This window comes from Streptomyces sp. NPDC001544, assembly GCF_042894285.1.
Classification (GTDB): domain Bacteria; phylum Actinomycetota; class Actinomycetes; order Streptomycetales; family Streptomycetaceae; genus Streptomyces.
This window is the reverse complement of sequence record NZ_JBIAVN010000002.1, coordinates 960,434-1,004,201: the sequence shown is the minus strand read 5'-3', so window position 1 is coordinate 1,004,201 and position 43,768 is coordinate 960,434. Positions and strand designations below refer to the sequence as shown.

Sequence of the window (43,768 nt, the reverse complement as noted above, 5' to 3'; positions counted from 1 at the left end):
CCGGTTCGGTCGTCCGTGTGCGCACAGCGGCGGAACCGTCCGTATGGCTTCGGGCGACGCCGTCGTACGGCCATCACCGCAGGTCGGTGTGGGCGCCCCCCGGGGCGGGAGCGCGCCACTATAGGGGGAGCCTGTCCCCCGCGGAAGAGACGAGTGCGGCGCAACCTCCAGGCCGACGACTGCCTCGAGGTTGCCACGTCCTGTCAAGCCTTAAAAAAGGCTCTTTCACCCGCGGCTGGATTCCTGGTGCGACAGCTCTTCCCCCTCCGCCGGCTCCTCCCGGGCGGCCCGATGCCGTTCCTGAGCTGCATCGTGTGGCCGACCACCTCGTATACCGCGTTTCGACCACGAGCACCAGGCCAGGGCCGCGGCGCCGCTCTCGAGTTGGAAGAACTCGGTGCAGCTGTCGGTCGCCTGGAACGTCCGGGGTCTGCGGGAGGTGTCGGCGTGCCGGATGGGCACATTGACAACAGGTCAAGAGTCGTTGACCATTGCGCCGTGCCAGAAGAACAGCCAGTCGACGACCAGGACGAGGCGCAGGAACTCAACGACGCGCTGCAACTGCGCGCCGTCAGCAACCTCGTCCGCCACCGCATCCTCCGCCTCCTGCGTGACCAGCCCGCAACCATCACCCAGGTCGCCGCCCGGATGGACATCGCCAAGGGCAGCGCGAGCTACCACATGCGCCTGCTGGAGAAGGCGGGCCTCGTGGCCGTGGTGCGCACCCGCAAGGTCCGCGGAGTGACCGAGCGCTACTACGAGCGGACGTGCAGCCGGATCAGGCTGCCCGAGCCCGAGCAGGGCGCACCCAACGTGGTGATGCGGCATGCCCTGGCCGATCTGGAGGCTGCGCCCACCGGGCCGGCGCGTCTGGTCCGGATGCACCAGGCTCGGCTGAGCAAAGAAAAGTACGCGGAGTTCACCGCCCGCCTGGAGGCGTTGGTGGAGGAGATCGCCGCGGCATCCGATCCAGCAGAGCCCGCGGCCACGCTCGCCGTGGCCTTCTTCCGGCCAGAGGAGCACGCATGATGTCCCTGCGCAGATTACACGACGGTCTGCCACCTGCCTTCAGCCGTCTGTGGTTCGCCTCGGCCGTGTCCTCCCTCGGGGACGGTGTCTACCTCGCCGCCCTGCCCCTGTTCGCCGTCTCCCTCACACCCGATCCGTTCGCACTCAGCCTGGTGACCGCCGCTTCCCTGCTCCCGTGGCTGCTGTTCGGCCTGCTGGGCGGCGCGCTGGTCGACCGCTGGGACCGGCGCCGGACCATGTGGATCAACGACTTGGCGCGTGCTGCCCTGCTGGCGGGACTCGTCGCAGCGGCCGCGGCGGGAGCGGCGAACCTGCAGCTCCTCATCGCCGTGGCCTTCCTGCTGGGCATAGGGCAGATTTTCTTCGACACCGCATCCTCGGCCTACCTGCCCCAGTTACTCGACCGGGACCTCCCCAGCCTGCGGCGCGCCAACACCCTGAAACACGGCGCGCAGACGGCGACGGGCGAATTCGCCGGGCCACCACTGGGCAGTTTGCTCTTCGCCTTCGGCCGGGCCGTCCCTCTGGCCTTCGACGCCATCTCCTTCCTGCTCAGCGGGCTGCTCATCCGCACGCTGCCCGCCCAGCCGGTGGCTCCCGCCAAGGAGCGGCGCTCGCTGTGGCGGGACGCCCGCGACGGCGCCGCCTACGTCTTCGGCAACCGCATCCTGCTCGGTCTCGCCCTGCGGTTCGCCGTAGGCAACCTCGCCTTCGCGGGTGGGGAGGCGGTTCTGGTCCTCTTTGCCCATCGCACCCTGCACATCGGGAACAGCGGCTTCGGCCTCCTGCTCGCCACCCAGGCCGTGGGCGGCCTGGCCGGCACCGCGCTTGCCGGGCTGCTCGGCGCCCGGATGAAGACCGGCCACGCCTTGACGGTCACGGCCGCGGTGGAGGCGGTGGCGCAACTCTGCCTCGGCCTGTCCGGCGGCCCGGTCACCGCGGGTCTCTCCATGGCCGTCTGCAGTGCGGCGATGTCGGCGACCATGGTGCTCGTCCCGTCCGTGTCCCAGGCCATCGTCCCCGCCCGCCTCACCGGGCGGGTCTCCGCCACCAACCGCATGCTGGGCGTCGGCGCGGCACCGCTGGGTGCCGTGGCGGGTGGCTGGCTGGCGACTGCGGCCGGGCTGCGTGCCCCCTTCGTCGCAGGAGCCCTCGTCCTCGCCGCGATGACCGTCCTCGTAGCCGTGCTCACCGGTGCCGACCGCATCGAGGCCGCCCTGCAGAAGGCCCGGGAGGAAGCCGCCTCGGCCAGCGTTCCAGCTGCCTGACGGGGCAAGCCGGCAGGGCGAAGAGCCGGCACCGCGCACACCAAGACCCCGTGGCCTGCCGGCCGCGGGGGTCGTCCCGGTCACGAGGCATCCGACTCGGCAGCCCGACCGTCTGCCGGCTGCTCCATCGCTGCGGGCTACGGATGTTCGACCGAGGAACCTCCTCGCTCGAACGGCGACGGACCGCGACGGACGGCGTGGTGGGCGTACCGGGCCCGCGCTCGAGTCCGGCGTACCGGCCTTCGCGGGCGGCTGAGGCACACCGTGCTCACGGGCTCGGGTGCCGCCCGGCCGGCCCCGGGCACGGCGGTGGGCACCCGCCCCCCTCAGGACGGGTGCCCACATGGATGAACCGCGCGTCTCGGGTTCGGCGTGCCGGCGCCGGGTGAGGGAGCCTGCGAGGCGGGCCAGGCACCCTCACCCGGTCAACACCTGGTCGCGCACGCCCCGTTCGGCGCCCCGGCACGAGGCCGGGGTCGGCACGGCCGTTGCCCGCCGTGCCGACCGGTGTGTGCCGGGCGGCGAGCCCTCGTCACGGACGGGCCCGGCGTCGGCGCAGGGCCGGGCGGGCGGGGGCACCGTCCTGCAATCTCTCCGCCAGACCGGCCACGGTCGGGAACTCGAAGAGCGTCTGGATCGTCAGCTCCGCATCCAGCAGGGCACGCACCTTGTTCACCAGGCGGGTGGCCAGCAGCGAGTGCCCGCCGAGCTCGAAGAAGCTGTCGTGGATGCCCACATCGGGCAGTCCGAGGATGTCGGCGAACGCCTTGCACAGTGTCGTCTCGCGCACGTTGCGCGGGGCGGCTCCGGACAGCACACCGTCGTATGTGGGGGCGGGCAGCGCCCGCCGGTCGAGCTTGCCGTTGATGGTCAGCGGCAGCACATCCAGGCTGACGAACGCCGCCGGGACCATGTAGTCGGGCAACACGGCGGACACATGAGGACGCAGCTCGGTGACCTCAGGCAGGGAACCCCCCGCAAGGGGCGCGACATAGGCGACCAGCCGCCGGTCGCCGGGCCGGTCCTCGCGAACCACGACAGCCGCGGCGCCCACCTGCGGGTGCCGGGTCAGGACGGACTCGACCTCCCCCAGCTCGATCCGGAAACCGCGCAGCTTCACCTGGTCGTCGGCACGGCCCAGGAAGTCCAGCGTGCCGTCCGGCAGCCAGCGCACGAGGTCTCCGGACCGGTACATGCGCGCCCCCGCCGGACCGAACGGGTCGGCGACGAACCGCTCGGCGGTCAGGTCCGGCCGGTTGAGATAACCACGGGCCAGGCAGGTACCGGCCAGATACAGCTCGCCCGGGACACCGGGCGGCACCGGATTGAGGCGGCGGTCCAGGACGTACGCCCTGGTGTTCCAGATCGGTGGGCCGATGGGCGCGGTCGCGGCGGCTGGCCAGTCGGGTACCCGGTCCGGGAGGGTGTACCCCGTCACAACGTGCGTCTCGGAAGGCCCGTAGTGGTTGTGCAGCCGCACGTGCGGGTAACGGGTGTGGAAGTTGCGTACGCCGCTGGTCAGCCGGAGGGCCTCGCCGGCCTGCATGATGTGGCGCAGGGAGCGGAGGGCGAGTCCCTGTTCCATCGCCGCTTCGCAGACCGCACTCACCACCAGGTCCGGCGCGAAGAGTTCGTCCACCTCGTGCTGGTCCAGCCAGCGGGCGAGCGCGGACGGGTCGAGGCGGGTCTCGTCGTCCGGGACGCACACGGCCTTGCCGTTGAACAGCGCGGAGAGTATCTCGTGCTCCGAGGCGTCGAAGCTGATGGCGCTGAACTGCGCCACCCGGGCCCCCGGGCGTACGGCGACGGCGAAGGCGTTCCACGCCAGCAGGTTACGCAGCGCGACGGCGGTCATCACCACACCCTTGGGGCGGCCGGTCGAGCCCGAGGTGTAGATCACGTAGGAGCTGGTGTCCGGCAGCAGCGGGGCGGTGCGGTCGGCGTCGGCGGGGTCGGTGGCCGCCTCGCGGGACAACTCCTGGAGGGTGTCCGCGTCGTCGAGGAGCAGGATGTCGCCGGCGTCGGGCAGCCGGGAAAGGGCGTTGCTGGTGACCATGAGCGCCGGTCGGGCGTCGGACAGGATGTAGTGGATGCGTGCGGCTGGGTAGGCCGGGTCGATGGGCAGATACGCCGCCCCCGTCTTCAGAACGGCCAGGAAGGCGACGATCAGGTCCGCCGACCGGCACAGCCGCACCGCGACGTACCGCTCCGGGCCGATGCCCCGCCGGATCATGAGGTGCGCGAGCCGGTTGGCCCGCGCGTTCAGCTCGTCGTAGGACAGCGTGACCTCGCCGACCAGCACGGCGTCGGCGTCCGGAGTCCGGGCCACCTGCCGCTGGAAGGCCTCGGGCAGGTTGTCCGTGGGGAGCTCGACCGCCGTGTCGTTCCACTCGGTGAGCACGCGCCGGTGTTCGCCTGCGGTGAGCACATCGGCCTCGGTTACGGGGCGGTCCGGTTGCGCCACGACGGTCTTCAGCAGGGACAGCAACCGGTCGGCCAAGCCCTGCGCGGTCCCCCCGTCGAACACGTCGGTGGAGAACTCGACGACCCCGTCGATGCCGTCGGCCGCCCCGTCCGCGTAGGACTCGGTGAAGCTGAACAGCAGGTCGAACTTGGAAGTGCTGGTGCGGCCCTCGTCGACCGTCACCGAGAGGCCGGGGAGAGCGAAGACGTCGTATTCGTCGGCGGCCTGCATGACGAGCATGACCTGGAACAGGGGGCTGCGGGACAGCGAACGGGTCGGATTGACCGCTTCCACGACGTGCTCGAAGGGCACGGACTGGTGGGCGAAGGCCGCGAGGTCGGTGGCGCGTACCCGGGCGAGAAGTTCCTCGAAGGTGGGGGCGCCGGAAAGGTCGGCGCGCAGCACCAGCGTGTTGGCGAAGAAGCCCACCAGATCGTGCAGGGCCTCGTCCTGGCGCCCGGCCACCGGGGTGCCCAGCGGGATGTCAGTACCACCGCCCAGCCGACTGAGGAGGGCTGAGAGAGCCGCCTGGAGGACCATGAACACGGTGGTTCCGGTGCGGCGGGCGAGGCGGACGACGGCGGCGTGCGTGTCGGCGTCGATGGCCACCCCGACTGTGTCTCCCCGGTAGCTGGCCACCGACGGCCGGGGCCGGTCGTAAGGCAGGTCGAGTTCCTCCGGAAGGTCCGCCAGTTGTCGGGTCCAGAAGGCCAGTTCCGGCGAGGTGCCGTCCTGTGCCGGGTCGGTTCGCGCGCGCTGCCACAGGGCGTAGTCCGCGTACTGCACGGGAAGTTCTGGCCAGACCGGTGCCGCGCCGGCGCGCCGCGCCTCGTACGCCGCCGCCAGATCCTGAGCCAGCGGCCTGGTGGACCAGCCGTCTGTGGCGATGTGGTGCATCACCACCAGCAGGACGTGTTCCGCCGGCGCCACCCGGAACAGCTCGGCGCGCAGGGGCAGGTCGCGGGTCAGGTCGAAGGGCTGCAGCGACGCCGCACGCAGCACTGTTCCGAGCTCCTCGCGGGCCCTCTCCGTGACGACGAACGAAGGGCGTGCCCGCTCGCCGTCCAGGACCAGCTGGCAGGGGGTGCCCTCCTCCTCGGGGAAGACCGTCCGCAGACTCTCGTGCCGTGCCACCACATCACCCAGCGACGCCCGCAGCGCCTCCACGTCGAGCGGTCCGGAAAGCCGCAACTCCAGAGGGATGTTGTAGGTCGCCGAGGGGCCTTCCAGCCGCGACAGGAACCACAGCCGCTGCTGGGCGAACGACAGCGGGACGCGTTCCGGGCGTGTCTGCGGTACCAGTTGCGACCGGCCCGGAGCGGCCTGTCCCAGCCACCTGGCCAGGCCGGCCGGGGTGGGCGACTCGAACAGCACCCGGATGGGCAGCTCCACCCCCAGCTTCGCCTGCATCCGGTTGGCCAGCCGGGTCGCCAGCAGCGAGTGACCGCCCAGGGCGAAGAAGTCGTCGTCCGCCCCGACCGCGCTCACGCCCAGGATGTCGGCGAACGCCTCGCACACGATCGCCTCCTGGGCGGTGGCCGGTCCCCGCCCTGTGCCGGCGGCGTACTCCGGAGCCGGCAACGCGGTGCGGTCCAGCTTGCCGTTCAGCGTCAGCGGCAGCCTGGGGAGCAGTACCACCGCCGCGGGCACCATGTATCCCGGCAGTCGACCGGCGGCGAACCCGCGCACCTCGGCAGCCAGCCCGCCCGCGACGGAGGACTGATCGGGGTCCTCGGTGGGCACGGCGTAGGCAACCAGCCGTTTGTCCCCCGGGGTGTCTTCCCGGACCACCACCGCCACCTGGCGCAGCCTCGGGTGCCCGGCCAGTACCGCGGCCACTTCGCCCGGCTCGATCCGGAACCCCCGGATCTTCACCTGCTCGTCCGCGCGGCCGACGAATTCCAGGTTCCCGTCCGTCCGCCACCGAACCCGGTCACCCGTCCGATACATGCGCTCACCGGCGCCACCCAGCGGGCAGGCCACGAAGCGCTCCGCTGTCAGCCCGGGTCGCCCCAGGTACCCACGCGCCAGCCCCGCACCGGCCAGGTACAGCTCACCGACCACCCCGACCGGCACCGGGTTGAGGGAGTCGTCGAGCACGTAGGCGCGGGTGTTGGCGATCGGGGCGCCGATGGGCACCGTGCCCGACTCCAGTCCGGGGCGGCAGCGCCACGACGTGGCGTCCACCGTCGTCTCCGTGGGGCCGTAGGTGTTGAACATCAGCCGCCCCGGCGACCAGCGCTCCACCACCTCGGGAGGGCATGCCTCCCCCCCCACCTCGAGGACGACTCCGGTCCCGATCGCCCCGTCCGGCATCGTCGCCAGGGCCGCAGGAGGCAGCGTGGCATGTGTCACGGCCTGGTCGGTGATGAACTCGGCCAGTTCCGCGCCGAGCCGCCGGTCCTGGTCCACGACCACCAGGGCCGCTCCTGACAGCAGGGCCAGCGACCACTCCGAGCAGAAGTTGTCGAAGCCGACCGACGCGAACTGCGCCACGCGGTGGCCCGGTTCCACACCGAACCTCGCGTGGCTTGCCGAAAGGTTGGCGAACCCCGCGTGCGAGACGACGACGCCCTTGGGCCGGCCGGTGGAGCCGGAGGTGTAGATGACGTACGCCGCATTCTGCCGGCGCGGCGGCACCAGCGGGTCCGCGTTCCACGTGTCCCCCGCCTCGGATGTCCCGGGTGCGTCCAGCACCAGCTGCGGTACGTCGCAGTCCTGTGGCACCGCCCGTCGGCAGCGTGACGTGGTCAGGATGCAGACGGGGCCGGCATCGTCGAGCGTGTAGACGACGCGTTCGACGGGATGGTCGGGATCGATGGGCAGATAGGCGCCGCCGGCCTTGAGCACCCCGAGAATCGCCACGATCAGCTCGGCACAGCGCTCGGTGAGCACCGCCACCACCGACTCCGGGCCCACGCCGTACTCCGACGCCAGGCGACGGGCCAGTCTGTCCGCCCGCAGGTCCAGCTCACCGTACGTCACTTCAGCGCCGTCGCACACGATCGCGACGGCGGCCGGTGTCCGGGCCGCTTGCGCCGCGAACAGCTCCGGCACCGTCGCCTCGGGCACCGTGAGACCCGTGTCGTTCCACTCGTCCACCACTCGCCGTCGCTCGGCTGCGTCGACCACGTCCAGATGACTGATCCGGGCCAGCGGAGTGTCGGTCATTCCCTGCAGCACCTTCAACAGCCCGCCCGCCATTCGCCCGGCGGTGGCCGGGTCGAACAGGTCCGCCGCGACGGTGAGTTCCCCGCGCAGACAGGCGGTCCCGCCCTGGTCGTCGGTCTCCTCGCCCAGGACCACCTCCACGTCGTACGCCGTCAGCGGCTCGCCCACGGCCAGCGGGCTCACCCGGACGCCGGGCAGTTCCAGGAGCGCGGCGGCGGAGGTGGTGGTGTCCCGCAGGGCGAAGACGGCCTGGATCAGGGGGTGGGCAGCCGGAGGGTGGGCAGGGGCGAGCTCCTCCGCCAGGCACGCAAACGGCACGTCCTGATGGGCCGCCGCGCTCAGCTCCGCGTCCCGTACCCGGTCCAGTACCTGCGCCGTGGTGGGCTCTCCGGACAGGTCGATCCGCGTCACGCGCGTGTCCGCGTAACAGCCGACGAGGCGGTCCAGCTCCTTGTCAGTACGCCCGGACTCGGCCGACCCGACGAGGACATCGCTGTCGCCACCCCACCGGGACAGCAGCACTGCGACCCCGGCCCGCAGTACCGCGCTCAGGGGTACCCGCCGTTCCGCGGCCAGCGCCACCAGGCCCTGGTGTAGTGCGGCGGGCACCGTTACGTCGACGCGATGCCCGCGGTGGGATGCCGCGGCGGGACGCGGCCGGTCCACGGGCAGCGCCAGCTCCCCCGACGTCCCGGCCAGTGCCTCACGCCAGTACGTCAGCTGACGGGACAGCTCGCTGTCCGGGTCGTCCGCCGAGCCGAGGAGCTCGTACTGGCCCAGTGCGTGATCGGCGTACTGGACCGGCAGTTCGTCCCAGAGCGGCTCTTGCCCCCGGCAGCGCGCCGCGTACGCGATCGAGAGGTCCTGGACCAGGGGTACGGCCGACCAGTCGTCCCCCGCGATACGGTGGACGACCAGCGCCAGCACCTGTTCGCCCGTCTCCATGACGGACAGCCAGGCCCGCACCGGGATGTCCGACTCGAGGTCGAACGCGCAGGCCGCCGCCTCCGCTCGGGCCGACGCGACCAGCTTCAGTTGGAAGCCCGACCCATCGACCGGGAGAACGCGCTGATACGGCACCCCGTCGACAGCGGGGAACACCGTCCGCAGCGCCGCGTGCCGCCCGATGATGTCGTGCAGCGCTTCCTCAAGCGCCTCCCGCTCCAGCTCCCGGGACAGGGTCCAGGCCATCGTCAGACGGTTCACCGCGCTCGGTGCGCCCGACCGCTCCAGGAGCCAGAGCCGTCGCTGTCCGAGGGAAGCAGGACTACTTTCCGGACCTAGCTGATCCGCTGTGCCCGGTCGCGCAACGAACATATCTGCCCCCATGGGTGAATTTCGCGAACTCGTGACCGGGTCCGCGAATTGCAGCGCATTCGATAAAATGAAGGTGAGCGGAGAAATGGCCGGCCGGAAGACCCAGCGCAGTCCTATGTGACGCCGAATGTTCGACGAACCCGCCAGATGGAATGGAGTGGGTTCTGATTCCAACTGTGTTGAATCAGAAGGTATTAGCGCCTCTCTCGGCACGTCAACCTTGATGCATTACGGTGGGCAGAACAGCTACGAAGCGGTCACCCCGAACGGGTCCAGCACCTCGGCGGCCGCTCTCAGCAGGTCGTGCATCGTGGCCGTCGGCACGGCGGGAAACGGCTCCGTGCGGATGCGGATCAGTGCGGCGGCACGACGGGCCCGCCGTTCGGCCGTGGCCATGTCCTCGGCACGTGCGACCACCAGACCGCAGCGGTCCTCGGACCAGCGCAACGGCTCCACCGGTCCGCCGGGTTCGACGCCCACCTCCGCCCGGACCACGCCCTCCACCCTCCGGGCCGCCGCGAGGCCCTCCACTGTGCGTACCCGGCCGGGCGGCGGAGTGAGGAAACGTACGGCGGCCGCTCCCCGGCTGACCGGGGCGAGCGCCGGTACGCCTACGGGCAGGGCGAGTTGGCAGGTCAGGCGCTCGGCATCGATGCCGTAGACCAACTCGACGAGCTCGGCGATCCGGCCGCCCGCGCACCGCAGGTGTGACTCGATCACACGAGGACCGTCGGCGGTGAGCATCAGTTCCGTGTGTGCCGGCCCGTCGACCAGGCCCACCGCGTCGAGCATCCGGCACACCACGTCCTCGACGTCAGCAGCGCACTGGGCCGACAGCGGTGCCGGGAGCGCGTGCCCGATGGCCACGACACCACCGCCGCTGTCCTTGCGGGAGACAGCGAGGACGCTGTGGCGTCCGGCGATCGAGAAGGTCTCCACGCTGATCTCGGTACCGGTGAGGAGTTCCTCCGCCATGAACTCACCCACCCCGAACGCCTCCAACCAGGCCCAGGCCTCGGGTACCTCCTCCGGGGAGCGGACCTTGCGTACGCCCAGGCTGCCCGATCCCATGGTCGGCTTGACCACGATGCCGCCGTGCCGTTCGGCGAAGGCGCGCAGCACGGACTGCGAGGCGCCCACCCGGAAGGCCACCGGGCTGATCCCTCGCTCGTTCAACAGGGCGCGCAGGGCCGCCTTCGTCGCGGCAATGGCACCGGGGCGGGCGGCAACACCGTCTGCACCGGGCCGGCGTCGGTAAGTGCGAGCCGACTGCGCAGCCCTTCGTGACGGCTGACGATCCCGGTGAGCGCGGCCTTGACCGCTGACGGCTCCACCGGCCCCCGCAGCCGGTACGCCCATGACTCCCGGTAGCGCGCCCCCCCCCTGACCGACCCGGTCATCGAGCCAGATGGAGGTCTGCTCGAAGGACATCGGACAACTGGTCATGGCACTCCTATCGGGGTTCGGCCCCCAGGGGCCAGAAGGAGCTGGACCTGCTCGACGTGGTCGTCGAACCGCGGATGAGCGAAGATCGTCCGGAGCCGGCAGCGGACGGCCGTCTCCCGGTGGAGCGTGGCGGCCAGCCGTGCGGCGGGCAGTGAGTCCCCGCCCAGGGCGAAGAAGTCGCTGTTCCCGTCGATCTCGGTGGCGCCGAGCACCTCCTGCCACACGCGCCGCAGCAGTGGTACCAGGTCGTCGGGGTCCGGAGCAGCCGCGTCCGCGGGGCGGGCCGCGGCCAGCTCCCGCAGAGCCTGCATGTCGACCTTCCCGCCCGCGGTCAGCGGGAACTCGGGCAGTACGAGCAGTTCGTCGGGGGTCATCGTCGCGGGCAGTCCCATACGCAGATCGCACAGCAACCTGCCCGTGTCGACGGGCCCGTTCGCGGTCAGGCAGCCGACCAGTCGGTCGCCCGCCCGCAGCACCCGGACATCGGTCACCGAGGGCGCCGCGGCCAGGTGGGCGCCGATCTCCCCCGGGCCGATGCGCACCCCGTTGACCTTGAGCCGGTCGTCGGACCGGCCGAGGAAGTACTGGCGGCCGCCACACCGGACAGGACCAGCAGCCGCCTGGCCCCCGTAAAGCTCTCAGCGCTCCGGCTCAACCGCACCTGGAGACCCACCACCAGCACGGCGTTGAGGCCGTACAGCCAGGCGCCCAGTCCCTTGGGCAGGCCGGGGCGCGCCACCACCCACAGCGGAATGCCGACCCGCAGCACGAGGTCGCCGATCGCGAGCAGGCCGTACAGCAGCGAGAGCGCGAGGTAGGGCAGGTCGCGCAGGGCCTGTCGGAGCTGGACGGTGTCCTCCCGTACGGCCGGTCCGCTCCGGCGGTCCGGCAGGCCCAGGCAACAGGCGGTGGCCGCCGCCTCGGCCAGCGCGCTGCCCAGGATCAGCCCGAGGTAGCCCGGTGCACTGTCCACGGACAGCCCGAGGCCGCAGCCCAGGGCTCCCGCGATGACACCGATGTTGAAGACGCTGCGCAGCCGGGCGGAGACATTGACCCGGGCGGCCGGGTCGACCAGGTCGGCGACCAGCGCCTCCCGGCAGATCCAGCCCCCCTGCACGCAGATACTCAGCAGGCCGCCAGCGCCAGGAACGCCCACAGGCCGTGTACCCGGGTGGCAGCCACCAGCAACAACACCTGGGCACAGCCCAGCGTGACGGTGGCCCTACGGGCACCGGTCCGGTCGCAGAACCGTCCGATGTACAGCGACAGGGGCAACCAGACCAGGCCGGCCAGGGTGAGACCCGCACCGACCTCGGCGACGGGCAGGCCGGCCTGGCGGGTGAAGTAGACCGCGTTGCCGGACGCGTACAGCCCGAAGCCGAGGCTGCCCAGCAGATGGGCCGCCACCAGTCGGCGCGGCGTGCCGGGCCCGGTCACCCGACCTCCACCTGTGCCGCACCGGTCTCACGCGCGCACCGCAGCCGCGGCGCGGTGCGGGCCAGCACGGCGCCGGCGAGCTGGGACGTCACCAGTGAGACCAGGACCAGCACCACGAAGAACCTCTCGTTGATGAGTTGCGCCCGGTAGGTCACCCCGGCCAGCACCACACCCACCGTTCCGCGCGCGTTCAGCGCGACGGCCAGCGAACCCGCGACCGCCCGGCTCTCTCCGGCCAGCAGCGCCGCGCCCCAGATGCTGACGGCCTTGACGGTGCAGGCGACCGCCAGGAACCACAGGAAGAACCAGGCGTCGAAGTCGCGCGCGAGATCGAGCCGGGCCCCGACCAGCCCGAAGAAGACGGGCACGAAGAAGGCCATCGAGAACTGCCGGATGGCACCCCACACCTGCTCACCGCGTGCGTCGGCCGCCGCTTCACCTGTCGCCAGGTCACCACGCACCGCGCACATGCCCGCCACCAGTGCACCGAACACGGCGTTGATCCCGAACGCCATGCAGCACAGCACCATGGAGAAGAGAAAGACCAACCGGAATGCGAGCGGACTCTGCCGAGCTACGAGATTCCAGCGGTGCTGAGCCAGCCAGCGGAACACGCGCGGGCCCGCGAACAGCGCGAGGGCGAAGAACAAGGCACTGACGAGGGTGTAGTACGCCACCGACGGCACCACGGCCGAGCTGCCCACTGCCGGCCACAGGCCCGCGGATTCACCGGAGTTGGCGAGGCCGAGGGCGATGGCGAGGACGATGTAGAGGATGACGTCCTCGATCACGGCCACCGCGAGCACGATCCGGCCGAAGGGCGCGTCCAGGATGCCCAGGTCCATCATGATGCGGGAGATCACCGGAATGGCCGCCACCGCCATCGCCAGGCCCACCACCAGCACGGTGGTCACCGTGGTGCCGGACTGGCCCGTGAACCACACGGGACGCAGCCCGGCGATCGCCGCGCCGACCGTGAAGGGCACCAGCAGGCCGGCCGCCCCGACCAGCACACCGGTACGCCGCTGCCGGCCCTCGACCCGGATGCGCAGTTCCGCGCCGGCCAGGAACATCAGCAGAAGCTGACCCAACTGGTAGATCACGTCCATCGCGGAGGTCACTGGTCCGGACTTGGGGAACAGCCACTGCTCCGCGTCGGGTGCAGCGAGGCCCAGCAGGGAGGGGCCAAGCAGGATGCCGCCGACGATCTCGCCGATCACGGGCGGCTGCTTCAACCGGGCGAAGAGGTGGCCCAGAACGTGCGCCGCGATGCAGACGAGACCGACTGCCGTGAGCAGGCGGGCGGTTTCGACAACGGTCATGAGGTCAGTTCCATTCGTGTTTCGTCGCCTGCCACCCGTCCTCGTCGGCCCCACGGCGCCAGTAACCGGAGATCGACACCCGGGCACGGTCCAGGCCGCGCTCGCCCAGCAGGTGGCCGCGCAGGGCTTTCACGAAGTGCGCCTCGCCGTGAACGAAGGCCTGTACGGTGCCCGGCCCGAACGCGGCGGCGCGTACCGCCGCGGTGAGCCGCTCCCCCAGCTGTGCGTCGCCCCGGTGCAGCCAGACGACCTCCACCGCCGCCAGGGTCTTTATGTCCACTTCCCCGGCCGCGTCGGTCACTTCCACGAACGCGGTGCCACGGGCGCCGTCCGGCATGGCCTCCAGCGCCGCGGCGATCGCCGGCAGCGCGCTTTCGTCACCTGCCAGCAGGTGCCAGTCCGCGTCGGGTCCGGGGGCATAGCCGCCGCCGGGTCCGGAGAAGTGGAGCAGATCTCCCGGCCGGGCGTCGGCCGCCCAGGGTCCGGCCACACCGTCGTCGCCGTGATGGACGAAATCCACACTCAGTTCGCGGGCGGACTCGTCCCAGTGCCGAACCGTGTACGTGCGGGTCACCGGCCAGTGCGGGCGCGGCAGCGTGGCACGTGCCGTCATCGGGTCGAAGGGCTGGGGGTAGGCGACCCCGGGGCGCGGGAAGTGCAGCTTGATGTAGTGGTCCGTGCATCCCCGTACCGAGAAGTTGGCCAGGCCTTCACCGCCGAGGACCACTCGGACCATGTGCGGGCTGATCCACTCGGTACGCAGCACGCGTCCGCGATGCGCGCTGCCCCGCCTGGAGTTCATGGGCCGTTCTGTCATGGTGAGCTTCGCTTTCGTTCCGCGTGGGCGAAATACCCGAACGCTTCGGGGTGGGGTGGTTCCAGGCCGGGCAGGGCGCAGCGCCAGCCGTTCCGGCCGAGCGCCAGGGCCAGTTCCCGGGCGGAGCGCTCGTCGACGGTGAGCGTGACCGTGCCGGCCGTGCCCTGCGCTCCGTGCTCGATCTGAAGGTCCTCGACGTTCACTCCTGCCGCTCCGACCTCGGCCAGCAGTTGGCCCAGGGTGCCGGGTTCGTCGCCCACCACGACATCGAGCCCGACGGTGACCACGGGAGCGGTGTGCGGTTTCGCGGGCACGCGCCGGTTTCCTGTCCTGCCCCGCTCCAGCAGATCGTTCAGCCGGGCCAGCGAGTCGTCGTGGCGGCCCTCGGAGTCGAGTGCGCGCAGGGCTCGCAGTGTGACGCTCAGGTCGACCAGGAGGCCTTCCAGCACCGCGGCCACGGCCGGCGCGTTGGCCGAGAGGATGTCCGACCACAGCCGGGCGTCGCCGCCGGCAATCCGTACCATGTCGCGCAGGCCCTGGCCGGCCAGGCCCGTCACGGCGCCTTCGGCGGCGGGCAGTTGGGCCGCCATCAGGGACGACAGCAGGTGCGGGGCATGCGAGACCAGGGCCACGGCGTCGTCGTGGGCTCCCGCCGTCATGGTCACGGGGGCGGCACCGCACAGCTCGACCAGTTCGTGTGCCAGCGCGGCCGTCTCCTGTGTCGTGCGGGCGTCCGGAGTCAGCACCCAGGAGCAGCCTTGGAACAGGTCGGCGCGTGCGGCACAGGGCCCCGAACGCTCTCGGCCGGCCATCGGGTGCCCGCCCACGTACCGGGCGGTGTCGCAGCCCAGCCGGTGCGCGTCGTCGAGCGGGAGACGCTTGACACTGGCCACGTCGGTGTAGGAGCGGGCCAGGCCGTCTGCCTGGGCCCGTGCCAGCACCGCGCCGATCTGGGCCGGTGGCACCGCGATCACGGCGAGGTCCACCGGGGCGCCGGGCCGGTCCAGGCTGCCGGCGCCCAGTGCGGACGCCGTTCGGGCCGCGCCGGGGTCGCTGTCACTGAGGTAGACCCGGACCCCGGCGTCCAGCAGGGCCAGTGCCACCGAGGTGCCGATGAGGCCGGTGCCGATCACCAGGGCGGTGCGCAGCAGCCCGCGGCCCGCGACGACGCTCCCCGGATGGTTGTCGAGCGCAGTCGTGGCGGTCACCGCTCACCGTCCTCGGCCGCGTGCAGACGCACCGGCAGGCTGCTGTAGCCCTGGAGGAACGTCGAGTAGACGGGCTTGGGCGCACCGAGCGACTCGATCGAGTCGACGCGGCGCAGCAGCGTATCCAGAACCGCTGTCAACTCCGCCCGCCCGAGATAGGAACCCAGGCAGAAGTGCGCTCCGAAGCCGAAGGTGAGGTGCCGGTTCGGGGTGCGGGCCAGGTCGAAGCGGCAGGGGTCGGCGAAGACGGACTCGTCACGGTTGGCGGAGACGTTCCAGGCGGTGACGGTCTCCCCGGCCTTGATGGTCCGCCCGCCGATCCGCACATCCGTCGCCGCCGTGCGGCCCACGTGCAGAGCGGGGCTGGTCCAGCGCAGGATCTCCTCGACCGCGGTGGCGAGTTCCACCCGGCCCTCCTTCATCGCCGCCCACTGGTCGGGGTGCCTGAGGAGGTTCCACACGCTGCCGGTGGCGGCCAGCCGGCTGGTCTCGTCGCCGGCCAGCACCAGGCCGTAGCAGTTGAGAACCAGTTCCTCCTCGGAGAGAGGCGCGCCGTCGACCTCGACGGTGGTGAGTGTGGTGATCAGGTCGTCCTGCGGGGACGAGCGGCGGTGTGCGGCGAGTTCGGCGAAGTAGAGCAGGATCTCGTTGCGGGCCAGCCAGGCGTCCTCAGCGGACTGTCCGGCCTCGTCGGAGCTGAGGGCCTGTTTGCTGAGCCGCAGCAGTTCGGCCTGGTCGCCATCGGGGACGCCCAGCAGGTCACAGATCGTGCCCATCGGCACGTGGTCGGACACCTCGACGGCGAAGTCGCAGTCGCCCTTGGCCACTGCGGCCGCCATCCTCTCCTCGGCACGCGCCTGCACCTTCTCCACGACACTCCGGAGCACCCGGGGCGAGAAGGACTTGAGCAAGGTGGTGCGCAGCGCCGTGTGCCGGGGCGCGTCCATCACCGCGAGCAGTCGGCCGCCCGCCGGGTCGCCGCCGCTGAGCAGCGAGGTGAGCATGTTGCCGTGCCGCGAGACGAAACGCTCTGCGTCCTTCATCACGGCCATGACATCGTCGTGGCGGCTGAGCACCCAGAAAGCGGGGGCGGATACGGTGGCCTTGTGCCGGGCGACCGGCTGCTCGGCCCGCAGCCGCTGCCAGAACTCGTCGAGGCCCTGGCCGACGAAGGTGGCGGGATCGGTCAGGTCGAGGCCGATCTCGTCGTCGAGTCCGGTATCGACGACGGTTGCAGGTGTGGACATGTTGCTGACTCCTCAGACGGTCGGCTCGAGGTGGCGGGCGACGATCGGCCCGATCCGCTCCATGGCGGCGGGGGTCATCAGGCGCAGATGCTCGGCCTCGACCTGGATGCGGGTGATCGTCCCGCCCGTGTACGGGCGCCACACGTCGGCCAGTCCGCTGGGGCGCCCGGCCGCGTCCGTGGCCTCGACGAAGAGCAGGTCGCCGTCGAAGTGCTCGGGCCGGGCCACGTCACTGATCCTTATGTTGTTGGTGGTCGTGGCGTTGATCGCCTCGACCGTGCGGGCGTCGATCCCGGCCAACGGGCTGTCTGCGTCCCGCAAGATCTGCTGCACCCGTTCCGCGGGGATCTGCCCCGCGTCTGGCTCGGCGTCGAAGGCCGGCAGACCGTCGAAGGCCAGCTTGAGCGTGTCGCGCCGGCTCAGTGACCGAGGTGCGCTGCGCGCGCCACCGTGGCTCGCGTCCAGGACGGCCAGCAGCGACACCCGCTCCCCCGCCCTGCGCAGCCGGGCCGCCATCATGTGCGCGGCGTTGCCGCCGAAGGACCAGCCCAGCAGCCGGTAGGGGCCCGCGGGCTGGATCCGGCGGATCTGCGCCAGGTAGTCCTCGACCAGCTCGGCCATGTCGGCCGCGACGGGCTCAAGGCCAGTCAGGCCGCGCGCCTGAAGCCCGTACACCGGTATGTCCTTGGGCAGGTGGCGCAGCAGGCCCACGTAGCACCAGGCCATGCCCCCGCCGGGGTGGACGCAGAAGAGCGGGGTGTCGCTGCCCTGGGCCCGCAGCTTCAACAGGGGGCGCAGACCCTCGGTGCCGGCGTCGGACTTCTCACCGGTGGCGGCGGACAGGCCGGCCACCGTGCGCCGGTCCAGCAGGTCGCGCATGGACAGCCGGATGCCGAGTTCGGAGCGGACACGGCTGATCAGGCGAGTCGCGGCCAGGGAGCTGCCGCCGAGGTCGAAGAAATCGTCGTGGATACCCACCCGAGGCACGCCCAGGGCCGCGGCGAAGAGTCGGGCCAGCTGCTCCTCGCGCGCGTCGCGCGGCCCGGGGCCGCCTGCTGCGCCGGTCCTCCTCGTTTCGGGCAAGGCCCGGTAGTCCACCTTGCCGTTGGGAGTCAGCGGCAGCGCACGCAGGCGCACGAAGGATGAGGGGACCATGTAGTCGGGCAGCGTCTCGCCCAGACGCCGGGCGAGCTCCTCGTCGTCGGGAAGCCCGCCGCCCGGCCCCGGGACCATGTAGGCCGCCAGGGTCCGGTCGTTGGTGTCCTCGCCGTGGCTGATCACCAGTACCTGGGCGGCGCCGGACACCCGGGCCAGCACGGTCTCGATCTCGCCGAGTTCGACCCGGAAGCCCCTCACCTTGACCTGGTTGCCCACCCGGCCGAGGAACTCCAGGTCGCCGTGCGCGTTGCGGCGGCCCAGGTCACCGGTCCGGTACATGCGGCTGCCGGGAGTGCCGAACGGGTCGGCCACGAACCGCTGGGACGTCAGCGCGGCCTGGCCGAGGTAGCCCCGGGCGACGCCCGGCCCCGCGAGGTAGATCTCGCCCGCTTCGCCGGTCTCGACCAGTGCCAGCTTCTCGTCGAGTACGTGGAGCCGCATGCCGTCCAGGGGGCGGCCGAGCGGCACGTCGCCACGCGGTGGTTCGCTTATCAGGTGCTGCGTTGCGAAGAGGGTGGTCTCGGTGGGCCCGTACAGGGCGCGGACCACTGTGTCCGGGCAGGTCTCGAGCACTCGGGCGACCGCTGCCGGAGACACCACGTCACCGCCGGTCATCACCTCCCGCACGGTCGCGAAGCACTCCGGCGCCGCCTCTGCGACCACCCGGAACAGACCTGCGGTCAGGTGCAGTCCGGTGATCCGGTGGGTGGTGATCAGCGAGCGCAGGATGTCGACGTCCACCTCCGGCGGGGCCAGCACGAGGTGTCCGCCGCGCAGCAGCGGGACCCAGAGTTCGTAGGTGGAGACGTCGAAGGCGTGCGGCGCGAGCATCAGGACCCGCTCATGGCGCCCGCCCGCCCACAGGCCGTCGTCGACCAGGTCCAGCACGTCCTGGTGAGTGACCGCGACACCCTTGGGGGTGCCGGTGGAGCCGGAGGTGAAGATGACGTACGCGAGCCGCCCGCCGGTGCACGGGACCTGCGGCTCGGCGGGCCCGACGGCATCCTCGGGCACGGCGGTCGCCTCGGCCGTGTCCAGGACGGTGAGGCCGCGGGTGTCGAGCTCGGGCACGGTCCGGTCGGCCAGCAGGACGCGGGCGCCGGCCTCGTCGAGCACCGTCCGGTGACGTGCGGCGGGGTTGGCGCCGTGCAGGGGCAGGTAGCAGCCGCCGGCCTTGAGTACGCCGAGGACCGACACCACGAGCTCGGCGGAGCGCTCCATCAGCAGGGCCACCGGTTCCTCCGGCTGGACCCGCAGAGCGAGGAGCCGTTGCGCCAGACTGCTCGCCCGCCTCTCCACTTCGGCATAGGTCAGGCGTTGCCTGCCGCAGGTGAGGGCGATCGCGTCCGGGGTCCGGCGCGCCTGCTCGGCGAAGCGCTGGTGAACCGTTTCCTGTGGATTGGGCACCTGAGCCATCGCTAACTTCACTCCTGCTGGTTGTTTCGGGTGTCGGTCAGGCCCCGGCGCCCACCGGGGCGGCGACCTCACGCAGGAAGGCGGCGAGTCGGCGCACCCCCTGATCGATCTGTTCGGGCTCGAGATAGCTGCACGACAGGCGCAGCTCCCGATCGCCGGCGTCGCTGACGTAGAACTGCGCCATCGGCGTCCAGAGCACCCCGAACCGGGCCGCCGAGTGCTTCAGCAGCGCCTCGTCGACCGGCACCGGCAGCTGCATCCGGACGAAGAACCCGCCCTCGGGGCGGTTCCACCGCACGTCGGGCAGGCGCGGCACATGCCGGTCCAGCGCCTGCAGCAGCAGTCCGAGGTTGCGCCGGTACAGGGCACCGCGGCGGCGGCCGAGGGCGGCGAGCGAGCCGCCGTGCTCCAGCAGCATGCCGCCGATCACCGCCTGGCACAGCGGTGCCGTGTTGACGGTGACCATGCTCTTCAGCGCGGCCAGTTCGTCGGAGAGCATCCGGACCTCGCCGTCGGTGCCGGTCACCTGCTGGTCGGCGACGGCGTAGCCGACCCTGGCCCCGGGCAGGCACAGTTTGGCGAACGTGCCGATCTGGACAACCCGTTCACCGCCCGGCATCGCCTTGAGCGAGGGCAGTTCGGCGCCCGGGGGCGCCGTGAAGCAATACGCGTTGTCCTCGATGAGCATCAGATCGGCCCGGTCTGCCGCCGCGAGCAGCGCGCGGCGCGCGGCCAGGTCCATGACGGTGCCTGAAGGGTTGGCGTGGTCGGGGGCGACGTACAGCGCCCGGATGCGGCGGCCCTGCGCGGCGAGCCCGGCACGGGTCGCCTCCAGGGCGTCCAGGTCGGGCCCGTCGGCGCGTTCGGGGACGGCGAGGACCTCGATGTCCAGCAGCCGTGCGGCGCCGAGGATGCCGACGAAGCACGGCTCGACCACCGCGAGCACGTCGGAGCGGTCGCGGAAGAGAGCGCGCAGGGTGAGCAGCATGGCCTCCTGCGCCCCGACCGTGATCACCACCGCTCGGTCGGGTACGTCGATGCCGTGATCGGTGCGGACGGCCGTGGCCACGAGGTCGTTGATCAGCCCGCGGGCCGGGCCGTACTCGTAGAGCAGCCGGCGCACGCGGTGAGCGTCCATGCCCCGGGTGGCGCGCAGGCGCTCGCTGAACAACTCGATGTAGCGGGAGAGATCGGCGTCCATCAGATGGGCCAGGTGCGGGGCGCCCGGTGCGAAGGAGATCGCCTCGGGGAAGCGCGTCATGATCTCGTTGAGGAAGCCGATCGAGCTGAGGACGGGGTCGGTCAGCGAGTCGTGCAGTTGATCCAGGCCGAGGATGGTCACGGGGCGTGTCCTCCGTCCGCCGGTTGCCGCACGGACGGGGTCGAGAACCGGCCGACCTTGGCCATGACGTCCGCCGCGTACAGCCGGCGGGCTTGCACCAGAGCGAACTCGGCCAGGTAGCGGCGCAGCCCGTCGCGGGGCTCGTCGGCCAGGTTGAGCATCATCCGGTTGGCGAGCACCGCCGGGGCGGCCAGTTCCCGCACGGCCTTCTCGACGGCGGCGTCCATCGCCTGGGACGCGACCACCTCGTCGCAGACCAGCGCGGCCTCCGGATCGGTGGTCCGGATCCGTCGTCCGCCGAGGATCACGCGGCGCGCCAGCCGGGCGCCGGTCATGCGGGACAGCCGGAAGTTGCCGAGCCCGGGAACGATGCCCTCCTGCGCCGCGGGCAGGCTGAGGAAGGCGTCGTCCGCTGCTATCACGTGGTCGAAGACGAGGAGCAGCTGCATTCCGCCGCCGATGGCGAAGGAGTCGACCACGGCCAGCCACGGTTTGTGCAGGGTGCGCTCCGGATAGGCGTCGGGGGACGGATCGACCAGGAGTCCGTGCATCAGCTTGTTGATGTAGCCGAGCTCGCGGCGCAGCAGGAAGTCCACGAACGAGATCCGGCCGGCGTGCAGGTCCTTGAGGTTGATGCCGGCGCAGAAGACCCGTCGGCCGGTGTAGCGCGGGTGAGTCATCACTCCGCCGCGCACCACGCCGACACTGATCTGATCGTCGAGCAGCACGAGGTCGACGGCGGTCTCCAGGTCGTCGATCAGCCGGTTGTCCTCGGCGTTGAGGCAGTGCTGGTTGTTGAGCGTCAGATGCGCGACATCGTCGCGTCGTTCGAGCAGCACCGCGCCGAGGTCGACGCGCCCCTCGGCGCGGAAGACGCTCAGCAGGCCCAGGGCCCGGGGGGTGGGAGCCAGCATGCTGTCGATGAGGTGCTCGCCGACCGAGGGATCGGCGAGCAGGGCGCGGAAGAAGATCCCCTGGTCGATCTCACGCCCTTCCTTGTCCGCCTGCGTGCGGGTGGCCTCCTCGGCCATCTGGGCATCGGTGGGCAGCAGTCCTGGGAACCGTTCGGCCCCGGCCCGAGCCAGCTCCGCCAGCCGCAGGGGCGTGCGGCGCCGGTCGGTGAGGGCGTCATAGACCGCCGGGGCATGCCGATGCAGGAAGGCCGTACGCGCCCGGCGACACGAGTCGACGAGGGACGCGGCGAGCTGTCGCTGGGCCTCGTCGCGCAGTCCGGGCAGGGGCAGCCCGGCCAGTTCCTCCTCGGCCGGACCGACAAGTTCGGCCAGCGTCCTCGCATCGTCCTCCAGTGCCCCGCACAGGTCCGGGCCGGACACGTTCGCCATGGTCACCGGCATCGTCAGTCCTCCGGGAAGGCCTGGCCGCGGCGGCGGATCGCCCGGTCACAGGCGGCCAGGTGGGGGCCTATCGCCTCTTCAAAGGTGGTGGTGGCCGCCTCCAGCAGCAGGCGCCGGCGGACCGCGAACTCGGGCCCGCGCACCGGGGCGAGTTCTGTCAGGGCGGCCCACGGCCGGTCCGGATCGCCGGTGATCTCGTCGGCCAGACCGGCGGCGTGGGCCTCGCTCGCGTTCACCGAGGCGACCAGCAGCAGACGCCGGGCGCGGGCGACACCGAGCTGGTGGGCGAGGCGGTACAGCGTCATGCCCGGCCAGGGCAGCCCGTCACGGTCGCGCAGGACCAGCCGCAGGTCGGGCCCGGCGATGCGGTGGTCGGCTGCCAGGAAGACGTCCGCCAGCGGACCGGTGAGGGTCCCGTCGGCGACCGTCATGGTCAGCGCGCCGAGGCGCTCGATCCGACGTACCGCCCGCTCCCACCGGTTGACCTGGTGGACCGCCAGGTCGGCGGGCCAGCCGCCGTCGGTGCCGGTGGTCAGCCGCAGGATGAGTGCGCCGTGCTCCGACCCGTCCTCCGCCCGGTCGCAGGCACCGTTGACCAGTTCGGTCAGCTCCGCGAGCGAGGCGCTCGCGTCCAGTTCGACCACCACGGTGCCCGATGCGAGGTCCGGGACCGTGTTCTCCAGCGTCTGCGCACTCATTGTCTTCCCTACCACTGCACTAGAGCCGTCTCGATGGTGGAACCGGGGCCCATGGTCATCAGGACCCCGTACTCGCCGGGCTGCGCCAGTTCCTCTTCGAGGAGTCGCTGGTAGGAGAACAGGAACGAACCGCTCGAGAGGTTCCCGTAGTCCCGCAACACGCCGGTGGTGTGACGCACGTCGTGGGCGGTCAGCCCGAGGTTGACCCGTACGGAGTCGATGACCTTCTTACCGCCGGAGTGGACCAGCCAGTGGCTGATGTCCGAGCGCCTGAGGCCGGTGTCGGCCAGCAGCCGGTCCACCACCTCCTCGGCGTTGGCGCCGACCACATAGGGCACATCCCGGTCCAGGTAGAAGCTGAACTTGCCCTGCTCGTCGTCCCAGTCGTAGCGCATCGCCTCGATGGCCTCGGGCATCATCGTGCTCGCGAACTTCAGCAGGACCGGACCGTGGGCGCCGGCGCCGCCCTCGCCCTCCTCGGCGATCACCCCGATGGCGGCGGCGCCGTCTCCGAAGAGGCTGTTGACCACGGAGGTGCGCATGGTGCCGTCGAACACGTAGGCCGCCGAGCAGGTCTCCACACACACCATGACGGCGAGTTCGCCCGGGTGGGCGTGGGCCCAACCGGACACCGCCGCGAGCGCGTTGAGGCCGGCGTTGCATCCCATGCCGACCACGTCCAGCCGTGAGGTGGATGTCGGCAGGCCCAGCTCCTTCAGCAGCCGGGCGGTCAGGCCAGGGGTGAGCAGGCCGGTCGAGCTCACCGCGCACAGATAACGGACGTCCGCCACCGTGGCGCCGAGCCGCTTGAGGCAGGTCTCCACCGCCCGGCCGCCCATCTCTATGCCGTTGGCGCGGTGCTTGCTGAGGAGTTCGCCCTGGGTTTCGAGCCGTCGGGAGCCGTCCGACTCCAGCGGGGGCAGCAGCAGGTGGCGGCGCTCGATGCTGCCGCTGAGAAACACCGACCTGATACGCGGGTCCTCGACGTGGAAGGCGTCCAGAACCTCTTGTTGGGTGTACGAATCCGGTGGCACGTCCGTGCCGACTGAGACGATCCTCGGCAGCACTGCGGTCATTTACTCTCCAGCAACTGGTTCGGTGGATCAGCACCCACCCAGCGGAGCAGGCGATGGGAAAGGCGGACCGATGTCGTCGGACTCGCCGAAAGGAAGTCGACTGGCCCCGGCGGGGGCGGAATTCTTGGGCGGCGGTTCACAACCGCTCAGCGCAACGCCAACTCGAGACCACTATAACCGCGCAGGAAGGTCGAATACATCGGTTTCGGAGCACCGGTGATCTCAATCTCCGTCACGTTCTTGCGCAGCGTGGACAGCACGGCGCCGATTTCCGCCCGGCCCAGGAATGCCCCGAGGCAGAAATGCGGCCCGTTACCCAGTCCCACATGTTTGTTGGGAGACCGGTCCGGAGTAAAGGTGTCCGGATCCGCGAAAGCCCGCTCGTCGCGATTGGCGGAGATGTTCCAGGCCGTGACGATGTCCCCGCGCCGGATGTGCCGGCCGTGCAGTTCCACGTCGGTGGCGGCGGTCCGGCCCACGTGCTGCACCGGGGTGGTCCAGCGGATCACCTCCTCCACCACGGCACCCAGGTCCACCGACCCGTCCCTGAGCCGGGCGAAGTGCTCGGGCCTGCGGCCGAACTGCTCCATCGCCCCGATCATCGCCAGCCGGCTGGTGTGGTCTCCGGCCAGCAGGAAGCCGTAGCAGTTGAGGATGATCTGCTGGTCGGTGAGCGGCTCGCCGTTGACCTCGGCGAACGCCATCCGGCTGAGCAGGTCGTCGCAGGGCTCGTCCCGCTTTTCGTCCAGCATCTGCGAGCAGTAGACCAGCAGTTCGTTGCGGATCAGCCAGCGTTCCTCGGGCGTCTGGTCCGTCGAATCCGTGCTCAGCGCGGAACGGCTCAGCTCCAGCAGCCGGGGCCGGTCCTCCTCGGGAAAGCCAAGGAGGTCGCAGATGACCCACATCGGGATCTCCTCAGAGACCTCACGGGCGAAGTCGAAGGAGCCCGTGCCGATCCGGTCCGTGATCAGTTTCTCCACACGGGTCGCGAGGCGTTCCACCACGAACTGGCGGATCGCCGGTGTGAAGGACTTCATCAGAATGGCGCGCAGCGGCTGGTGGTCCGGGGCATCCGTCATGAAGAGGACCTCGCCGGCCGCCGGATCGCCCTGTGGCTTCTGCAGCGACTCCAGCATGTTGCCCGGGCCGGACAGGAACGTCTGGCTGTCCTTGTACATGGCCAAGACGTCGTCGTAGCGGGACAGCACCCAGAATCCGCAGCCCTGCGGGGTGTCCGCGTGGCGGTAGACCGGGTGTTCGTCGCGCAGCCGTCGCCACACGGCGTCCATGTCGTGGGTCCAGAAGGTCCGCGGGTCCGACAGGTCGACCTCGGCGAGGTCGATGTCGGCCGGTCTGGTGGCGGACCCCGTGGCGGCAACCGTCACGTCAACTCCTTCAGGGCGTGGGCGACTACGGGGCCGATCACCTCGAGTGCCTGGGGGGAGAGCAGTTCCTGGTGGGTGAACGGCACCGCTCTGGTGTCGATCTCGCCCGTGATCCAGGTCGTCCAGAAGTCGTGGGGGCGCCTGCTCTCGGTGCCGTCACCGTCCGGTTCGAAGAAGAGCAGATCGCCGTGGAAACGCTGCTGCACCGACTCGTCGCCGAGCTTGAGGTTGTTCGCGGTGATCCTCATCAGATGAGTGATCGTTTCCGCGTCCAGGCCGGCAAGCACACTGCCCTCCTCCGCGAGGATCTCCCGTACGCGCGACAGCGGCAGCGGCCCCTCGCCGGGCTCCTTCCCGAAGGCGTCGATTCCCTCGAAGACCTGGCCGAGCAGCTCGCGCGGGCTGGGCGAACGGTTCACGGCCGTGTCCTCGCGCCCCGCGTCCAGCAGCGCGAGCAGAGCCACCTCGTGTCCGTCCTGCTGGAGCTGCACCGCGACGGCCTGCGCCACCAGCCCACCGAAGGACCAGCCGACCAGCGCGTACGGGCCCGAGGGGTGCAGCTCGCGCACACGCTTGGCGTACGTCTGGGCCATCTCCTCCAGTGTGCGCGGCAGTTCCTCCGCGCCCTCGAGGCCCTGCGCCTGGACACCGAAAACGGGATGGCCGCGCGGAATGTGCGTCAGCAGTGCCGAGTAGCACCAGGCCAGTCCGCCGCCCGGATGGAAGCAGAAGACGGGCGCCCTGCGGCCGGAACCGCGCAGGGTCAGCACCGGTCCCAGTCCGCTGTCGCTCTCCCCGTCGGCGTCCAGGAGTTCCACGATGCCGGCCACCGTCGGGGCCTCCAGCAGGTACCGGATCGGCAGGTCGATTCCGAGCACGGTCCGCACCCGCCCGGCCAGCCGGGTGGCGAGCAGCGAATGCCCACCCTTCTCGAAGAACGAGTCGTCGACACTGACCGACTCCAGCGACAGCACCTCGGCGAACAACTGGCACAGCACCTCTTCGCGCGGGGTGCGCGGGCGTCGGCCGGCCGGGTCGGAATGCGTCTCGGGCGCCGGCAGCGCCCGGTAGTCCACCTTGCCGTTGTCGGTCAGCGGCAGCGAATCCAGCAGGACGTAGGCGGCCGGGACCATGTACTCGGGCAGCCGGGCAACTGCGTGCTCCTTCAGCGCCTGCATGTCCGGTTCGCCTTCGGCGACCACATAGGCCACGAGGCTCTTCTCGTCGCCGGGTTGCGGGCCCGGCCGGGCCACCACGGACACCTGCGCGAGTCCGCCGGCCTCGGAGAGCACATGCTCGATCTCGCGCGGCTCGATGCGGTAGCCGCGGATCTTGACCTGGTCGTCGCTGCGCCGGATGAACTCCAGCAGTCCCGCCTCATTCCAGCGCACCCGGTCACCGGTGGCGTACATGCGCTCGCCGGGCCCGTCGAAGGGGTCGGCGACGAAGCGCTCGGCGGTCAGCTCCGGCCGGCCGTAGTAGCCGCGGGCAAGACCCGCGCCGGCGATGTAGAGCGAGCCCTCCTCCCCGACGCCGACCGGATGCAGCTTGTCGTCGAGGACATGCAGCCGGGTGTTGTCCAGCCCGCGCCCCATCGGTACTCCGCCGGCGTCGAAGGAGGCGTCGGGCGGCAGGGCGACCTGGGTCGCGAACAGGGTCGTCTCGGTCGGTCCGTAGGTGGCGCGCACCACGGCGTCCGGGCAGGCCCGCTGGATGCGTTCGACGGCCGTCGGCGAGATGACGTCGCCGCCCGTCATCAACTCCCGCACGCGGGCGAAGCACTCCGGTGCCTCCTCCGCGATCACCCGGAAGAGACCGGCGGTCAGCAGCACCCCGGTGATGTCCTCCTCGGCGATCACGCGGGCGTAGACCTGCACGTCCACCTTGCCCGGCGGCGGCAGCACCACCTGCCCGCCGTGCAGCAGCGGCACCCACAGCTCGTAGGTCGAACCGTCGAAGGCGTACGGGGCGGACATCAGGACGCTGGTGTGCCGGGCCGGATCGAACATCCGGTCGTACGCGAACTCGGTGATCTCCCCGTGCGCGATCGCCACGCCCTTGGGCTCACCGGTGGAGCCGGAGGTGAACATCACGTAGGCCAGCTGTGCCGGTCGAACGGGGATTTCGGGCTCGGTCGCCGCATGCCGGAGGATGCACGGACAGTCGTCCACGACGATGGAGTGCACGGCCCGTGGCAGGCCCCGGGCGGCCATGGCCCGGTCGGCCAGCAGGACACGCGTTCCGGCCCGCGCAAGGATCGCCTCCGTACGCTGCGCCGGATATCCGTGGTGCAGCGGGAGGTAGGCTGCACCGGCCTTGAGCACGGCCAGGATGGAAACGATCAGGTCGGGGGTCTTCTCCTGGAGGATCGCCACGAGGTCCTCCGATCCCACGCCGTCCTCGATCAGGTGGTGGGCCAGACGATTTGCATGCTCGTCGAGCTGCCGGTACGTCAGCGTCGCCCCGCCGACCGAACGGACCGCGACCGCATGCGGGGTGAGCTGTGCCTGGGCGGCGAATTGGTAGTGCACCGCGCCTCGGACCCAGTCGGCGACCCGGGTGTCGTTCCAGGCGGCGGGTACCGGTTCCGGCGCCTTGCGGGCAACCATCAGCGATCTCCTAGGGGAAGTGGGAAACAGGGGTGCCCATCACAGCGTGTTGTCAGCGACCGGCGTGAGCGCGACGGCGTTCCGCGAGACGAGGAACTCCGGCCGGACGGGGTTGCTGGGAGCGTTGGTGACGGCGTTGTAGGTCACCAGCAACATGGCGCGCCGGTCTTCGGATCGGTTGTTCGAGGAGGAGTGGACGATGGTCGGGTGGAAGGCGCAGACCGAGCCCGCCGGCCCCACGGCGAGGGCGGTGCCGAACTTCTCGGTCAGCTCCTCGGCAACCTCGTCGGGAATGGTGTACTCCAGGTCGGCGGAGACGTGGTCGCGCCAGTCGTGACTGCGCTCACGCTCGCCCTCCTGTTCCTCTTCGCCGATCAGGCCGAGGCGGTGGCTGCCCAGCACGACCTTCAGAGGGCCGTTGAGCTCGTGCGTGTCGTCGAGGAATATCGCGATGTTGACGGCCCTGTCGTCGGGCATGCCGTCCTCGTGGTTCCAGAACGCGTAGTCCTGGTGCCACGGCCATGCGGCGCCCTCCCGGGGCTGCTTCATGTTGACCTTGAACTGGTAGACGTAGACGGGTTCGCCGATCAGTTCCTCGGCCAGGCCCAGGAGCGCGGGCAGCCGGACCAGCCGGCCGCAGATTTCGTCGAAATCGTGGCAGCCGTGGAGCGCCCGGACGGTCGACCCGTCCTTCTCGTAGACGACCTCGGGCCGCGGCCGGCCGCTGAGGCTCTCCACACTGGCCCGCAGTTTGGCGAGCGAGGCATCGTCGAGCCGGTACGACGCCTGATACCAGCCGTCCTGCTCGTAGACCGCCTTCACGTCGGCTGCGGAATCGGTGATCGCTGTCATGGAACTCTCCAGAGATGTCGCTCGGTTGGTTCGGAACGCCGGTCGGGCGGAGTGTCCGAGGCGGTGCTCGGGTGCGGCACGGCGGGTTCTGCCGTCGGGCGGTGCGGGCAGCCCCGCGACCTGGTCGACTTGGCCGCACCTGTGGACCGGCAGCGCGCCCGCAGTCCGGTGCGTACGTCGCGGCCGGTCCCATGGCGCTGTCGAGGATGGCGCGAGAGCACGCTCGTTCAGGTCAGGGCTGGTCGTTCCGCTGTCCCCAGGCCGTGGCACGCAGTTCGGCGCGGTCGACCTTGCCGTTGGGGGTGCGGGGCAGCGCCGCGACCTTTTCCAGCCTGCTCGGCACCATGTAGGCGGGCAGCGTCTTGCGCAGTGCGGCGCGTACCGCCCGGGTCGTCGTCTCCGTGCCCTCGGCGGGGCTGTAGGCGGCCGCGAGCACCAGGCCGTCGGCGTCGGCGAGGGTCAGCGCGCAGGCGGCAGCGACGCCGGGAACCGCGGCGAGAGCCTGCTCCACCTCACCCAGCTCGATACGGAAGCCCCGCACCTTGACCTGGTCGTCGATCCGCCCGACGTACCGCAGGAGCCCGTCCTCGCCGACGGCCACGACGTCACCACTGCGGTAGTGCACCCGGCCGTCCACCTCGACGAACCTGGCCTCGTTCAGCTCGGGCCGCCGCAGATACCCCTCCACCACCTGCGGGCCCGCCAGCAGCAGCTCTCCCCGCTCGGCCGGACGGCCCTCCTCGTCCGCCACCAGAGACACGAAGCCCGGCAGCGGAGCACCCACCACGGACTCCGTGCCGGCCAGATCCCGCTCCGTCACCCGGTGGAACGTGGCGTGCACGGTGACCTCGGTGATCCCGTACATGTTGATCAGAGCCACCCGCTCCAGCCCCACCTGCTCCGCCCATCTCCGCAGCGTCGCCGGGATCAGCCGCTCGCCCGCGAAGACCACGTAGCGCAGGCGGTGCCATCCCTCCAGGCGCAGCAGTTCGGGGGAGACCGCGGTGAAAGCGGTGGGGGTCTGGCTGAGGACGGTGATCCCCTCGTCGACGATCAGCCTGGCCACGGTCGGCGGGTCGATCACGGTCCAGCGGTCGGGGACGCACAGCGCGGCGCCGTGCAGGAGCGCCCCCCACATCTCCCACACGGAGACGTCGAAGGTGACCGCGTGGAACAGCAGCCACCGGTCCTCTTCCCCGAAGTCGTACAGGTCCTCGGTCGCGTCGAAGAGCGCCGCCACGTTCCGGTGCGAGACCGGGACGCCCTTGGGCACCCCCGTCGTCCCCGACGTGTAGATGATGTACGCCGTCCGCTCCACCGGATCCGCCGGCAACTCGCTCCGCGAGCCCTCGTCCAGCACCCGCACCCGCGCCGACGCGCCCACCGGCACACCGTCGCCGCCGGCCTCGACGATCGCCATCGGCCGCGCGTCATCCAGGATGAGCTCCGCACGCCGCGCGGGACCCGAAGGGTCCAACGGCACGTACGCCGCGCCGGTCCGCAACACCGCCAGCAGCACCACCAGCAGTTCCGGAGAAGGGTCCAACCGCAGCGCTACCCGGGCGCCCGGCCCCACGCCCACGCCCGCCAGCACGTCGGCGGCCCGCTCCACCGCCGCGTCCAGCTCCACGTAGGTCAGACGCTCCGAGCCGCTCCACACCGCCAGCCGGTCCGGGAATCCAGCGACAACCTTCGCCAAACGCTCATTCAGGTCAAGCATGGTCCACTCCCGTGGCGATCCGGTCCGTGATGAGGGCAGCCAGTCGGTCCAGCCCGATGTCGATCTGTTCGGTAGTCACCGCACTGACGGACAGCCGCAGTTGGTGTTCGCCGCCGGCGCCGTCGTAGAAGTGGCTCATCGGCGTCCACAGGACCCCGTAGCGGCGGGCGGAGAGCTCCAGCAGCGCGTCGTCGGCGGTGAAGGGAAGGGTGAGCACCACGAAGAAGCCACCCGTCGGGACGTTCCAGGTCACGCCCAGCTCTGCGGCACCTGGAAGCCGCCGGTCGAGCCCGTCGAGGATCTGCTCGAGGTTGCGGCTGTAGGACTCGCGTTCGCGGACGTTCGCGGCGACCAGGCTCGCGTCGTGGCGGACGAGCTTGCCGCCCACGACGGCCTGGGCGATCGGCGAGGTGTTCACCGTGAGCATGCTCTTGATCTTCGAGAGCTGGTCGGCGAGGAGCCCGACCCCTCCCTGGGCGTCCGCGACCAGCTGATCGGCCACCAGATAGCCCACTCTGGCCCCCGGCAGCGCCGTCTTCGCGAAGGACCCCAGGTAGACGACCTTGCGGTGCTCGTCCAGCGCCTTCAGCGTGGGCACCCGCTGCTGACCCGGCCCGAGGAAGATCCCGTACGGATTGTCCTCCAGCAGCAACAGCTCTTCCTCCCGGGCCAGCCGCAGCAGCCGAAGCCGTGTCTCCTGGCTCAGGCTCAGCCCGGACGGGTTGGCGAAGTCGGGCATCACGTAGCAGGCGCGGGGCCGCAGACCGTCCCGGCGGGCCCGGTCGAGCACGGCACGCAGGTCGTCCAGGTCCACCCCTTCGGCGCCGCCGGCCACCGGCAGCACGGGCAGGTCGACCAGGCGGGCCGCCCCGGTGAGACCGACGTAGGTCGGCGCCACGGCGAGCAGCACGTCCCGGGGGTCGGCGCGCAGCGCACGCAGCACCAGATACATGGCCTCCTGGCAGCCCACCGTGACGACGATCGCCTCGGGATCGCACCCGATCCCCTCGTCCACGGCCAGGTTGCGCGCCACCAGTTCGTGCACGATGCCCTTGGTCCGCCCGTACTGGTAGAGCGTGCGCCGGATCTCGGAGGGGCTCAGCCCGCGCTCGCCGGCCAGGTACCCGGTGTACGCCCGCAGGTGGTCGTGCACGTCCTCGATGTCGAAGAACGACTCGCTGGGCCGTCCGGCGGCGAACGGGATCGCCTCGGGGTACTGCTGGGCGATCTCGTTGAGGAGGTTCATCGAGGACAGCGCCGGGTCCTCGAGCGCGGTGTGCAGGTCGGCGGTGTGCAGGTCCGCGACGGGCGGACAGGCCGCGTCCGGGTCCGCACCCGGCGGGCCGACGGAGGCGGTGATCGCATCGGCGGTCATGGGTACCTCACTCCTGAAGGCGGTAAGGGCCGTGGACCCGGCAGGGCGCGCACCCGTGCGGCCGCACCGACCTCCTGACAGCCGAGCAGCGTCAGGCCGTCGGCGAGCTCGGTGCGCAGCAGCGACAGCACCTGCTCCACGCCGGTCGCGCCGTCCAGGGCGAGGCCCCACAGCACCGGCCGGCCCACCAGGACGCCGGACGCACCGAGGGCCAGGGCCCGCAGGATGTCGGTACCGCTGCGGATCCCGCTGTCCAGCAGCACCTCGGCACGGTCACCGACCGCCTCCCGTACCTCCGGGAGCACGGTGACGCTCGCCGGCGCCCCGTCGAACTGGCGCCCGCCGTGATTGGACACGACCACCGCGTCCACGCCGCAGGACACGGCCCGGGCCGCGTCCGCACCGTCCAGCACGCCCTTGACGACGAGTGGGAGCCGGCTCTGTGCGCGCAGCCACTCCAGGTCCTGCCAGCTCGCCGACGGGTCGAAGGCGGCCCGGGTGTGCTCGGCCACCGCCGAGGTGCCGGCCGTGCGCGCGTGGGCCTGCGTCGAGGCGGGGTCCATGTTGACCGCGCGGACATGGGCGGGCAGCGCGAAGGCGTTGCGCAGGTCGCGCAGCCGCCTGCCCATGATGGGCACGTCGACGGTGACCATCAGAGCCCGGCAGCCGGCCGCCTCGGCGCGCCGTATCAGGTCGAGCATCCGCCCGCGGTCGGCCAACCAGTACAGCTGGAACCAGGTGTGGGCCCCCGTCCCGGCGATCTCCTCCAGCGTGCGGCTGCTGAGCATGCCGACCGTGAACGGTACGCCGACGGCGCGGGCCGCCCGCGCCGTGGCCGTCTCGCCCTGCGGGTGGAGTAGTTGGTGGTACGCCATGGGGGCGATCGCGACCGGCATTCCTGCCGGGGTGGACAACAGGCTGGTCGCGGTGGCGGCGGCTGCGCTGCCCCGCAGTACCTGGGGCACGAGTGCGACCGCATCCAGCGCGGCCCGGTTGGCGCGCAGGGTCAGCTCGCTTCCGCTGCCGCCCTGGACGAAGTCCCAGACGTCGGGCGGCACGCAGGTGGCTGCGAGCCGCTCCACGTCGTCCAGCCCGACCGGCGGCGCGGTCACGGGGGCCATGGTGTCGCTCACCGTCACGTGTGCGTCCCGGTGGCGCGCTGCAACTCGACGGCCTCGTAGAGCGCCTTGATGTTGTTGGAGCCGAAGGTGCGGGCGCCGGAGCGCTCGATGACCTCCATGAAGAGGGTCCGGCGGGGGTGCACCGAACGGGTGAAGATCTGGAAGAGCTGACCGTCGTGGTCCTCGTCCATCAGCACGTCGTGCTCGCGCAGCTCTTCGACGGAATGCCGCTGCACCGCCACCCGCCGGGCGAGCAGCTGGTAGTAGGTGTCGGGGGTGTCCAGGAAGCCGACCCCCGCCTCCTTCATCAGCGCCACCGAACGGATGATGTCGTCGGTGTTGAAGGCGACGTGCTGCACGCCGTCCCCGCCGTGGTTCTTCAGGAAGGAGTCGATCTGCCCCGGCTGGCGGGTGGTGTCGGGCTCGATCAGGGTGAGCGTGACCGAGCCGGAGGCGCTCTGCACCACCTTGGAGATCATCGCCTGGGCACCGACCACGATGTCCTCCTCGAAGATCATCGAGAAGCCGAGGACCCGTACGTAGTGGTCGACGGTCGCATCCAGCGTCCCGGCCTCCAGGCAGACCGCGAAGTGGTCGACGGCGGTCAGCCGCGGGTCGACCGGGGGGGTGCGACCGGGCACCGGGCTCAGCCCCGGCAGAGCGCCCGGATCGTCGGCGGCCTCGTCGCGGCGAGGCACGAACGTGTGGTGCACATCGCCGAAGCCGACGATCGTCGCGGACACCGCGCCGTCGAGGGTGCGCGCTTCCGCCACCGGGCGGGCACCGCGCCGCACCGCGGCGGCGAAGGCGGCGGCCACGTCGGAGACACCCAATGCGATGTTGCCGACCCCGTCGCCGTGCCGTGCGACGTACACCGAGGCCGGGTGAGTCTCGTCCAGCCCCTCGGTGAGCACGATGCGTATCCGGCCCTGGTCGAGCAGCGTCGAGCGGGCTCCGGCCCTGGCCGCCTCACGCTCGTTGTCGGCCGTCACCGTGAACCCGTACTGGTCCACAAGCCAGTCGGTGCTCGCCGTCAGGTCTCTGACGTAGAGCTCGACATGGTCGACGCTCATCGCGTCGAAGTTGCTGTAGTCGTCAGTGGTCATGTCGTCGAAGAAAAGTTCCCGCGCCTCGGTCATCCCCGTACCCCTCGCTGCTCGTGGCGACTGCCGACGGGTCAGGCGGACTTGTCCATCTGGGCCGCGAGACTGCGCGGACGCAGGTCCGTCCAGTTGGTGGTCACGTAGTCCAGGCACTCCTGCCGGGCCGCGGGGCCGTATGCGGTGCTCCACCCGAGGGGTACGGCTGCGAACAGCGGCCACAGCGAGTGCTGTCCCTCGTGGTTGACCAGCACCAGGTACTGGGCTTCCGGGTCCTCGAACGGGTTGCTCATGCTCACTCCATTGGTCGGCGTCGGCCCTGGGGCCGAGCGCACCTGTGTCCGTCCACTCCTGTCGGGGCGGCGGTTGGTTCAGCGGGTTGCGTGGCAGCGCAGCACAGGACGGGCCCAAGCACTGTGGGGGCCTACGACAGGGCCTGCAGCGTCATGTCCGCTCCCGGCCGGCTTGCGCACCCGGTTCACCAGCCGGGTGGCGGGCAGCCAGTGGCCGCGAGGGACACTTACGTAGGTGAAAAAATTGATGAAACCGACGCTATTGCCGGGGAATAAGCCTGTCAACACTCGCCGAGGGGCACCGAAAAAACACCGTGAGCCGTTTTACGGGCAGGCCGGAATTCCGGTCGCACCGCCCGTACGACCGGTATACCGGACCTGAGTTTTCGGTAATTACCTGTTGTGCGGCGCGGACGCACAGTCGCCTCCGTCTGAAGGAAGGTGAGCCGGGCCGCCTCGGCCTCGGCGACGCCGGGCGAACGACCACGGAATCACGCTCCTTCCGCCTGCCTCGGTCTCCTGCTCAGCACCGGTCGCGCGCTTCTGGCCTCACCGAGGTGCACGGCCAGCCCGGCGACGGTGGGCGACTCGAAAACCGTGCGGATCGTCAGTTCCAGGCTCAGCGTCGACCTGATGCGGTTCACCAGTCGCGTGGCCAGCAACGAATGACCGCCCAGGTCGAAGAAGTTGTCGTCGATGCCCACGTCTGGGATCTGGAGGATCTCGGCGAACACAGCGCACAGCTGCTCCTCGCGTCGGTTCCGTGCCGGCCGGCCGGAGAGCAGGCGAGAGTGGTCCGGCGCGGGCAGTGCCCTGCGGTCCAGCTTCCCGTTGCCGGTCAGCGGCAGCCGGTCCATGGTCACGTAGGACGCCGGCAGCATGTGGCCCGGGAGGAACGCGGACATGTGCGCGCGCAGTTCGGACGGGTGCGGCAGTTCGCTCCCCCGGGCCGGAACGGCATAGGCGACCAACTGCTTCTGGCCGGGCCGGTCCTCGCGCACGATGACGGCCGCCGCCCCCACGGCCGGGTGTTGCGCCAGAACCGCCTGGATCTCTCCGGGTTCGATCCGGACACCGCGGATCTTCACCTGGTCGTCGACACGGCCGAGGAACTCGATGTCGCCGTCGCCGTTCCAGCGGACCAGGTCGCCCGAGCGGTACATGCGCGACCCGGGCGGGCCGAAGGGGTCGGCGACGAACCGCTCGGCCGTCAGACCGGCGCGCTTGAGGTAACCGCGGGCCAGGCAGGAGCCGGCCAGGTACAGCTCACCGGGGACGCCGACGGGAACCGGTCGCAGCTCGCCGTCGAGGATGTAGGTGCGGGTGTTCCAGATGGGCTTGCCGATCGGGGCGGTGGCCGTGGGTGGCCAGGCGTCGAGGCCGGCGGGCAGCGTGTAGGCGGTCACCACATGGGTCTCGGAGGGCCCGTAGTGGTTGTGGAGCCTTGCGCCGGGACGTGCCGCGTGGAACTTCCGTACCGCCTCGGTCAGTTGGAGTGCCTCGCCGGCCTGCATCACGTGCTGCAGTCCGGATGCCTCGAGCGACTGTGCGTCCGCCGCCTCGTACACGGCGTTGACCACCAGATCAGGGGCGAACAGCTCGGAGATCCCCAGCCGGTCCACCCATTCGGCCAGGAGACGGGGGTTCAGCCGCGTCTCCTCGTCGGGCACGCACACGGTCTTGCCGTTGAGCAGGGCGGAAAGGATCTCGTGCTCCGATGCGTCGAAGCCGATGGCGCTGAACTGGGCCACCCGGTCGCCGGGCGCACTCTCGATCGCCTCGGCGTTCCAGCGGAGCAGGTTGACCAGGGCGAGACAGGTCATGACCACGCCCTTGGGGCGGCCGGTGGATCCCGAGGTGTAGACGACGTACGACGGGCTCTCGGGCAGCAGCGGGGAGACCAGCTCCCGCCGGCTGAGGGCGATGTCCGGTTGTGCCGCCGTCTCGGCCCGGCCTTCGGGGCTGTCGAGTACGAGTGCCGCGCGGCCGGCACCGGCCTCCGCGAGCGCCGTTGTGGTGATCACCAGCGCGGGTTCGGCGTCCGCCAGCATGTACGCGATCCGGTCGGCCGGGTATGCCGGGTCGACCGGCAGGTAAGCGGCGCCCGCTTTCAGGACCGCCAGCATGGCGACTGTCAGCTCCGCGGAGCGGGGCAGCGCGACGGCAACGTGGTCCTCGGGGCCGACCCCGCGGGCGACCAGTGCGCGGGCCAGCCGGTTCGCGCGCCCGTGCAGTTCCGCGTAACTGATCTCCGTCTCTCCCGCGATCACGGCGATGCCGTCCGGCGCCGACTCGGCGCGGGACTGGAGCAGCTCCGGCAGGGTGGCCGAGGGCAGTTCGCGGCCCGTCGCGTTCCACTCGGAGATCACCGACCGGTGCTCGTCCTCGGTCAGCAGGTCGATGGCGGTGACCGACCGGCCGGGGTCGGTCACCACAGCTTCCAGGAGCCGCAGGAAGCGGTCGATGATTGCTTGAGCTCCCTCGGCGTCGAAAAGGTCAGTGGCGTACTCGACGGTGCCGTCGATGCCCGCGCAGCCGGTCGCCGGGCTGTCGGACCCGTGGCCCGCGGCGTCGGCATGGTGCTCGGTGAAGCTGAAGAGCAGGTCGAACTTGGCGGTCCCGGTGGCCACCTCGGTGAGTTCGGCCGAAAGGCCGGGAATGTCGATGCGGTGTCCGCCGGCGGCCTGCATGACGAGCATGACCTGGAACAGCGGGTGCCTGGCCAGGCTGCGGGCCGGGTTGACTGCCTCCACGACCTGGTCGAAGGGCACGTCCTGGTGGGAGAGCGCGGCCAGGACGGTTTCGCGTACGCGGTCGATCAGCTCCCTGAAAGCCGGTCTGCCCGAGGTGTCGACCCGCAGTGCAAGGGTGTTGACGAAGAAGCCGTTGAGGCCGTTCAGGGCCTCGTCGGTGCGCCCGGCGGTCGCGCTGCCCAGGAGGATGTCCTCACAGGCGGAGAGCTTGGACAGCAGGGCGGTGAGAGCGGCCTGGAGCACCATGAACACCGTGGTGCCGGTCTGCTGTGCAAGCTGCTCGATGCGCTGGTGGAGCTCGCGGCCGATGTGTGTCGACAGGCGCTCCCCACGGTAACTCGCCACGGCGGGACGGGGGCGGTCGAAGGGCAGTGCCAGCTCCTCGGGGGCACCGGCCAGGGTCTGCCGCCAGTAGGCGAGTTGCCGGGCTGTCCGGGAGTGTTCGTCGGCGGGGTCACCGAGGAGGTCCCGCTGCCAGAGCGTGTAGTCGGCGTACTGGGCGGGCAGTTGGTCCCACTGGGGAGCACGCCCCTCGGCGCGCGCCGTGTAGGCAGTGGAGAGATCCCGGCCGAGCGGCCCCATGGACCAGCCGTCACTGGCGATGTGGTGCATCGTCAGCAGCAAGGCGTGTTCCTGCTCACCTGAGGCGTTCCGGCCCAGGTCGAACAGCTCCGCGCGCAATGGGATCGCGGCCGCCAGATCGAAGGGGCGCAGCCCCGACTTCCGTACTGCCCCGTCCAGACCGTCGGAAGTGATCTCACGCACCGGGAGGTCGACCTTGACGGCACCCGCGTCAAGAATAACCTGGGCCGGCTCACCGTCCACCTCCCGGAACACCGTCCGCAGGGACTCATGACGGCCGACCACGTCCGTGAGCGCCTGCCGCAGCGCGCCGCGGTCCAGCTCGCCGGCCAACCGGAGCACAAAGGGCAGGTTGTATGTGGCCGAGCGCCCTTCCAGCCTGTCCAGGAACCACAGCCGACGCTGGGCGAACGACAGCGGAAGCGGATCGGGACGCGGCACGGACCGCAGTTCGGGACGCACGGCGCCCAACTCGTCCAGCAACTGGGCCAGCTCGGCGACTGTCGGATGCCGGAAGAGGTCACGGACGGCCAACTCCGCGCCCAATGAGCGGCGTACCCGGCTCACCAGCCGGGTGGCGAGCAGGGACTGGCCGCCCAGTTCGAAGAAGTTGTCGTCGATGGTGACCCCGGGCAGGCCGAGCACCTCGGCGAACGTGGCGCAGAGAGTCTCCTCGCGGGTGTCGCGCGGGGCGCGTCCCCATGGAGCGGTGACCGGATCTGGGTCCGGGAGGGCCTTGCGGTCGAGCTTGCCGTTTGGGGTGAGGGGGAAGGTCTCCATGGCCACGAATGCGCTCGGGACCATGTGGGCCGGGAGCCTGTGGCCCAGGTGGTCGGTCAGCTCGGCGGCTTGGGCTCGGCCGGTCGTGTAGCCGATCAGCCGGATGCCGCCGGCTGCTCCCTCGCGGGCCACGACCGCGGCCTGGGTGACGCCCGGGTGGCTCAGCAGCGCGGCCTCGACCTCTCCTGGTTCCACGCGGAAGCCCCGGATCTTGACCTGGTCGTCAGCCCGTCCAAGGAACTCCAGCTCGCCGTCCGGCCGCCGGCGGGCGAGGTCGCCGGAGCGGTACATGCGTGAGCCGGCGGGTCCGTACGGATCGGCTACGAAGCGCTGCGCGGTCAGGTCCGGGCGATTCCAGTAGCCTCGCGCCACCAGATCACCGGCGATGTACAGTTCGCCCTGCTCACCCGGGGGTACGGCGTTCAGGTCGGCGTCGAGGATGTGGACCCGGACGTTGGTGATGGTGGTGCCGATCGGCACGGTGGTGGGCCATCCGGCCGGGTCGCCGACAAGCGATTTGGTCGTGGCGTAGGGTGCCTCGGCCGGTCCGTAGATGTTGTGCAGGCGGAAGGCCGAACGGGCCGCGGCCTCGCGGATGCGGCCATCGATGATCAGCGCTTCGCCGCCCTGCAGGACGTCCTGGAGGGCCGGCAGGTCACTGCCGCGGTCTTCGGCCACGGCCAGCACGGTGTCGATCGCGGCCGCGCTGGCATAGATCTCGCTGATCTTCTGCTCGTCGAGCCAGTCCACGAACGCGGCCACGTCGCGCCGCAGTTCGTCGGTGGGCAGCACCAGGGTGCGGCCGGTGACCAGCGTGGCGAGGATCTCCTGGACGGAGAAGTCGAAGCCGATGGCCGTGAACTGCGCGGTGCGTCCACCCGAGACGACGGGCATGGCGTCGGCGTGCCAGGTCAGCAGGTTGACGACGCCGCTGACGGGCATGGCAACGCCTTTGGGGACTCCGGTGGAACCGGAGGTGTGGACGATGTATGCCGGATTGGTTCCGTGGAGAGAGGTGGTCCGGTCTGCGTCGGTGGGGTTCTCCGCCGGGCAGTCCGACACCATCCGGCGGACAGCCTCGTCGGTCAGGTCGATCCGTTCCGGTGTGCTGGCCGCCGCCCCGTGCTCATCGCCGAGCATTCCGTCCAGGTAGGTGCCGATGGTCAGTACCCAGCCCGCACCGGAATTCCCGAGCAGGAGCCGGATACGATCCGGCGGGTAATCCATGTCCAGAGGGAGGTAGGCGCCGCCCGCCTTGAGCACCGCGAGGAGCGAGACGATGAGCTGTTCGCATCGCGGCATCGCGAGGGCGACGACCCGCTCGGGGCCGACGCCCTGGGCGATGAGGTGGTGCGCCAGGCGGTTTGCCTGCCTGTTGAGCTCGGCGTAGTCGAGCTCCAGGTCTTCGAACTCGAGGGCGATGGTCTCGGGGGTGCGCGCTGCCTGGGCCTCGAAGAGACTGGCCGGCGTCCGCACGGATGATGTCGGGTGAGGGTTCACGAGGCGTGCTGCTCCACGAGCCGCGCCGAACCGATGTGCGGCGAGTACGGGTCGATGGCATCGGACGGCCGGAACTCCAGGTCGACCCGGGTGCCGAGGCCGAGATCGTTCGCGGACTGGATGAAGACGTCGAGGGCAAGATGGTCTTCGAGGGCGATGCCGGTCGAGTCGAACACGGTCAGCCGGCCGCGGGCGTCGGCCACGGAGGCCGGCTCGGTGACGAGCTGGGCCAGTGACGGGCCGAGCCGGTCCGCCTTCAGCTGCTGGCTCTCACCTTCACGCAGCGCCTGCTGCGGGTGGTCCGGGCACACCAGCGCCCGGTCGAGCAGGCTCTTGGGCAGCTCGGTCTTGCCGATCAGGTCAGCACCGACCGCGTTGATGTGCAGGTGCTCACGTGCTCCGGCGTCCGGAAGCACGGGCCCCTGGCCGGCCTCGACGGAGGTGGCGGTGGTGATGATGTCCGCCTGGCGGACGATCTCTTCGGGGGGCGCCACGCGCACGTCGAGGCCGAGGAAGGAGACACGCTCGGCGAAGGTGTCCAGGTGCTTGGCGTTGATGTCCCACGCCAGCACCGTTTCCAGCGGGAAGCAGAGGCTGAGGGCGTGCAGCTGGGTGACCGACTGGGCACCGGTGCCGATCAAGCCGACGGTTCGGCTCTCGGGGTGGGCGAGGGCACGGCTGGCGAGGGCCGAGGCGGCTCCGGTGCGGATGGCTGTGAGCACGATGCCGTCGCACATCGCGGTCAGGCGGCCGGTGATGTCGTCGTAGCGGGCAACGGTGCCGATGATGGTGGGCAGCCCGAAGTGGCCGGGGTTGCCCGGACTGTATGCGACCGTCTTGATGGTGGTGCTGTCACCGCCTTCCCGGTGTGGCATCCACTCGATGATCCCGGGCACCGGCTGGCTGCGCGCGAAGCCGCCTCGGAGGGGTGAGAGTTCGCGGGCCCCCCGGTGGACGGCGGCCAACCCCTCGGCAAGCCGGTCGATCACCCGGCCCATCAGGGCATCGCGGCCGACCCTGTCGATGATCCGGTCTATGTCTTCCTGGGTAATGAGCAGGGTGTTCATCGCATTCCCCTCGACTAGGGCGTTCAGGACCAGACGATCAATTCACCGTTCATCGTGAATCCCATGAAGAAGGACAGGGTGATCCGGCGGCCGCCCTTGAAGTCCTGTACCTGATGGAAGTTCCGGCAGTCGAAGAAGACACCGTCGCCGGCTGCGGCCAGTGCCGTGGCCGAAGGCACATCGGCGACAACCTCGGGCGCCCACCCGTAGCCGTCCCTGCGGGCGTCGTCGGCCGGTACCCAGCGGTGGCGCCAGACACTCAGGGCGCCGCCCTGGTCGGCGACGGTGATGTGCAGATTGAAGGCCAGTTGCACGATGGGCTGATCGTCGAGCCGGCCCGGAAACTCCCGCACCACCTCGTCGTAGTGGATTTTCGATCCTGTGGTGAACTCGCGCAGGATTCCCACATGAAGCGGCCTCCCGCCGACGGTCGCAGGACGCACCGGAATCCCGAACTCGGTGTTCAACCGACGCAGGACGGCAGCGGTCGGATCGTTTCCCCCGTAAACCTCCCGGACGGCTTTCCTGGACAGCTCCGCCTTCTCCCAGTAGGCCTCCTGGACCTGGCCCTGCGTGTAATAGTCGTAGACCGCAGGCCCGAATTTCAGGATCGGCGGGTCGAGCCGCTGTTCGTCGTAGGGCTCGAAGTCCGTCTGTTCGAGCTGCGCTGTGAGGTCGGCAAGGTCGCCTGACAGCAGGCCGGGCACCCGGACGATCGCGCACGTGCCGGCGGCCAGCCGGTGCACAGCGTCCCGGAGCTCCCCTTCCCGGGCCGTCTCCGGTCCGAACATCGCTTCGTCGAGGACTGGGGTCGGCATCATGGCAGACATGGGGTATCCCTTGGTGAGAGGTCGTAAGGACACCACCGGACGCGACTCCGGCAGGGCGCCCTCGGTCGTCGCCGTGCAAGTCGAAGCGGATCACAGGGACTTGGCGCTCATGTCCAATCCCGTTGTCTGGAATCTGCTATGCACCGCGCTCCCGAAGCCATTTCTCGAGGACCGGTCCGATGGCATCCAGTGCGGCGCGGTCCGCCATCGCCCCGTGCGTACTGGCAACCGGGTGGACCACCAGCTCGCCCGTCACCCAGGGCTGCCAGGCCTCGGGACGGGTCGCGTCGGCCGGCTTGTCCTCGGTGGCGGCGAAAAACAGCACATCCCCGTCGAAGTGGGCCGGGTCCACCTGCCCCATCAGGGCGCAGTTGTCGATGAACACGTGGAGCACCGCCTCGTGCTGCGACGCCGTCAGATCAGCGAGCGGGCCGTCGGGCGCACCGGGTTCGACGCCCAGTGACCTGGCCAGCTCCGCGGCCGCACGCGGGTCGTCGTGGTCGAACCGCTCAGTCGACGCGTGCGCGGGGTCCGGCGGATAGCTGTCCAGCAGGGTGAGCGAGGCCACCTCGGCACCGGCACGTTGCAGCTCGGTCGCCGCCGCCTGGGCTACCACGCCGCCGAAGGACCAGCCCAACAAGTGGTACGGGCCCTCGGGACGGACCGTCCGGATCTGCCGGACGTAGTCCGCCACCAGCTCTGACAGTGAGGCCGGCATGCCGTCCGGGTCGGTGAGCCCGCGAGCCTGCAAGGCGTAGACCGGCCGGTCGGGACCGAGGTGGCGCAGCAGGCCGGAGTAGACCCAGCCGATGCCCGCCACGGGGTGCACGCAGAACAGGGGTGCGCCGGAACCTCCGGACCGCAGGGGCAGCAAGGGCGCAAGCGCACCGGTCACTCCCCCGTGGTTGCCGCTGCCCGTGGCGATGGCCTGGGCCAGTCCGATGACGGTCGGGGCCTCAAACAGCTCTCGGATCGAGATCTCCGCTCCGATCTCCTCGCGGATCCGGGCGATCAGATGCGCGGCCAGCAGGGAGTGGCCGCCCAGGTCGAAGAAGTCCTCGCCCGGGCCGATCTCCTCGTCGTGCAACAGTTCCCGGAACAGCCCCAGCAGCACCTCGTGGTACCGATCGCCGGCCTGCGCGTCCGGGACGGACGGCGAGTCGGTCGCCACGGAGGCGAGACCGGACCGCGCGGCCAGAGCGTCGGCAGCGGGGAGTTCGAGTGCGCCGATCCGTGCCGACGGATCATTCACCACCCGTTTGAGCAGGCCGGTCAGCGCCTGCCCGATCAACGTCATGGTCGACCGGTCGAAGAGCGCCGTCGCGTACTCGACCTGGATGTCGAGCCCGAGCGCTTCCCCCTCACGGTTCCGCCGTGCGGTGAACGTGAAGTGCGCATCGAACTTGGACTGCTTCAGCTCCACCCCGTCCAGCACACCGGTCATCGGCGACAACTCGACGACGGAACCGTCCGTGCCTTCCTCGAGGAAGCTGTACATCACCTGGAACAACGGATTACGGGCGAGGTTGCGTCGCGGGTTGACGGCCTCGACGACCTGCTCGAACGGCACGTCCTGGTGGGAGAAGGCTGTCAGGTCGGTGGCACGCACCCGCCCCAGCAGTTCCTCGAACGTGGGGTCACCGGAGAGGTCGGTGCGCAGCACGACGGTGTTCACGAAGAACCCGACCAGATCATCCAGCGCCTCGTCCGAACGACCAGCCACCGGCGTGCCCAACACGATGTCCGTGCCACCGCCGATCCTGTTCAGCAGAACTGCGGTCACCGCCTGGGCGGCCATGAACAAGGTGCTGCCCGAACGTCGGGCCAACTCTTCGAGCCCCCGCTGCACGTCCGCTCCGGCTGAGAGCGTCACCGAGTCACCGGTGAACGAGGCCACCGCGGGCCGCGGCCGGTCGTACGGCAACGCCAACTCCTCCGGCGCGCCCTTCAAAGCCTCACGCCAGAACGCCAGCTGCTCCTCACCGACCTGATCCAGCAACTCCCGCTGCCACAACGCGTAGTCCGCGTAC

General features: G+C 70.6%; 28 protein-coding genes. 2 read left to right on the top strand and 26 right to left on the bottom strand.

The window, feature by feature from the left end:
- Window positions 1-498: 498 nt before the first annotated feature.
- On the top strand, window positions 499-1,029 hold the full coding sequence (locus ACFY0F_RS09805; RefSeq protein WP_388791285.1) for an ArsR/SmtB family transcription factor: 531 nt from the start codon (window positions 499-501) through the stop codon (window positions 1,027-1,029).
- Window positions 1,026-2,297, top strand: coding sequence for an MFS transporter (locus tag ACFY0F_RS09800; RefSeq protein WP_388791283.1), 1,272 nt, complete (start codon window positions 1,026-1,028; stop codon window positions 2,295-2,297). The genes ACFY0F_RS09805 and ACFY0F_RS09800 overlap by 4 nt, the downstream gene beginning before the upstream one ends.
- 532 nt (window positions 2,298-2,829) lie before the next feature.
- Here ACFY0F_RS09800 and ACFY0F_RS09795 read toward each other — a convergent pair.
- From ACFY0F_RS09795 to ACFY0F_RS09670, 26 genes are all read right to left on the bottom strand, one after another.
- Entirely contained in the window at window positions 2,830-9,249 is a 6,420-nt protein-coding gene (locus tag ACFY0F_RS09795; RefSeq protein ID WP_388791281.1) for an amino acid adenylation domain-containing protein, read from the bottom strand.
- Between the two features lie 246 nt (window positions 9,250-9,495).
- On the bottom strand, window positions 9,496-10,401 hold the full coding sequence (locus tag ACFY0F_RS09790) for an ATP-grasp domain-containing protein (protein ID WP_388791279.1): 906 nt from the start codon (window positions 10,399-10,401) through the stop codon (window positions 9,496-9,498).
- A gap of 290 nt (window positions 10,402-10,691) precedes the next feature.
- Window positions 10,692-11,237: a phosphopantetheine-binding protein gene (locus ACFY0F_RS09785; protein ID WP_388791277.1), complete on the bottom strand. Its 546-nt coding sequence runs from the start codon at window positions 11,235-11,237 to the stop codon at window positions 10,692-10,694.
- Window positions 11,183-11,812: a hypothetical protein gene (locus tag ACFY0F_RS09780; RefSeq protein WP_388791275.1), complete on the bottom strand. Its 630-nt coding sequence runs from the start codon at window positions 11,810-11,812 to the stop codon at window positions 11,183-11,185. The genes ACFY0F_RS09785 and ACFY0F_RS09780 overlap by 55 nt, the downstream gene beginning before the upstream one ends.
- An 8-nt stretch (window positions 11,813-11,820) precedes the next feature.
- Window positions 11,821-12,132 (bottom strand): hypothetical protein, encoded by a 312-nt coding sequence (locus ACFY0F_RS09775; protein WP_388791273.1) that lies wholly within the window; start codon window positions 12,130-12,132, stop codon window positions 11,821-11,823.
- Window positions 12,129-13,454, bottom strand: a complete 1,326-nt coding sequence (locus ACFY0F_RS09770) for a cation:proton antiporter (RefSeq protein WP_388791271.1) — start codon at window positions 13,452-13,454, stop codon at window positions 12,129-12,131. The genes ACFY0F_RS09775 and ACFY0F_RS09770 overlap by 4 nt, the downstream gene beginning before the upstream one ends.
- Before the next feature lie 4 nt (window positions 13,455-13,458).
- On the bottom strand, window positions 13,459-14,271 hold the full coding sequence (locus tag ACFY0F_RS09765) for a siderophore-interacting protein (protein WP_388791269.1): 813 nt from the start codon (window positions 14,269-14,271) through the stop codon (window positions 13,459-13,461).
- Window positions 14,268-15,419, bottom strand: a complete 1,152-nt coding sequence (locus ACFY0F_RS09760; RefSeq protein ID WP_388791359.1) for a prephenate dehydrogenase — start codon at window positions 15,417-15,419, stop codon at window positions 14,268-14,270. The genes ACFY0F_RS09765 and ACFY0F_RS09760 overlap by 4 nt, the downstream gene beginning before the upstream one ends.
- A 56-nt stretch (window positions 15,420-15,475) precedes the next feature.
- Window positions 15,476-16,726: a cytochrome P450 gene (locus tag ACFY0F_RS09755; protein WP_388791267.1), complete on the bottom strand. Its 1,251-nt coding sequence runs from the start codon at window positions 16,724-16,726 to the stop codon at window positions 15,476-15,478.
- 12 nt (window positions 16,727-16,738) lie between these two features.
- Window positions 16,739-19,300: an amino acid adenylation domain-containing protein gene (locus ACFY0F_RS09750; RefSeq protein ID WP_388791265.1), complete on the bottom strand. Its 2,562-nt coding sequence runs from the start codon at window positions 19,298-19,300 to the stop codon at window positions 16,739-16,741.
- Between the two features lie 37 nt (window positions 19,301-19,337).
- Window positions 19,338-20,642: a PLP-dependent aminotransferase family protein gene (locus ACFY0F_RS09745; RefSeq protein ID WP_388791263.1), complete on the bottom strand. Its 1,305-nt coding sequence runs from the start codon at window positions 20,640-20,642 to the stop codon at window positions 19,338-19,340.
- Window positions 20,639-21,997, bottom strand: coding sequence for a (3,5-dihydroxyphenyl)acetyl-CoA 1,2-dioxygenase DpgC (dpgC, locus tag ACFY0F_RS09740; protein ID WP_388791261.1), 1,359 nt, complete (start codon window positions 21,995-21,997; stop codon window positions 20,639-20,641). Before dpgC ends, ACFY0F_RS09745 begins: the two co-directional genes overlap by 4 nt.
- A 2-nt stretch (window positions 21,998-21,999) precedes the next feature.
- Window positions 22,000-22,695 carry an enoyl-CoA-hydratase DpgB gene (gene dpgB / locus ACFY0F_RS09735; RefSeq protein WP_388791259.1) on the bottom strand — a complete coding sequence of 232 codons (696 nt, stop codon included), beginning with the start codon at window positions 22,693-22,695 and terminating at the stop codon, window positions 22,000-22,002.
- 8 nt (window positions 22,696-22,703) lie between these two features.
- Window positions 22,704-23,771, bottom strand: coding sequence for a 3,5-dihydroxyphenylacetyl-CoA synthase DpgA (gene dpgA / locus ACFY0F_RS09730; protein WP_388791257.1), 1,068 nt, complete (start codon window positions 23,769-23,771; stop codon window positions 22,704-22,706).
- 146 nt (window positions 23,772-23,917) lie between these two features.
- Window positions 23,918-25,156: a cytochrome P450 gene (locus tag ACFY0F_RS09725; RefSeq protein ID WP_388791255.1), complete on the bottom strand. Its 1,239-nt coding sequence runs from the start codon at window positions 25,154-25,156 to the stop codon at window positions 23,918-23,920.
- Window positions 25,153-27,765, bottom strand: a complete 2,613-nt coding sequence (locus ACFY0F_RS09720; RefSeq protein WP_388791253.1) for an amino acid adenylation domain-containing protein — start codon at window positions 27,763-27,765, stop codon at window positions 25,153-25,155. Before ACFY0F_RS09720 ends, ACFY0F_RS09725 begins: the two co-directional genes overlap by 4 nt.
- Before the next feature lie 39 nt (window positions 27,766-27,804).
- Window positions 27,805-28,617: a phytanoyl-CoA dioxygenase family protein gene (locus tag ACFY0F_RS09715; protein WP_388791251.1), complete on the bottom strand. Its 813-nt coding sequence runs from the start codon at window positions 28,615-28,617 to the stop codon at window positions 27,805-27,807.
- A 232-nt stretch (window positions 28,618-28,849) separates the two neighbouring features.
- A complete protein-coding gene (locus ACFY0F_RS09710) occupies window positions 28,850-30,337 on the bottom strand; it encodes an amino acid adenylation domain-containing protein (protein ID WP_388791249.1) in 1,488 nt (495 codons plus the stop codon).
- Window positions 30,330-31,712 carry a PLP-dependent aminotransferase family protein gene (locus ACFY0F_RS09705; protein ID WP_388791247.1) on the bottom strand — a complete coding sequence of 461 codons (1,383 nt, stop codon included), beginning with the start codon at window positions 31,710-31,712 and terminating at the stop codon, window positions 30,330-30,332. The genes ACFY0F_RS09710 and ACFY0F_RS09705 overlap by 8 nt, the downstream gene beginning before the upstream one ends.
- Window positions 31,709-32,833 (bottom strand): alpha-hydroxy acid oxidase, encoded by a 1,125-nt coding sequence (locus tag ACFY0F_RS09700; RefSeq protein ID WP_388791357.1) that lies wholly within the window; start codon window positions 32,831-32,833, stop codon window positions 31,709-31,711. Before ACFY0F_RS09700 ends, ACFY0F_RS09705 begins: the two co-directional genes overlap by 4 nt.
- Window positions 32,834-32,847: 14 nt before the next feature.
- Complete coding sequence (hppD, locus tag ACFY0F_RS09695) at window positions 32,848-33,939, bottom strand: 4-hydroxyphenylpyruvate dioxygenase (protein ID WP_388791245.1); 1,092 nt, start codon at window positions 33,937-33,939, stop codon at window positions 32,848-32,850.
- A 71-nt stretch (window positions 33,940-34,010) separates the two neighbouring features.
- Window positions 34,011-34,226: an MbtH family protein gene (locus tag ACFY0F_RS09690; protein WP_388791244.1), complete on the bottom strand. Its 216-nt coding sequence runs from the start codon at window positions 34,224-34,226 to the stop codon at window positions 34,011-34,013.
- Between the two features lie 491 nt (window positions 34,227-34,717).
- Window positions 34,718-39,817, bottom strand: a complete 5,100-nt coding sequence (locus ACFY0F_RS09685) for an amino acid adenylation domain-containing protein (protein WP_388791242.1) — start codon at window positions 39,815-39,817, stop codon at window positions 34,718-34,720.
- A 20-nt stretch (window positions 39,818-39,837) separates the two neighbouring features.
- On the bottom strand, window positions 39,838-40,908 hold the full coding sequence (locus tag ACFY0F_RS09680) for an ornithine cyclodeaminase family protein (protein WP_388791240.1): 1,071 nt from the start codon (window positions 40,906-40,908) through the stop codon (window positions 39,838-39,840).
- Between the two features lie 23 nt (window positions 40,909-40,931).
- Window positions 40,932-41,738: a proline hydroxylase gene (locus tag ACFY0F_RS09675; protein WP_388791238.1), complete on the bottom strand. Its 807-nt coding sequence runs from the start codon at window positions 41,736-41,738 to the stop codon at window positions 40,932-40,934.
- Window positions 41,739-41,874: 136 nt separating this feature from the next.
- A partial coding sequence (locus ACFY0F_RS09670) for an alpha/beta fold hydrolase (RefSeq protein ID WP_388791236.1) occupies window positions 41,875-43,768 on the bottom strand: 1,894 nt, incomplete at its 5' end.

What these genes read in the sequence shown, in the direction of transcription:
- dpgC (WP_388791261.1), bottom strand. Translation starts at nt 21,997, where the DNA reads ATGCCGGTGACCATGGCGAACGTGTCCGGCCCGGACCTGTGCGGGGCA.
- ACFY0F_RS09710 (WP_388791249.1), bottom strand. Translation starts at nt 30,337, where the DNA reads ATGCTTGACCTGAATGAGCGTTTGGCGAAGGTTGTCGCTGGATTCCCG.
- ACFY0F_RS09750 (WP_388791265.1), bottom strand. Translation starts at nt 19,300, where the DNA reads ATGGCTCAGGTGCCCAATCCACAGGAAACGGTTCACCAGCGCTTCGCC.
- ACFY0F_RS09715 (WP_388791251.1), bottom strand. Translation starts at nt 28,617, where the DNA reads ATGACAGCGATCACCGATTCCGCAGCCGACGTGAAGGCGGTCTACGAG.
- ACFY0F_RS09765 (WP_388791269.1), bottom strand. Translation starts at nt 14,271, where the DNA reads ATGACAGAACGGCCCATGAACTCCAGGCGGGGCAGCGCGCATCGCGGA.
- hppD (WP_388791245.1), bottom strand. Translation starts at nt 33,939, where the DNA reads ATGACCACTGACGACTACAGCAACTTCGACGCGATGAGCGTCGACCAT.
- ACFY0F_RS09720 (WP_388791253.1), bottom strand. Translation starts at nt 27,765, where the DNA reads ATGGTTGCCCGCAAGGCGCCGGAACCGGTACCCGCCGCCTGGAACGAC.
- ACFY0F_RS09690 (WP_388791244.1), bottom strand. Translation starts at nt 34,226, where the DNA reads ATGAGCAACCCGTTCGAGGACCCGGAAGCCCAGTACCTGGTGCTGGTC.
- dpgA (WP_388791257.1), bottom strand. Translation starts at nt 23,771, where the DNA reads ATGACCGCAGTGCTGCCGAGGATCGTCTCAGTCGGCACGGACGTGCCA.
- ACFY0F_RS09705 (WP_388791247.1), bottom strand. Translation starts at nt 31,712, where the DNA reads ATGACCGCCGATGCGATCACCGCCTCCGTCGGCCCGCCGGGTGCGGAC.
- ACFY0F_RS09680 (WP_388791240.1), bottom strand. Translation starts at nt 40,908, where the DNA reads ATGAACACCCTGCTCATTACCCAGGAAGACATAGACCGGATCATCGAC.
- ACFY0F_RS09755 (WP_388791267.1), bottom strand. Translation starts at nt 16,726, where the DNA reads ATGTCCACACCTGCAACCGTCGTCGATACCGGACTCGACGACGAGATC.
- ACFY0F_RS09770 (WP_388791271.1), bottom strand. Translation starts at nt 13,454, where the DNA reads ATGACCGTTGTCGAAACCGCCCGCCTGCTCACGGCAGTCGGTCTCGTC.
- ACFY0F_RS09800 (WP_388791283.1), top strand. Translation starts at nt 1,026, where the DNA reads ATGATGTCCCTGCGCAGATTACACGACGGTCTGCCACCTGCCTTCAGC.
- dpgB (WP_388791259.1), bottom strand. Translation starts at nt 22,695, where the DNA reads ATGAGTGCGCAGACGCTGGAGAACACGGTCCCGGACCTCGCATCGGGC.
- ACFY0F_RS09700 (WP_388791357.1), bottom strand. Translation starts at nt 32,833, where the DNA reads ATGGCCCCCGTGACCGCGCCGCCGGTCGGGCTGGACGACGTGGAGCGG.
- ACFY0F_RS09795 (WP_388791281.1), bottom strand. Translation starts at nt 9,249, where the DNA reads ATGTTCGTTGCGCGACCGGGCACAGCGGATCAGCTAGGTCCGGAAAGT.
- ACFY0F_RS09675 (WP_388791238.1), bottom strand. Translation starts at nt 41,738, where the DNA reads ATGTCTGCCATGATGCCGACCCCAGTCCTCGACGAAGCGATGTTCGGA.